General features: G+C 58.1%; 59 protein-coding genes (1 of these 59 running past the window's edge). 40 read left to right on the forward strand and 19 right to left on the reverse strand.

Going from position 1 to position 56,171, the window contains the following annotated elements; all coding sequences use genetic code 11:
• Nucleotides 1-335: 335 nt before the first annotated feature.
• The 6 genes from ghrA (at nt 336) to QLG03_RS02265 (ending at nt 4,601) form a co-directional block, all read left to right on the forward strand.
• Nucleotides 336-1,274 carry a glyoxylate/hydroxypyruvate reductase GhrA gene (gene ghrA, locus QLG03_RS02240; protein WP_023289112.1) on the forward strand — a complete coding sequence of 313 codons (939 nt, stop codon included), beginning with the start codon at nt 336-338 and terminating at the stop codon, nt 1,272-1,274.
• Between the two features lie 88 nt (nt 1,275-1,362).
• On the forward strand, nt 1,363-2,100 hold the full coding sequence (locus QLG03_RS02245) for a phosphatase (protein WP_004204525.1): 738 nt from the start codon (nt 1,363-1,365) through the stop codon (nt 2,098-2,100).
• A 22-nt stretch (nt 2,101-2,122) separates the two neighbouring features.
• Entirely contained in the window at nt 2,123-2,677 is a 555-nt protein-coding gene (locus QLG03_RS02250; RefSeq protein WP_218810197.1) for a molecular chaperone, read from the forward strand.
• 103 nt (nt 2,678-2,780) lie between these two features.
• Nucleotides 2,781-3,263, forward strand: coding sequence for a DUF1097 domain-containing protein (locus QLG03_RS02255; protein ID WP_044522057.1), 483 nt, complete (start codon nt 2,781-2,783; stop codon nt 3,261-3,263).
• 151 nt (nt 3,264-3,414) lie between these two features.
• Entirely contained in the window at nt 3,415-3,942 is a 528-nt protein-coding gene (ymdB, locus tag QLG03_RS02260; RefSeq protein WP_023289115.1) for an O-acetyl-ADP-ribose deacetylase, read from the forward strand.
• 65 nt (nt 3,943-4,007) lie between these two features.
• On the forward strand, nt 4,008-4,601 hold the full coding sequence (locus QLG03_RS02265; protein WP_060592419.1) for a TetR/AcrR family transcriptional regulator: 594 nt from the start codon (nt 4,008-4,010) through the stop codon (nt 4,599-4,601).
• A gap of 34 nt (nt 4,602-4,635) precedes the next feature.
• On the opposite strand, the gene mdoC is transcribed toward QLG03_RS02265, so the two are convergent.
• Complete coding sequence (mdoC, locus tag QLG03_RS02270) at nt 4,636-5,796, reverse strand: glucans biosynthesis protein MdoC (protein WP_023289117.1); 1,161 nt, start codon at nt 5,794-5,796, stop codon at nt 4,636-4,638.
• A gap of 251 nt (nt 5,797-6,047) precedes the next feature.
• On the opposite strand from mdoC, the gene mdoG reads away from it, so the two are divergent.
• From mdoG to QLG03_RS02285, 3 genes are all read left to right on the forward strand, one after another.
• Nucleotides 6,048-7,601, forward strand: coding sequence for a glucans biosynthesis protein MdoG (gene mdoG / locus QLG03_RS02275; RefSeq protein WP_004140751.1), 1,554 nt, complete (start codon nt 6,048-6,050; stop codon nt 7,599-7,601).
• Nucleotides 7,594-10,122, forward strand: a complete 2,529-nt coding sequence (mdoH, locus tag QLG03_RS02280; RefSeq protein ID WP_255987224.1) for a glucans biosynthesis glucosyltransferase MdoH — start codon at nt 7,594-7,596, stop codon at nt 10,120-10,122. The genes mdoG and mdoH overlap by 8 nt, the downstream gene beginning before the upstream one ends.
• Nucleotides 10,123-10,188: 66 nt before the next feature.
• Nucleotides 10,189-10,416 (forward strand): YceK/YidQ family lipoprotein, encoded by a 228-nt coding sequence (locus tag QLG03_RS02285; RefSeq protein WP_004204534.1) that lies wholly within the window; start codon nt 10,189-10,191, stop codon nt 10,414-10,416.
• On the opposite strand, the gene QLG03_RS02290 is transcribed toward QLG03_RS02285, so the two are convergent.
• The 3 genes from QLG03_RS02290 to QLG03_RS02300 form a co-directional block, all read right to left on the reverse strand.
• A complete protein-coding gene (locus QLG03_RS02290) occupies nt 10,417-10,803 on the reverse strand; it encodes a MysB family protein (RefSeq protein WP_002898981.1) in 387 nt (128 codons plus the stop codon). It lies immediately after the preceding gene.
• 91 nt (nt 10,804-10,894) lie between these two features.
• Nucleotides 10,895-12,133, reverse strand: coding sequence for a multidrug efflux MFS transporter MdtG (gene mdtG / locus QLG03_RS02295; protein WP_044522063.1), 1,239 nt, complete (start codon nt 12,131-12,133; stop codon nt 10,895-10,897).
• Nucleotides 12,134-12,304: 171 nt separating this feature from the next.
• The gene (locus QLG03_RS02300; RefSeq protein WP_023289121.1) at nt 12,305-13,225 is read right to left on the reverse strand and encodes a Kdo(2)-lipid IV(A) acyltransferase; all 921 of its coding nucleotides are present in this window, start codon (nt 13,223-13,225) and stop codon (nt 12,305-12,307) included.
• Nucleotides 13,226-13,428: 203 nt separating this feature from the next.
• On the opposite strand from QLG03_RS02300, the gene QLG03_RS02305 reads away from it, so the two are divergent.
• Complete coding sequence (locus tag QLG03_RS02305; RefSeq protein WP_255987225.1) at nt 13,429-14,493, forward strand: rhodanese-related sulfurtransferase; 1,065 nt, start codon at nt 13,429-13,431, stop codon at nt 14,491-14,493.
• Here the strand turns inward: QLG03_RS02305 and QLG03_RS02310 are convergent.
• The 7 genes from QLG03_RS02310 to mdtH form a co-directional block, all read right to left on the reverse strand.
• Nucleotides 14,479-14,592 (reverse strand): DUF2770 family protein, encoded by a 114-nt coding sequence (locus QLG03_RS02310; protein WP_004204539.1) that lies wholly within the window; start codon nt 14,590-14,592, stop codon nt 14,479-14,481. The two genes, QLG03_RS02305 and QLG03_RS02310, sit on opposite strands and share 15 nt — an antisense overlap.
• A gap of 71 nt (nt 14,593-14,663) precedes the next feature.
• On the reverse strand, nt 14,664-15,782 hold the full coding sequence (solA, locus tag QLG03_RS02315; protein WP_282473564.1) for an N-methyl-L-tryptophan oxidase: 1,119 nt from the start codon (nt 15,780-15,782) through the stop codon (nt 14,664-14,666).
• Between the two features lie 126 nt (nt 15,783-15,908).
• Entirely contained in the window at nt 15,909-16,163 is a 255-nt protein-coding gene (gene bssS / locus QLG03_RS02320) for a biofilm formation regulator BssS (protein ID WP_023289124.1), read from the reverse strand.
• Between the two features lie 303 nt (nt 16,164-16,466).
• Complete coding sequence (gene dinI, locus QLG03_RS02325) at nt 16,467-16,718, reverse strand: DNA damage-inducible protein I (protein WP_023289125.1); 252 nt, start codon at nt 16,716-16,718, stop codon at nt 16,467-16,469.
• 73 nt (nt 16,719-16,791) lie between these two features.
• Nucleotides 16,792-17,838 (reverse strand): dihydroorotase, encoded by a 1,047-nt coding sequence (gene pyrC / locus QLG03_RS02330; RefSeq protein ID WP_023289126.1) that lies wholly within the window; start codon nt 17,836-17,838, stop codon nt 16,792-16,794.
• A 125-nt stretch (nt 17,839-17,963) separates the two neighbouring features.
• On the reverse strand, nt 17,964-18,524 hold the full coding sequence (locus tag QLG03_RS02335; RefSeq protein ID WP_004204546.1) for a lipoprotein: 561 nt from the start codon (nt 18,522-18,524) through the stop codon (nt 17,964-17,966).
• Nucleotides 18,525-18,637: 113 nt separating this feature from the next.
• Nucleotides 18,638-19,846 carry a multidrug efflux MFS transporter MdtH gene (gene mdtH / locus QLG03_RS02340; protein WP_274578619.1) on the reverse strand — a complete coding sequence of 403 codons (1,209 nt, stop codon included), beginning with the start codon at nt 19,844-19,846 and terminating at the stop codon, nt 18,638-18,640.
• Nucleotides 19,847-20,074: 228 nt separating this feature from the next.
• Here mdtH and rimJ point away from each other — a divergent pair, with 228 nt between their 5' ends.
• From rimJ to murJ, 4 genes are all read left to right on the forward strand, one after another.
• Nucleotides 20,075-20,659, forward strand: coding sequence for a ribosomal protein S5-alanine N-acetyltransferase (gene rimJ, locus QLG03_RS02345; RefSeq protein WP_017900738.1), 585 nt, complete (start codon nt 20,075-20,077; stop codon nt 20,657-20,659).
• 9 nt (nt 20,660-20,668) lie between these two features.
• Nucleotides 20,669-21,322: a YceH family protein gene (locus QLG03_RS02350; protein WP_023289129.1), complete on the forward strand. Its 654-nt coding sequence runs from the start codon at nt 20,669-20,671 to the stop codon at nt 21,320-21,322.
• 15 nt (nt 21,323-21,337) lie between these two features.
• Complete coding sequence (locus QLG03_RS02355) at nt 21,338-22,249, forward strand: Gfo/Idh/MocA family oxidoreductase (protein ID WP_072096704.1); 912 nt, start codon at nt 21,338-21,340, stop codon at nt 22,247-22,249.
• A gap of 111 nt (nt 22,250-22,360) precedes the next feature.
• Nucleotides 22,361-23,896, forward strand: coding sequence for a murein biosynthesis integral membrane protein MurJ (gene murJ, locus QLG03_RS02360; protein ID WP_023289131.1), 1,536 nt, complete (start codon nt 22,361-22,363; stop codon nt 23,894-23,896).
• Between the two features lie 54 nt (nt 23,897-23,950).
• Here the strand turns inward: murJ and QLG03_RS02365 are convergent, their stop codons facing one another.
• Nucleotides 23,951-25,165 (reverse strand): MFS transporter, encoded by a 1,215-nt coding sequence (locus QLG03_RS02365; protein WP_255987227.1) that lies wholly within the window; start codon nt 25,163-25,165, stop codon nt 23,951-23,953.
• 16 nt (nt 25,166-25,181) lie between these two features.
• On the opposite strand from QLG03_RS02365, the gene QLG03_RS02370 reads away from it, so the two are divergent.
• Nucleotides 25,182-26,210 (forward strand): LysR family transcriptional regulator, encoded by a 1,029-nt coding sequence (locus tag QLG03_RS02370; RefSeq protein ID WP_072096710.1) that lies wholly within the window; start codon nt 25,182-25,184, stop codon nt 26,208-26,210.
• Between the two features lie 40 nt (nt 26,211-26,250).
• On the opposite strand, the gene rne is transcribed toward QLG03_RS02370, so the two are convergent.
• On the reverse strand, nt 26,251-29,484 hold the full coding sequence (rne, locus tag QLG03_RS02375) for a ribonuclease E (RefSeq protein WP_255987228.1): 3,234 nt from the start codon (nt 29,482-29,484) through the stop codon (nt 26,251-26,253).
• A 699-nt stretch (nt 29,485-30,183) separates the two neighbouring features.
• On the opposite strand from rne, the gene rluC reads away from it, so the two are divergent.
• The gene (rluC, locus tag QLG03_RS02380) at nt 30,184-31,137 is read left to right on the forward strand and encodes a 23S rRNA pseudouridine(955/2504/2580) synthase RluC (RefSeq protein ID WP_012542245.1); all 954 of its coding nucleotides are present in this window, start codon (nt 30,184-30,186) and stop codon (nt 31,135-31,137) included.
• A gap of 37 nt (nt 31,138-31,174) precedes the next feature.
• Here the strand turns inward: rluC and QLG03_RS02385 are convergent, their stop codons facing one another.
• Nucleotides 31,175-31,759, reverse strand: coding sequence for a nucleoside triphosphate pyrophosphatase (locus QLG03_RS02385; protein ID WP_023289135.1), 585 nt, complete (start codon nt 31,757-31,759; stop codon nt 31,175-31,177).
• Between the two features lie 141 nt (nt 31,760-31,900).
• On the opposite strand from QLG03_RS02385, the gene yceD reads away from it, so the two are divergent.
• The 22 genes from yceD to QLG03_RS02495 all read left to right on the forward strand — a co-directional run bounded on the left by yceD (nt 31,901) and on the right by QLG03_RS02495 (nt 50,876).
• Entirely contained in the window at nt 31,901-32,422 is a 522-nt protein-coding gene (gene yceD, locus QLG03_RS02390) for a 23S rRNA accumulation protein YceD (RefSeq protein ID WP_017900733.1), read from the forward strand.
• 16 nt (nt 32,423-32,438) lie between these two features.
• Nucleotides 32,439-32,612 (forward strand): 50S ribosomal protein L32, encoded by a 174-nt coding sequence (gene rpmF, locus QLG03_RS02395; RefSeq protein ID WP_000290724.1) that lies wholly within the window; start codon nt 32,439-32,441, stop codon nt 32,610-32,612.
• Between the two features lie 203 nt (nt 32,613-32,815).
• A complete protein-coding gene (plsX, locus tag QLG03_RS02400) occupies nt 32,816-33,913 on the forward strand; it encodes a phosphate acyltransferase PlsX (protein WP_255987965.1) in 1,098 nt (365 codons plus the stop codon).
• Between the two features lie 53 nt (nt 33,914-33,966).
• Complete coding sequence (locus QLG03_RS02405; RefSeq protein WP_002899288.1) at nt 33,967-34,920, forward strand: beta-ketoacyl-ACP synthase III; 954 nt, start codon at nt 33,967-33,969, stop codon at nt 34,918-34,920.
• A 15-nt stretch (nt 34,921-34,935) separates the two neighbouring features.
• Entirely contained in the window at nt 34,936-35,865 is a 930-nt protein-coding gene (fabD, locus tag QLG03_RS02410) for an ACP S-malonyltransferase (RefSeq protein WP_048334680.1), read from the forward strand.
• Nucleotides 35,866-35,877: 12 nt separating this feature from the next.
• Nucleotides 35,878-36,612 carry a 3-oxoacyl-ACP reductase FabG gene (gene fabG / locus QLG03_RS02415; protein WP_002899294.1) on the forward strand — a complete coding sequence of 245 codons (735 nt, stop codon included), beginning with the start codon at nt 35,878-35,880 and terminating at the stop codon, nt 36,610-36,612.
• Between the two features lie 210 nt (nt 36,613-36,822).
• Nucleotides 36,823-37,059 (forward strand): acyl carrier protein, encoded by a 237-nt coding sequence (gene acpP, locus QLG03_RS02420; protein ID WP_000103754.1) that lies wholly within the window; start codon nt 36,823-36,825, stop codon nt 37,057-37,059.
• Nucleotides 37,060-37,148: 89 nt separating this feature from the next.
• Entirely contained in the window at nt 37,149-38,390 is a 1,242-nt protein-coding gene (fabF, locus tag QLG03_RS02425; protein ID WP_002900666.1) for a beta-ketoacyl-ACP synthase II, read from the forward strand.
• Between the two features lie 125 nt (nt 38,391-38,515).
• Nucleotides 38,516-39,325 carry an aminodeoxychorismate lyase gene (gene pabC / locus QLG03_RS02430; RefSeq protein ID WP_023289139.1) on the forward strand — a complete coding sequence of 270 codons (810 nt, stop codon included), beginning with the start codon at nt 38,516-38,518 and terminating at the stop codon, nt 39,323-39,325.
• Between the two features lies 1 nt (nt 39,326).
• On the forward strand, nt 39,327-40,349 hold the full coding sequence (yceG, locus tag QLG03_RS02435) for a cell division protein YceG (protein ID WP_023289140.1): 1,023 nt from the start codon (nt 39,327-39,329) through the stop codon (nt 40,347-40,349).
• Complete coding sequence (gene tmk / locus QLG03_RS02440) at nt 40,339-40,980, forward strand: dTMP kinase (protein ID WP_023289141.1); 642 nt, start codon at nt 40,339-40,341, stop codon at nt 40,978-40,980. The genes yceG and tmk overlap by 11 nt, the downstream gene beginning before the upstream one ends.
• Nucleotides 40,977-41,981: a DNA polymerase III subunit delta' gene (gene holB / locus QLG03_RS02445; RefSeq protein WP_282473565.1), complete on the forward strand. Its 1,005-nt coding sequence runs from the start codon at nt 40,977-40,979 to the stop codon at nt 41,979-41,981. Before tmk ends, holB begins: the two co-directional genes overlap by 4 nt.
• Nucleotides 41,982-41,991: 10 nt before the next feature.
• Nucleotides 41,992-42,786: a metal-dependent hydrolase gene (locus QLG03_RS02450; RefSeq protein ID WP_065881737.1), complete on the forward strand. Its 795-nt coding sequence runs from the start codon at nt 41,992-41,994 to the stop codon at nt 42,784-42,786.
• A 296-nt stretch (nt 42,787-43,082) separates the two neighbouring features.
• Complete coding sequence (ptsG, locus tag QLG03_RS02455) at nt 43,083-44,516, forward strand: PTS glucose transporter subunit IIBC (RefSeq protein WP_002900680.1); 1,434 nt, start codon at nt 43,083-43,085, stop codon at nt 44,514-44,516.
• Between the two features lie 261 nt (nt 44,517-44,777).
• Nucleotides 44,778-45,134, forward strand: a complete 357-nt coding sequence (hinT, locus tag QLG03_RS02460) for a purine nucleoside phosphoramidase (protein ID WP_032452442.1) — start codon at nt 44,778-44,780, stop codon at nt 45,132-45,134.
• Between the two features lie 4 nt (nt 45,135-45,138).
• Entirely contained in the window at nt 45,139-45,513 is a 375-nt protein-coding gene (locus QLG03_RS02465; RefSeq protein ID WP_004204572.1) for a YcfL family protein, read from the forward strand.
• A gap of 21 nt (nt 45,514-45,534) precedes the next feature.
• Nucleotides 45,535-46,173, forward strand: coding sequence for a penicillin-binding protein activator LpoB (lpoB, locus tag QLG03_RS02470; RefSeq protein ID WP_072096711.1), 639 nt, complete (start codon nt 45,535-45,537; stop codon nt 46,171-46,173).
• Entirely contained in the window at nt 46,154-46,981 is an 828-nt protein-coding gene (thiK, locus tag QLG03_RS02475) for a thiamine kinase (RefSeq protein ID WP_255987229.1), read from the forward strand. The genes lpoB and thiK overlap by 20 nt, the downstream gene beginning before the upstream one ends.
• A gap of 23 nt (nt 46,982-47,004) precedes the next feature.
• Nucleotides 47,005-48,015, forward strand: a complete 1,011-nt coding sequence (gene nagZ / locus QLG03_RS02480) for a beta-N-acetylhexosaminidase (RefSeq protein WP_072199202.1) — start codon at nt 47,005-47,007, stop codon at nt 48,013-48,015.
• A 35-nt stretch (nt 48,016-48,050) separates the two neighbouring features.
• Entirely contained in the window at nt 48,051-48,593 is a 543-nt protein-coding gene (gene ycfP, locus QLG03_RS02485; RefSeq protein ID WP_002900775.1) for an alpha/beta hydrolase YcfP, read from the forward strand.
• Between the two features lie 245 nt (nt 48,594-48,838).
• The gene (locus tag QLG03_RS02490) at nt 48,839-50,143 is read left to right on the forward strand and encodes an NAD(P)/FAD-dependent oxidoreductase (RefSeq protein ID WP_008805997.1); all 1,305 of its coding nucleotides are present in this window, start codon (nt 48,839-48,841) and stop codon (nt 50,141-50,143) included.
• A gap of 193 nt (nt 50,144-50,336) precedes the next feature.
• On the forward strand, nt 50,337-50,876 hold the full coding sequence (locus QLG03_RS02495) for a glycine zipper 2TM domain-containing protein (protein ID WP_002900781.1): 540 nt from the start codon (nt 50,337-50,339) through the stop codon (nt 50,874-50,876).
• A 58-nt stretch (nt 50,877-50,934) separates the two neighbouring features.
• On the opposite strand, the gene QLG03_RS02500 is transcribed toward QLG03_RS02495, so the two are convergent.
• Complete coding sequence (locus QLG03_RS02500) at nt 50,935-53,124, reverse strand: TonB-dependent siderophore receptor (protein WP_255987230.1); 2,190 nt, start codon at nt 53,122-53,124, stop codon at nt 50,935-50,937.
• 68 nt (nt 53,125-53,192) lie between these two features.
• On the opposite strand from QLG03_RS02500, the gene QLG03_RS02505 reads away from it, so the two are divergent.
• On the forward strand, nt 53,193-53,315 hold the full coding sequence (locus QLG03_RS02505; protein WP_004140642.1) for a hypothetical protein: 123 nt from the start codon (nt 53,193-53,195) through the stop codon (nt 53,313-53,315).
• Between the two features lie 52 nt (nt 53,316-53,367).
• Here the strand turns inward: QLG03_RS02505 and QLG03_RS02510 are convergent, their stop codons facing one another.
• Together QLG03_RS02510 and QLG03_RS02515 are read right to left on the reverse strand one after the other, a co-directional pair.
• On the reverse strand, nt 53,368-54,003 hold the full coding sequence (locus tag QLG03_RS02510) for a TetR/AcrR family transcriptional regulator (RefSeq protein WP_023289148.1): 636 nt from the start codon (nt 54,001-54,003) through the stop codon (nt 53,368-53,370).
• Nucleotides 54,000-54,119 (reverse strand): hypothetical protein, encoded by a 120-nt coding sequence (locus tag QLG03_RS02515; protein ID WP_044522093.1) that lies wholly within the window; start codon nt 54,117-54,119, stop codon nt 54,000-54,002. Before QLG03_RS02515 ends, QLG03_RS02510 begins: the two co-directional genes overlap by 4 nt.
• Nucleotides 54,120-54,252: 133 nt before the next feature.
• Between QLG03_RS02515 and bhsA the strand changes: the two genes are divergently transcribed.
• The gene (gene bhsA / locus QLG03_RS02520) at nt 54,253-54,510 is read left to right on the forward strand and encodes a multiple stress resistance protein BhsA (RefSeq protein ID WP_002900788.1); all 258 of its coding nucleotides are present in this window, start codon (nt 54,253-54,255) and stop codon (nt 54,508-54,510) included.
• A 128-nt stretch (nt 54,511-54,638) separates the two neighbouring features.
• Here the strand turns inward: bhsA and QLG03_RS02525 are convergent, their stop codons facing one another.
• Together QLG03_RS02525 and mfd are read right to left on the reverse strand one after the other, a co-directional pair.
• Nucleotides 54,639-55,592 (reverse strand): L,D-transpeptidase family protein, encoded by a 954-nt coding sequence (locus QLG03_RS02525; RefSeq protein WP_023289149.1) that lies wholly within the window; start codon nt 55,590-55,592, stop codon nt 54,639-54,641.
• A gap of 164 nt (nt 55,593-55,756) precedes the next feature.
• Nucleotides 55,757-56,171: the 3' end of a transcription-repair coupling factor gene (gene mfd / locus QLG03_RS02530; protein WP_274578618.1), read on the reverse strand. It continues 3,032 nt past the right edge of the window; 415 of the gene's 3,447 nt are visible here — the last part of the coding sequence; its start codon lies off the right edge, out of view; its stop codon occupies nt 55,757-55,759.

Genomic DNA, 56,171 nt, shown 5'->3' on the forward strand with positions numbered 1-56,171 from the left:
AACCCCCGATACGTTGCCGTATACACACTTTCCAGGCGTGCTCCTTCAGCCACTCGGACACCTCACCATATTGTCTTTCCCGTTGTTGTCGGGAACGGGCGCTAATGTAGGGAAATACGTATCGCCCGTCAATCAACTTTTTGCAAAATCAGCGCGTTTAGACAAACTTCGAACAACTTGCTCCTTAAACGTGCGAAATCCGTTTTTTTTGTCGCCACTCCCTTTTCACTTTGCGACAAGGGGAAATTTGCTATGCTGGCAAACCAATAGAAAACAATGAGTAAAATAAGACGCCAGCATTAACCTGCCCCGGGCGTTTGCTATCAGGAGCCCCTATGGAGATTATTTTTTACCATCCGACCTTTGATACCCAATACTGGATCCGAGAGCTGGAAAAGCAGTTACCCGGCGCGCGAGTGCGCGAATGGAAAGCGGGCGATAACCAGCCGGCAGACTATGCCCTGGTCTGGCATCCACCGGTAGAGATGCTGCAGGGCAGGGCGCTGAAGGCCGTGTTCGCCCTTGGGGCGGGGGTGGATTCGATCCTCAGTAAGCTGCGCGATCATCCGGATATGCTGCCCCTGTCGATCCCGCTGTTTCGTCTTGAAGATACCGGCATGGGACGGCAGATGCAGGAGTATGCGGTGAGCCAGGTTCTGCACTGGTTCCGCCGGTTCGATGACTATCAGGCGCAGAAGCTGGCGTCCCGCTGGCAGCCGTTGCCTGAGTATCTTGCCGACGATTTCACCGTCGGGATTATGGGCGCCGGCGTGCTGGGGGCGAAGGTGGCGGAAAGCCTGCAACCCTGGGGATTCCCGCTTCGTGTCTGGAGCCGTAGCCGCAAAGCCTGGCCGCGGGTGCAGAGCTTTGCCGGCCAGGCCGAGCTGGGCACATTCCTGCAGGGGACCCGCGTGCTGATCAACCTGCTGCCGAACACTGCTGAAACCGTCGGCATTATTAACCAGACGCTGCTGGCGCAGCTGCCGGATGAGAGCTATGTCCTAAACCTTGCCCGCGGCGTGCATGTCGTTGAAGAAGATCTGCTGGCGGCGCTGAACAGCGGTAAGCTCAAAGGGGCAATGCTCGATGTCTTCAGTCGCGAACCGTTGCCCCAGGAGAGCCCGCTTTGGGCGCACCCGCGGGTGGCCATGACTCCCCACGTAGCGGCAGTCACCCGCCCGATGGAGGCCATTGCCTACATCGCCGGGACCATTAGCCGCCTGGAGCGAGGGGAACCGGTTAGCGGTCAGGTCGATCGTCAGCGCGGTTATTAAGGTAAGCAAACCCCGCCACGGCGGGGTTTTTGCTAATCAAGCGCCCGGATTCCTGCTATTCTTGCGGCAAACAGAAGAGGAGAATGTGATGTATCCCGTTGACCTGCACATGCATACCGTCGCCAGCACCCACGCCTACAGCACCCTGCACGATTATATTGCGGAAGCAAAGCGTAAAGGGATCAAACTCTTCGCCATTACCGATCACGGCCCGGACATGGCGGATGCTCCGCACTACTGGCATTTCGTTAATATGCGCATCTGGCCCCGTCTGGTGGACGGTGTGGGGATCCTGCGCGGTATTGAATCGAATATTAAAAATATCGAAGGCGAGATCGACTGTTCCGGGCCGATGTTGACGTCGCTCGATCTGATCATCGCCGGATTCCACGAGCCGGTGTTTCCGCCGCAGGATAGCGCCACCCATACGCAGGCGATGATTGCCGCGATGGCCAGCGGTAAAGTGCATATGATTAGCCATCCGGGTAATCCGAAATTCCCGGTGGATATCCCGGCCATTGCCGAAGCGGCGGCCCGTTACCAGGTGGCGCTGGAGATCAATAACTCCTCTTTCGTTTCATCGCGCGTGGGCAGTGAAGATAACTGCCGGGCCATCGCCGCCGCGGTGCGCGACGCCGGAGGGTGGGTGGCGCTGGGCTCGGACTCTCACACTGCGTTTACCCTCGGAGAGTTTACCGAATGCCGCAAGATCCTCGATGCTGTCGATTTCCCGGAGGAGAGGATCCTCAACGTTTCTCCGCGTCGCCTGCTCGACTTCCTCGAGTCGCGTGGTATGCCGGCGATCCCGGAATTTGCTGACCTTTAATTTGTATAACTGGAATAACTGAATGAACGAGTTTTCAATCCTCTGCCGCGTGCTGGGTTCGCTGTATTACCGTCAACCGCAGGACCCGCTGCTGGTGCCGCTGTTTACCCTGATCCGCGAGGGCAAACTGGCCGCCAGCTGGCCGCTGGAACAGGACGAGCTGCTGGCGCGTCTGCAGAAAAGCTGTGAAATGCAGTCCCTGGCGACGGACTATAATGCGCTGTTCGTCGGTGAAGCCTGCAGCGTCCCGCCGTACCGTAGCGCGTGGGTGGAGGGTTCCTCGGAAGCGGAGGTCCGGGCTTTTCTGAGCGAGCATGGCATCCCGACGGGAGAAGGTCCGGCGGATCATCTCGGATCGCTGCTGCTGGCCGCCTCCTGGCTGGAGGATCATGCCACAGAAGAGCAGAGCGAGACGCTGGAGCGCCTGTTTGCCGACTATATCCTGCCGTGGTGCGGGACAATGCTGGGGAAAGTCGAAGCGCATGCGCACACAGCGTTCTGGCGCACGATGGCGCCGTTGACCCGCGACGCCATCGCCGCGATGTGGGACGAGCTTCAGGAAGATGATGAGCAATAAAGTGTGATTTAAGTCACCATTTGAATGTAACTGAAATTAGGTTCATTCATATAGTGTGTTTTAGATCGCATTCTTCCGGCGCGTATCTGCTAGGATACGCGCCATGAACATACTCTTCGCAATCGCATTAACGACGGGCATTCTCTCCGGGATTTGGGGATGGGTGGCGGTCGCCCTCGGCCTGCTGAGCTGGGCCGGTTTCCTCGGCTGTACCGCCTATTTCGCCTGCCCGCAGGGCGGTCTGAAAGGTCTGGCCATCTCCTCCTGTACGGTAATGAGCGGCGTGGTCTGGGCGTTGGTGATTATCCACGGTAGCGCGCTGGCCCCGCAGCTGCAGATCCTCAGCTATATGATGACCGGCGTCGTGGCCTTTCTGATGTGCATCCAGGCGCGACAGACGCTGCTGTCGTTTGTCCCCGGCACCTTTATCGGCGCCTGCGCGACCTTCGCGGCAGACGGCGACTGGCGTCTGGTTATCCCTTCTCTGGCGCTGGGCCTGGTCTTTGGCTATGCCATGAAAAATAGTGGCCTGTGGCTGGCGGCCCGTGCGGATAAGCATAAATCGTTCGCCAATGACAACGCCTGACGGCGGGACGATGATAGCAACAGGACCCTCAGGGTCCTGTTTTTTTTACCTTCTTGTCGCCGGCGCGGCGGGATAATCTTGCTCCCGGGGGCGGGTATGCCCTAGTATCGGCAGAAAGCCGTATCTACGCGCTATGCCGACAGGAGGAGAAATGGCTGTTCAACCTGAAGTAATTCTCGGCGATATTACGACGCTTGATGTCGATGTGATTGTGAATGCGGCAAACCCCTCGCTGCTGGGCGGCGGCGGGGTGGATGGCGCGATCCACCGGGCGGCCGGTCCCGCGCTGCTGGCGGCCTGCAAGCAAGTGTTGCAGCAGCAGGGCGAATGTCCCCCTGGTCATGCGGTGATCACGATGGCGGGCGATCTTCCCGCCAGCGCGGTGATCCACACCGTGGGCCCGGTCTGGCACGGCGGCGACCGCATGGAGGCGCAAACCCTGGCCGATGCCTACAAAAACAGCCTGCAGCTGGCGGCGGCAAACAATTATCGCTCCATTGCGTTTCCGGCGATCAGCACCGGCGTGTATGGCTATCCGAAAGAGGAAGCGGCGGCGATCGCCGTGCGCACCGTGACCGCGTTTCTCACCCGCTATAACCCGCTTGAACGGGTCCTGTTCGTCTGTTTCGACGAGGAAACGGCGGCTATCTATCGTCGCCTGCTGGCGGCATACCCCTGATTCCGCAGAATAGGCTATGATAACCGCCGGTATTGACAGGAATGATGGATTGCAGGAGGGAGCAGGTGTCGGAAGGAAAAGTACAGCAGAAGCAGCAGGCGCGCCGCGCGGAGATCGTTGCCGCTGCGCAAAGATGTTTTGCGGCAAAGGGATTGCATGGCGCCTCTGTCGCTGATATCGCCCGCGAGGCGGGCCTGAGCGTCGGTCAGCTGTATCGCATTTTTGCCAGCAAGGAAGCGATCATTGAAGCGATTGTCAGCGAAATCGTCAACGCCAGGGTCGGGGAGATGATCGATGAGAACCACAATCTGGCGCGCAAAGCGGCGGTGCTGGCCGGCAGGATCCCGACTTCGGCAGCCACCAAAAGCGACAATTATCTGTTGATGGAAATTAATGCCGAAGCCTCGCGTAACCCACGCTTGCGCGAGATCCTGGTGCAGGCCGATCGGAGGTTGAAAGAGGAGGGCGGCCGTTTGTCGCAGCGCTATCATCCCGGTCTCGGCGATGCGCGACGCAATGCTGCTTCAGAGCTCATCGCCGTTCTGACGGAGGGGGCAGCCTACCGTTGTGAGCTGAGCGCCTCCACTCCGGTCGATAAAGCGGATTTAGAAGCCCTGTATAATATGATCTTCGACCGGCTGTTTGATGAGCAAGCGTAGCGCGGCACGCCTGGCGTGCCGCAAAGGCTAAAGGTTAGCTGGCCGAGGCCGGGGTTTTTGCCGGTTTGCTCATGGGTTTACCGGAGAACAGGAAACGCAGCAGCGGAATACGCAGATGAATTTCATACAGGATCAGGGCAATCCCCACCACAAAAACCAACCCGCCAATAAAGCCTAAGGTATTCGACTTAATGGCCGGGGTGATCCACGCCCCGTACAGCAGCGTCAGCGGATGGTGCACCAGGTAAATAAACAGCGAAGCATTGACGAAGTAGGTCACCCGCGCCGACTGGAAATTCAGCAGGCGATGGCCGAGCGAGAAGATCACATTTACCATCCACAGCCCCAGCACCATGGTGATCACCGATTCCGTTTCATACATCCAACCGTCGCCAGATCCATACTGCTGGTTCAGGCGGTAAGCGATGAATCCCAGCAGTGACGCCACGCAACACCATGGCGACGGGGTGGTGAACATCGCCTTTAAGCGCGGGTTAATAAAGGTCTGGGCCCCCAGCACAAAGAAGGGCAGATAGAACAGCGTCTGCATGACCACAAAGTTAAACAGACCATTGCTCAGCAGGGGCGGGTAGATCACGAACAATGACCGACGGATCAGCGCGTAAAGCACCCCCAGCGCGAGGAAAATCATCGTCAGCTGGCCCATAGTGACAGTGTCACCGAATGCGTGAGCGCCCGGAGCCGGGCGGCGCGTCAGCCATTTAAACAGCACCACCCCCAGCGAGGTCAGCACCACCAGGACCAGCAAAAACCAGAGGTGGGAAATGAGCTCCCACGCCAGGGTGTTGAATTTGTCGTACCCCGAAAGGGTGTGCCAGTTTTCCGCCTTGCCGTTGACGTACTGCAGCATAATAAACTGCGGCAGCGTCAGCAGCGGGATGGCGGTGAGCATCGGAATACCGACCCGTTCGACGCGCACTTTCCACCACTTTTTCAGCGGGTAGCGCAGGAACAGCATGTAGGAGAAATAGCCGGAGATCACGAAGAAGACCTGCATACGGAAGGCATGAATGAAATCATTAAACAGCGTCAGCCACCACGAGGGCTCTGCGCTGTTGACATGCCAGCTATGGCTGGAATAAATCAGCGAAATGTGAAAAGGGATCCCCAGCAGCATCAGCCAGGCGCGGATGCTGTCGAAAAAATATTCACGCTGTACCGGAGTATTATTCATACGATTCACGACAATCTCAGATAATTCGTCTTATCACTCAAGATGATAACGCTTACATTATCAGCAACCCTACATGAACTCGGGGTACCTGTCTCCAGGATAAGCACGCAAAGTGCAAACGGGACTGCGAACTGTTTATTCCCTGCGCCGCTACGCTGAACAAAGCAGGGATTATGTTGTCGGATTGCCTGAGTTTCCATTAAAATAGATCGGATCGATTTAAGCACACAAAGGGGGAAGTGCTTACTTATATGAAACATAAACCACAGATGATGAAAATGCGTTGGTTAAGCGCAGCCGTAATGTTGTCCCTGTGTACTTCATCTGCATGGGCATTTAGCATTGATGACGTTGCAAAAGAGGCCAAAACGTTAGCCGGGAAAGGCTATGAAGCGCCAAAGAGTAACCTGCCCTCCGCTTTCCGCGACATGAAATACGCGGACTACCAGCAAATTCAGTTTAATCACGATAAAGCTTACTGGAATAACCAGAAAACCCCATTCAAGCTTGAATTTTACCATCAGGGTATGTACTTCGACACGCCGGTCACCATCAATGAAGTGACGGCCACCAGCGTGCGCAAAATTAAATATAGCCCGGACTATTTTAACTTTGGTAACGTTCAGCACGATAAAGACACGGTGAAAGACCTTGGTTTCGCCGGCTTCAAAGTACTGTATCCGATCAACAGCAAAGATAAGAACGATGAAATCGTCAGCATGCTCGGTGCCAGCTACTTCCGCGTGCTGGGTCAGGGTCAGGTATACGGTCTGTCCGCGCGCGGTCTGGCTATCGATACCGCGCTACCTTCCGGCGAAGAGTTCCCGCGTTTTCGTGAGTTCTGGATTGAGCGTCCAAAAGCTACCGACAAGCGTCTGACTATCTATGCGCTGCTGGATTCGCCGCGGGCAACCGGCGCTTATCGCTTTGTGATCATGCCGGGACGCGATACCGTGGTGGATGTCCAGTCCAAAGTTTACCTGCGTGACAAAGTGGGCAAACTGGGCGTGGCGCCGCTCACCAGTATGTTCCTGTTTGGTTCCAACCAGCCTTCTCCGGCGCTGAACTATCGTCCGGCGCTGCACGACTCCAATGGTCTGTCGATCCTGGCGGGCAACGGCGAGTGGATCTGGCGTCCGCTGAACAACCCGAAACACCTGGCCGTTAGCAGCTATGCGATGGAAAACCCGCAAGGGTTCGGCCTGCTGCAGCGCGGCCGTCAGTTCTCGCGCTTCGAGGACCTTGACGATCGTTATGACCTGCGCCCGAGCGCCTGGATCACCCCGAAAGGGGAGTGGGGCAAAGGGAAAATCGAACTGGTCGAAATCCCGACCAACGATGAAACCAACGATAACATCGTGACTTACTGGACGCCGGATCAGCTGCCGGAGCCGGGCAAGGAGATGAACTTCAAGTACACCATCACCTTCAGCCGCGATGAAGACAAGCTGCATGCGCCGGATAACGCGTACGTTATGCAGACCCGCCGCTCTACCGGCGATGTGAAGCAGTCGAACCTGATCCGCCAGCCGGACGGCACCATTGCTTTCATTGTCGACTTCACCGGCGCCGATATGAAAAAACTGCCGGCGGATACCCCGGTCGCCGCCCAGGCGAGCACCGGCGATAACGCTGAAATCGTTGAAAATACCGTGCGTTACAATCCGGTGACCAAAGGCTGGCGAATGATCCTGCGTTTGAAGGTGAAAGATCCGAAGAAAACGACGGAAATGCGCGCCGCACTGGTTAACGGCGATGACACGTTGAGCGAAACCTGGAGCTATCAGCTGCCTGCCAATGAATAAGATAACGAAGTACATTGACGCATTGCCGCTGTCGGACGCCGAGAAATCGGCGCTGCCGGACACCAGCCTGCAGGCCGTTCATCAGGCCCTGGATGACGAACATCAGACCTTCGCCCGTGAAGACGACTCCCCGCTGGGGTCGGTCAAGGCGCGGCTGGCGCACAGCTGGCCGGATTCGCTGTCTGGCGATCAGCTGGCGAAGGATGATGAAGGCCGCACCCAGCTGCATGCGATGCCGAAAGCCAAGCGCTCCTCGATGATCCCGGACCCGTGGCGTACTAACCCGGTTGGCCGCTTCTGGGACCGTCTGCGCGGACGCGATGTCACGCCGCGCTATCTCTCCCGCCTGACGCAAGAAGAGCGCGAGAGCGAGCAAAAATGGCGTACCGTCGGCACCATTCGTCGCTACATCCTGTTGCTGCTGACGCTATCGCAGACCGTGGTGGCGACCTGGTACATGAAAACCATTCTGCCTTATCAGGGCTGGGCGCTGATCAACCCGGTCGATATGGTGGGGCAGAACCTGTGGGTCTCGTTCATGCAGCTGCTGCCGTACGTTTTGCAGAGCGGCATTCTGATCCTCTTCGCGGTGCTGTTCTGCTGGGTTTCCGCCGGCTTCTGGACCGCGTTAATGGGCTTCCTGCAGCTGTTGATCGGTCGCGATAAGTACAGTATTTCCGCCTCGACGGTCGGTGACGAACCGTTGAACCCGGCGCACCGTACGGCGCTTATTATGCCGATCTGTAACGAAGACGTTGACCGCGTGTTCGCCGGGCTGCGGGCGACCTGGGAGTCGGTGAAAGCCACCGGCAACGCCGCCCATTTCGACGTCTATATCCTCAGCGACAGCTATAACCCCGATATCTGTGTCGCTGAGCAAAAGGCGTGGATGGAGCTGATTGCCGAAGTACAGGGCGAAGGGCAGATTTTCTACCGTCGTCGTCGTCGTCGCGTGAAGCGTAAGAGCGGCAACATCGATGATTTCTGCCGCCGCTGGGGCAGCCAGTATAGCTACATGGTGGTGCTGGATGCTGACTCGGTGATGACCGGAGAGTGTCTGAGCAGCCTGGTGCGCCTGATGGAAGCGAACCCGAACGCCGGGATCATCCAGTCATCCCCGCGCGCCTCGGGCATGGACACGCTGTATGCGCGTTGCCAGCAGTTTGCCACCCGGGTGTATGGTCCGTTGTTTACGGCGGGTCTGCACTTCTGGCAGCTGGGGGAGTCCCACTACTGGGGACACAACGCCATCATCCGCGTGAAGCCGTTCATTGAGCACTGCGCGCTGGCGCCGCTGCCGGGCGAGGGCAACTTTGCCGGGTCGATTCTGTCGCACGACTTCGTTGAAGCCGCGCTGATGCGCCGCGCCGGCTGGGGCGTGTGGATTGCCTACGATCTGCCGGGCTCCTATGAAGAGCTGCCGCCGAACCTGCTGGACGAGCTGAAACGCGACCGCCGCTGGTGCCAGGGCAACCTGATGAACTTCCGCCTGTTCCTCGTGAGAGGGATGCACCCGGTTCACCGGGCGGTGTTCCTTACCGGCGTGATGTCCTACCTGTCGGCGCCGCTGTGGTTTATGTTCCTTGCCCTGTCGACAGCGTTGCAGGTGGTGCATGCCCTGACCGAGCCGCAGTACTTCCTGCAGCCGCGTCAGCTGTTCCCGGTATGGCCGCAGTGGCGTCCGGAGCTGGCTATTGCGCTGTTCGCTTCGACCATGGTGCTGCTGTTCCTGCCGAAGCTGCTGAGTATCATCCTGGTGTGGTGTAAGGGGCCGAAGGAGTACGGTGGATTTATCCGCGTGACGCTTTCCCTGCTGCTGGAGGTCCTGTTCTCGGTCCTGCTGGCGCCGGTGCGCATGCTGTTCCACACCGTCTTCGTGGTCAGCGCCTTCCTCGGCTGGGAAGTGGTGTGGAATTCGCCGCAGCGTGATGATGACTCCACGCCATGGGGAGAAGCCTTTATGCGTCACGGCTCGCAGCTGCTGCTGGGGCTGGTATGGGCGGTCGGAATGGCATGGCTGGATCTGCGCTTCCTGTTCTGGCTGGCGCCGATTGTCGTATCGCTGATCCTGTCGCCGTTCGTGTCGGCGATCTCCAGCCGGGCGACCGTGGGCCTGCGCACCAAGCGCTGGAAGCTGTTCCTGATCCCGGAAGAGTATTCGCCGCCGCAGGTGCTCAAGGATACCGATGCGTACCTGACGCTGAACCGTCAGCGTTCGCTGGACGATGGCTTTATGCACGCGGTGTTTAACCCGTCGTTTAACGCCCTCGCGACCGCGATGGCCACCGCGCGCCACCGTCAGGGTCATATCCTGGAGATCGCCCGCGAGCGCCATGTCGAGCAGGCGCTGAATGAAACGCCGGATAAGCTGAACCGCGATCGTCGACTGGTGCTGTTGAGCGACCCGGTAACCATGTCGCGTCTGCACTATCGCGTATGGGCCGCGCCGGAGAAATACTCTTCGTGGGTGAACGCCTATCAGCAGCTGGCGCTTAACCCGCTGGCGCTGAAAACGAAATAAGCCGTACGTTAAGTAAAATACCGGCAGCGATGCCGGTATTTTTTTATCTGAAACACGAGGTTGTGGATGCGAATACTACCTATCATTGCCATGGCGCTGCTGCTTAGCGGCTGCGGCAGCATTATTAGCCGGACGGTGCCCGGGCAGGGGCATGGCAATCAATATTACCCGGGCGTGCAGTGGGACGTTCGCGATTCAGGATGGCGCTATCTCACCATTCTGGACCTGCCGTTCTCGCTGGTTTTCGATACGCTGCTGCTGCCGCTGGACGCCAGCCACGGGCCCTATAACTGATTAACGCTCGTCCCACTCGTCGGCCGCCGTCTGTCCCTCTTCGGTGTCCAGCGAGGGCTCGAGCTGGAATTCACCTTCATCCCACTCATGGAGCGTATTTTCCTCCAGCCACTCCTGACGCAGCTCTATCTCATCATAATCCCCATCAAAGACGCTCTGCGCGGCTTCGCCGCTGAGCATCGGTAAGCATTCGCCTTGTTCCTCTTCGTCAGCAAAAAATTCGGCCTGCCAGGCGATATCGCCATCCTGCAGCACATACTTTTGAATATTGAGCTGCTCAACGTTAGCGCTCTCTTCATCGCTGTCAGGGTTGTTGGCGAGAAATTCTTCACGTGCTGCATCAATAGCTTCTTCGAGCGTGGCATAGAACATCGAATCCTTTGGCATAGCGAATCTCCTGAGAAGAATATGAATTGAACACGATTCAATCTATAGAAGGCGCCAGGCAAAGCGTCAAGGGGCTGAGCCCCTCTGGACGTTAATTTACTGAATGGCGGTCGGGCTGCGAGGCGTCCGCGGCTGGCCGGCGCAGGCTGAGGGTCGAATAGATCGCGTTAAACAACACCACTCCTGCGGTGACAAGGAAGACGGCGCGAAAGCCGTAGTTGGCGGAAACCGAGGCGCCGATCAGGGGGCCGGTGACGTTGCCAATATCACGAAATGACTGGTTATAGCTGAAGATCCGCCCGGAGATCTGGCTGGTGGAGTTATACACCAGCAGGGTTTGCACCGCCGGCAGCAGCGCGCCGTCCGCGGCGCCGAGCAGGAATCGCAGGATACCTAACTGCAGCGGGGTCTGGACGAACGACATCGGGATCAGCAACAGCACCGAGATAATCAGCGCCACGATGAGGATTTTTTCCGGTCCGATACGATCCCCCAGTTTGCCCAGACGAGGGGCGCTCATCAGGGCGGCAATGCCCGGCACCGAGGCGATCATCCCGCTGATAAAGGCGATATTGCTGACGTTACCCGCCAGATCGCGCACGTAAAGCGTCAGGATCGGCGCAATGGAGCCGGTGGCGACCTGGATGATCAGCGAGGTGACAAACAGGCTGAGCACCAGTTTCGGATTCTGCAGCGAGGAAAACACCGCCTTCGCGCTGAGCATCTCTTTTTTGGCGATCGGAACAAAATTTTCACGGATTAAAAACAGGGTAAACAGGAAGCAGATAAACAGCACCGCCGCGGTCATAAAGAAGACAGTACGCAGGCCCCAGTGGTCGGCCAGGAAGCCACCCGCCAGCGGGCCGAGCAGGGCGCCGCTTACCGCGCCGGTTGACAGCGTGCCCAGCGCCCAGCCGCTTTTATGGCGCGGGATCTGGGTGGCAATCAGGGCGTTGGCATTGGGAATAAAGCCCCCCAGCAGGCCGAGCAGCGCGCGCAGTAGCAGAAACTGCCAGATATTCTGCGCCATCCCCATCAACATCATGACGATGGCCATCCCGAGGGCTGAACGCAGCAGCATGATTTTACGTCCCTTGCGGTCAGCAAGTCCGCCCCAGAACGGCGAGGCGATGGCGGAGAAGAGAAAAGTGATGCTAAAGACCAGCCCGGACCACATGTTGAGGGCGCTATGCCCGGTGACGCCGAGTTGTTCGACGTAGAGCGGCAGAAAGGGCATGACCAGGCTGAAGGCGGCGCCGGTTAAAAAGCAGCCAAGCCAGGTGACGGTCAGGTTTCGTTTCCAGTTAATGGGGGTATCAGCAGACGACATAGGGTTCCACTGGCCTGCGCGGCAGGTCAAATTAAGAGAAAATATGAGCCTGCTAATTATGCGCCTGGGAAATAAATGCCGCAATGGAGGAGAGCTTTTAAAGCTAAAGCAGAGCGTAAAGCCTGAGCGCTGGGGATTCCCGGCCGGGAGGCGCGCGGCCGGGAAAGAGGTTCAGTAGCGGGAGGGCATCCCCTCGGGGCGGGTTTTAAAGCGGCGATGGAGCCACATATATTGTTCCGGGGCCATCATAATGCACTGCTCTACGATCTTATTCATCCACGCAGCGGTGGTTTCCGCGTCGTCCAGCGGCGGGGAGCACTCTGGCGGCAGGATAATCAGTTCATAACCTTTACCGTCCGGTTTACGGCGTGGAACAAAGGGCACGATGCAGGCTTTGGACATTTTCGCCAGCATCCAGGTGCCGGAGGTGGTCGCCGCCTGGTCTACGGCAAACAGTGGGGCGAAGACGCTGGCGGTCGGGCCGTAATCATGATCTGGCGCGTACCACACCACGTCGCCTTTTTTCAGCGCGCGGATCATACCTTTCAGATCCTTGCGGTCGATCATGTCCTTGTTGGAGCGCAGTCGGCCCCAGGTCTGCAGCCAGTCGATGACCGGGTTATCGTTGGGACGATAGACGCCAATCCCCGGCTCGTTCATACCGAACATCCGCGCGCCCATTTCCAGTGTCAGGAAATGAATGCCGATCAGCAGAATGCCGCGCTGCTGCGCCTGCACAGCGCGAATATGCTCAAAGCCGATGGTGTCGGTCCAGCGGGCGATACGGCGAACCGGCCAGAACCAGGCCATACCGGTCTCCATCAGCCCCATACCCACCGATTCAAAGTTCATCACCACCATCCGGTGACGTTCCTGCTCGCTTTTCTCGGGGAAGCAGAGCTCAAGGTTGCGATAGGCGATCTTCGCCCGGCGCTTCATAAATCGCATGGCCAGCCGGCCGATGGCATTCCCGAGGCGGTAGATCAGCGGGTAGGGCAGTTGGACAACCAGCCACAGCAGGCCGATACCCAGCCACAGCAGCCAATAGCGCGGATGCAGCAGCGCCGGAGAAAATTTAGGCAAATGAGTCATTTCATACCCGTATCAGTGAGCAACATCTTATATTATCGCATTTTTTACCGGCCAGCCAAAGGCGGCGACAGCCACATCGTTTTGTTAAGTGGGGGGCGACCGGTGAGAAAAATGTAGCGTAAAATGTAGGGATGTAAATTAATAAGCTTTGCTATATCATGCCCGCCGTTTATTTCCTCATTTCTATGTCGAACAGGTACACCATGCCAGTGTTACACAACCGCATTTCAAATGAGACGTTAAAGGCGCAAATGCTGGCTGAAACCGAGCCGCGCACGACGATCTCATTCTATAAATATTTCACCATTGTCGATCCGCAAGCGACCCGCGATGCGCTGTGGGTTGCCTTAACCCAGTTGAAAGTCTTTGGCCGCATCTATCTGGCCCGGGAAGGGATCAATGCGCAAATCAGCGTGCCGGAAAGCAACGTTGAAGCCCTGCGTGAGTTTCTAAATGGTTTCGATCCGGCGCTGGCGGGGCTGCGTTTCAATATCGCTCTCGAGGACGACGGTAAATCGTTCTGGGTGCTACGTCTGAAAGTGCGCGACCGCATCGTTGCCGACGGCATCGACGATCCCTCTTTCGACGCCTCCAACGTCGGAGACTATCTCAAGGCGGCGGAGGTCAACGCGATGCTTGACGATCCGGATGCCGTGTTTATCGATATGCGCAACCACTATGAATATGAGGTGGGCCATTTCGAAAACGCGATGGAGATCCCAGCGGATACCTTCCGCGACCAGTTGCCGAAAGCCGTTGAAATGATGCAGGACCATAAAGACAAGAAAATTGTCATGTATTGCACCGGTGGTATTCGCTGTGAAAAAGCCAGCGCCTGGATGAAGCATAACGGCTTCAATAAGGTCTGGCACATCGAGGGTGGCATCATTGAGTACGCCCGCCGCGCCCGTGAGCAGGGGCTGCCGGTGCGTTTCATTGGCAAAAACTTTGTCTTTGATGAACGGATGGGCGAGCGGATCTCCAATGACGTTATCGCGCACTGTCATCAGTGCGGCGCGCCGTGCGACACCCATACCAACTGCCTGAATGATGGCTGCCATCTGTTGTTTATCCAGTGCCCGAGCTGTGCCGAGAGGTTTGCCGGCTGCTGTAGCGAAGCCTGCATGGAAGAGCATAAGCTGCCGGAAGAGGAGCAGCGTCAGCTGCGCGCCGGGCGTGAAAACGGCAATAAAATCTTTAATAAATCCCGTGGCCGGCTGAACACCAAACTCGGGATCCTCGATCCTGAGCCGTCAGAAAAACCATAACCAGACAAGATCGATGATCGCCAGCAGCAGCCAGAGCGCCAGGTAGATCATAAAGTGCTCGCGGACGTTATTGACCAGCAAATTAAACAGGCGACGCATAACCGCTCTCAATGACTAACGGCCTCGACAGAGGCCGTTTTTTTGCCCGACGGCAAAAGTGCCGCATTCCATTACGCGTTAAAGCGCGCCAGCGAGAAGGGCGCCAGGTTGAAGCTCGAAGTTTCGCCCTGAGCAAACTGACTGGCAATTTCCCCCAGCACCGGGGCAAACTTAAAGCCGTGCCCGCTCAGACCGGTGATGAGCAGCGTGTCTGGTCTGCCGGGTAACGTATCGATAATAAAGTCTTCATCGACGGTATTATCGTAGGTACAGGAGGCGCCGTGCAGGCAGCCGCCGATCCCGGGCAGGACGTTACGCAAAAACGGAAACGATTCGGAGCCATCGCTGGCGACAGCGCCAAACGCCACTCGCTCCTGCGGCATGGAGATCGGCTGACCGCCGTTATGCTTGCCAATCTTCAGCTCGTTATCTTCCGCCGGGAAACCGTAGTATTGATCGCCGTTGGGCAACTCGCCGGTGAAGGCCGGGAAGTGATTCTTGCTGCTGTAACGGCCATCGGCCTGGTACCAGGCGAACACCTTGCTTACCGGCTGGATGGGGAGGTCAGGAAGCAGGCGGGTGACCCAGGTCCCGGCGCTGACCAGCAGCTTTTTACCATGATATTCACCGTCGAGGGTATCGATGGTGACCCCATCTGCATGGTGATGAATAGCCGAGACCGGGCAGTTGAATAGCTGCGCGCAGCCCGCTTCCCGCGCCAGACGGATCCAGGTTTCCACGGCCAGTTCGCTGCGCAGTACGCCGGAAGCGGGTTCAAAAATCGCCCGATAGTCATCGGGGAGGCGTATCTCCGGCCAGCGCTGCATCACGGCCTGGGCATCCAGCTCTTCCACCTCAAGCTGGAACGCACGGGCGCTGGCGGCAACGTTGGCGAGGAAAGGGGAGCTGGCGGGGCCGAGGTTTATGACGCCGGTGCGTTCAAACACGGCTTCGCCACTGATCTCGGCCAGTTCATCCCACAGCTGCTGGGCGCGCAGCACCAGCGGAACATATTTTTCACCTTCGCCATAGGCGTGACGGATAAGACGGCTGCTGCCGTGATGGCTGCCTTCCTGGTGAGGAGGCTGATGGGCATCGGTCATCAGAACATTGAGTCCGGCACGACGCGCATAATAGCCAGCGGCGGCGCCGACGGAGCCGCTGCCGATAATGATAAGATCGTATTGCATGGTGAGTTCCGGGTAATTGCCTTGTTAGCAGGGTAATTAACTCCCTGTGCTTATACAAGCCCGAAAATAATTCAGGCACCCGCAGGTGCCTGTTAAGCTTATTGTTAAGTCATTCCGCGTGCCGCGTTAATGTCTGCGGTACTCGTTTTCCTGGTATTCGCCAGATTCAATTTTCGCAATGCCTGCTTCCAGGATTGAAATAAACTGACGTGCGACGTCCGTCGTTAGCCATAGCGTCTGGCCTATCTCAGCATCATGACTGTTTTCTTGAGCGGGGTTCTGGTAGTGCAGGCGCAACATCAGCGCATCGTAGCTATCAACGGTGCTGATGTCCCATCCGACGAGGGGATGGGTCTGAATGACTTCATTATTTTTTTCCATCATAACCCCTTATTCATATGTTAAAAGACAACAATTCTCGAGGTTTAATGCATGTTTTTTGAAGCAAGTTAATTATATCAGGGATCAAGAATAAACTCGAGAAATTAAATGAAAGGCAGCATGATTTTCTTGTTTTGCCGCTTTTTTGCTCAAGATAAGCGTGCAAAACGGCCATTTTAGTCGATATTAAGCAGAATAATCAGGAATATTCTGAACATGAGAAGAGGATAAAAAAGCCGGGGCGACCCGGCAAAGAAAAGCACAATGAGGGAGCAAACCAGAGTAACTGGATCCCGCCATGCTTCAGGAGAGGTCGTGGACAAACCAGTCGTCCGCGCTTTCCCAGGTTTCTTGCAGGATTTCGCTTATCCGGTCTTTGTCTTCTTTCAGGCCGCCGAACACCGAGAGCTGATTGCCCGTGGCGTAGCGGACGCTCACCTGGCTGTCGATGGCCGGGAACTGTTCGGCGATACGGCGAGAGAGTTCGTTATTCAGCGCTTCCAGCGCGCCGTTGGGTAAGGCGGTCGTTTTGGCGATAGAGACTTCAATGCGCATAATTGCCCCCTGTGTTTGATACTGGTTATTTATACAGTATCTGGTGAGCATTGACAACAGGGGGCCGCGTTTTTTATCGCTTCATGGTCCAGCGGACGGTTTCACCTGCCAGGAACGGCACCAGGGTGTCATTGGGCAACGCAATACTGTCGACGACGGTCGTCTCTTCACGCACCAGTTCAACATAGCTTTCATTGACCGGCAGACCGTAAAAGCGCGGGCCGTTCAGCGAGCAGAAGGCCTCAAAGTGCTGCAGAGCGTTCATTTCTTCAAACACGGTGGCGTAGCTGCCGAGGGCGGTCGGGGCGTTGAAGCAGCCGGCGCAGCCGCAGCTGGCTTCCTTACGATGGCGGGCGTGCGGCGCGGAATCGGTGCCAAGGAAGACGCGGCTAAAGCCGCTGGCGACCAGTTCGCGCAGTGCCTGCTGATGAATATTGCGTTTGAGTACCGGCAGGCAGTACAAGTGAGGACGAATACCGCCGACCAGCATATGGTTACGGTTGAACATCAGATGCTGCGGGGTGATAGTGGCCGCCAGCAGTTCATTGCCGTCACGCACATACTCGGCGGCATCTTTGGTGGTGATATGCTCAAAGACCACCTTCAGGCCGGGCAGGCGCTGGCGCAGCGGCTCCATCACGGTTTCAATAAAGCGCGCTTCGCGGTCGAAAATATCAATCTCGGCGTGGGTGACTTCGCCATGTACCAGCAGCGGCATCCCCAGTTTTTCCATCCGCTCCAGCACCGGCATAATGGCGTCGGTGCTGGTGACGCCGTGGCTGGAGTTGGTGGTGGCATTGGCCGGGTAAAGCTTGGCGGCGGTGAACACGCCTTCGTTAAAGCCGCGCTCCAGCTCCGCCGGGTCGAGGGAGTCTGTCAGATAGCAGGTCATCAGCGGGGTAAAATCGTGCCCGGCCGGGACGGCGTCCATAATGCGCTGGCGATAGGCGATAGCCGCCGCGACGGTGGTGACAGGCGGCACCAGATTCGGCATCACGATCGCCCGGCCATAAAACTCACTGGTATAAGGCACGACGGTTTTCAGCATATCGTCATCACGCAGATGGATATGCCAGTCGTCTGGGCGGCGGATTTTCAATACCTGGGATTGTGCTGTCATGGAAGGCTCCGGCTAATAGGTTCAGTCATCAGGGCTGTTTTTTGCCGGGCACTAAGGATAAGCGTAAACGTTTTCCTTTGCACTCATTTCCGTAAAAAATTGAGGGCGCCGCGGCGCCCTGGAGATTAATTGGTAAAGGGGATGACAATCTCGCCCGGCTTCACCTCTATGCCTTTGGCGTATTTCTTCGCCAGCGCTTCACCGGTGCTGGCGTCCTCACGCAGGACATAGGCAGGCTGCTGGCTGAAGTAACTGCGCAGCGACTGATTCAGATAGGGGAGCAGGGCCTGAATGACCGACTGCAGTTTCTCGGGCGCCACTTTGGCATCCACCACCTCCATTTCCTGCAGGAAGATGGCGCCTTTCTCTCTGTCAAAGGTTGGCAGCGCTTTGAGCTTCAGATCGATCGTCGCTTTCTGCGTGCCGAACAGGGAGTTCAGGTCGACGTTAGCGATCCCGGTCAGCGTGACTTTGCCCGGCTCCTCGCGCCCGATGGCGCTGGTGAGGTTCTGCAGTTCGATATGGGCGTCGGCAACGCCTTTCAGACCAATATCTTTGGCAAAATGGTTTCGCTTCTGCAGGGCCTGGTTAATCTCCTGCTCGCTTACTGTGTATTGGGTCAGCTGATTACAGCCGCTCAGCAGGCCGCTGACAATCAGCGCGGCGGCGATCAAAATCTTTTTCATGGGGGTCCTCTGGCTCATATCTTCATTCATCCTGACACAAAGCATCATGACCTGTCAGCACCCTCGATACCAGCAGAATAGGCTGAAAGCAGGAGAAACCGCCGCCGCGCGCATCAGGTCCGCGGCTCCAGCATGCCGGAGGCAGAGCGTTTCGGACTAAACTGCCACCACAGCGCCAGGAAGGTGATAACCCCGATGGCCCCGAGCATCAGCCACGGCAGCTCGGGCTGACCCGCGGCCTTACCGGCATCGAACAGCCAGCCGCCGCCCGCATATCCCAGCGCGCCGCCAAAGGCGAGCCCCAGGCGGCTGAAGCCCATATAGCTGCCGCGCGCCCGGGCGTCCGCCAGCGAGGCGCCCAGCGTCTCCCGGGCGGGTTCGGCAATGATGGAGCCGATGTAAAACAGGCAGATCAGGGTAAACAGCTGTTGCAAACTGCTGGTCATGCCGATGGGGAGCATGGCCAGAGTCATCACCAGCAGACCGGCCATCAGCCGGTGCTCAAGGCGAAAACGTTTTTCGCTCCAGCGGGCAATGGGATAGAGCAGGGTCAGCGAAATGGTGGCTTCGATGGCATACATCCACTTCACGGCGGCCGGCGAGCCGGCGATGTCATTCACCATGATCGGCAGCATCAGCATCACCTGCACCGCCAGCATGTAATAGCCCGTCAGCGTCAGGACATAGGTGACGAAGCGCTTGTCCCGCAGCACCCGGCCCAGCCCCTCGCGGATCGGCGTTTTCACCGTCGAGAGCTTCCATGCCGGCAGATACCAGGCGTTAAATGCCGCGCAGGCGATAAACAGCGCGGCGCCGGCGCTGCACACGAGGCGGAAATCATACTGCAGCAGCCAGCTGCCCAGCAGCGCGCCAATCACCGCGCCGGCGCTATCCTGCATCATCAGGATGGAGAAAAAGCGGCCGCGCTGATGCGGGCGCACCAGCTTAACCACCAGCGCCGCCCGCGGCGGATCGAACAGCGTGCCGCCGAGCCCGGAAAGTATGCACGAGAACCACAGCACCCACGGCTCATGGGCGACGGCCATCGCCGCGAAGCCGCCTGCGCGCATCAGCATACCGGTGACGATCATCGGTTTGGCGCCGAAGCGGTCGGCGATAGCGCCGCCAAAGATACCTAATCCCTGCTGCACCAACTGGCGCAGGCCGAGCGCGATGCCGACCATCAGCGCCTCCCAGCCCATCTGATCGACAAAGCGGATGGAAATCAGCGGGAAGACGACAAAAAAGCCCAACACGACCAGCATGTTATCGACTAACAGGAAATATTTACCCAGGCTCCTTGCCTGCGAGACGCGGGACATTTCCCCTCCAGGGAAAAATAGAGATAAGCGTGGATATTCTGCGGGCAATCTGCTGCTTTTCCCAGCGCCCTTGCGACAATATTTTTTTATCAAAATGCAAGTTCGATTGAGGCTATTCATCGAAAAGAGGAGATGGCGCAGAAAATGGTATGTTGCTGTTTTCACACCGTCGCGCAGGACAGGTATAGTGAGGGCAGCAAGAATGAAGTCAGGGGGACTGAAAAGGAAATGTTTGGCTATCGCAGTAACGTGCCGAAGGTGCGTTTGACGACGGACCGGCTGGTGGTGCGCCTGGTTCACGATCGTGACGCCTGGCGTCTGGCCGATTATTACGCCGAGAATAAGGCGTTCTTAAAACCCTGGGAGCCGGTTCGTGACGACAGCCACTGCTATCCTTCCGGATGGCAGGCGCGTCTGTCGATGATCGCCGAGTTTCATAAACAGGGGTCTGCTTTTTATTTCGCGCTGCTCGATCCGGAGGAAAAGGAGATCGTCGGCGTGGCGAACTTTTCCAACGTGGTGCGTGGATCATTCCATGCCTGCTATCTCGGCTACTCTATTGGCGAGAAGTGGCAGGGGCAGGGGCTGATGTTTGAAGCGCTGACGTCGGCGATTCGCTATATGCAGCGTACGCAGCATATTCATCGCATTATGGCCAACTATATGCCGCATAATCAGCGCAGCGGCGCGCTGCTGGCGCGGTTGGGGTTTGAAAAAGAGGGTTACGCCAAAGATTACCTGCTGATCGACGGGCAGTGGCGTGACCATGTATTGACGGCGCTAACGACGCCGGACTGGTCAGCGGGACGTTAAGGAGAGAGGATGAAATATCAGTTAACCGCGCATGAAGCGCGCGTCATTGGCTGTCTGCTGGAAAAGCAGGTCACCACGCCCGAGCAGTATCCGCTGTCGGTGAACGCCGTCGTGACCGCCTGCAATCAGAAAACCAACCGCGAGCCGGTGATGTCGCTGAGCGAAGGCGAGGTCCAGACGCTGCTGGATACTCTGGTGAAACGCCACTATCTGCGCACGGTCAGCGGATTCGGCAATCGGGTAACCAAGTATGAGCAGCGCTTTTGCAACTCCGAATTTGGCGATCTGAAGCTCAGCGCCGGCGAGGTGGCGGTGGTGACGACGCTGCTGCTGCGCGGCGCCCAGACGCCGGGTGAATTACGCAGTCGGGCGCAGCGGATGCATGAGTTCAGCGATATGGCGGAAGTGGAAAGCGTGCTGGAAGGTCTGGCGACCCGCGAAGATGGTCCCTTCGTTGCCCGTCTGCCCCGGGAGCCGGGAAAACGGGAAAGCCGCTATATGCATCTGTTTTGCGACGAGATGGACACGCTGATCACGACGGTGGAAGCACTCGCGCCGCTGGAAGAGGATGACGATCTGCGAGCCAGGGTTGAAGCGCTGGAAGGCGAGGTGGCGGAGCTGAAAGCGCGCCTCGATTCGCTGTTACACCATCTGGGGGACTAAAACGTGGGGACAAGATTGCGCATCGGAGTGGTTGGCTTAGGCGGCATTGCGCAGAAAGCGTGGCTGCCGGTGCTGGGGGCGGCGGAAAGCTGGACGCTGCAGGCGGCCTGGTCGCCGGGAAAAGAGAAGGCGCTGCGGGTCTGCGAAACCTGGCGGATCCCCTACGCTGAATCACTGGATGCTCTGGCGGCGCAGTGCGATGCGGTTTTTGTCCATACGTCGACGGCTTCACATTATGAAGTGGTGAATCATTTGCTGAATGCCGGGGTTCATGTTTGCGTGGACAAACCGCTGGCGGACAAGCTGAGTGAGGCGGAGATGCTGGTCGAGCTGGCGGCGCGGCGGCGTCTGACGCTGATGGTCGGTTTCAATCGACGCTTCGCGCCGCTCTATCGGGAGCTGAAGGGACGGCTGGGCGAGGCGGCCTCGCTGCGGATGGATAAGCACCGCAGCGATAGCGTGGGCAACGATCTGCGCTTTACCCTGCTTGATGACTATCTGCACGTGGTGGATACCGCGCTATGGCTGGCCGACGGTCAGGCGCGTCTGCGCGGTGGCGCGCTACAGATCACTCCGCAGGGCGAGATGCTCTATGCCGAACACCAGTTCAGTTCGCCCCGACTGCAGGTCACCACCAGCATGCACCGCCGCGCAGGCAGCCAGCGCGAGTGGGTGCAGGCGGTGACGGATGGCGGGCTATATGCCGTCAGCGAGATGCGCGAATGGCAGGAGGAGTGCGGTCACGGCGTGGTCCAGCGCCCGGTCGCCGGCTGGCAAACCACCCTGGAGCAGCGCGGCTTTGTCGGCTGCGCGCGCCATTTTATCGAATGCGTGCAAAATCAGACCGTTCCTGAAACTGCAGGCGAACAGGCGCTGCTGGCTCAGCGGGTGGTCGACAAACTCTGGCGCGACGCCATCAGCGAATAATCCGTTGTAACAACTGACAGTAGTAATTCATGTTGAACCCGGTAGACTATCGCCACTTTCCAGCGCCCGCATTTGCGGGCGTTTTACTCCAGGGTTTGGAATAACAGCGTAATGAACCTTTTAAAATCACTGGCGGCCGTCAGTTCGATGACCATGTTTTCGCGCGTGCTGGGCTTTGCCCGCGATGCGATTGTGGCGCGCATTTTTGGCGCCGGGATGGCGACCGACGCCTTTTTCGTCGCCTTCAAACTGCCTAATCTGCTGCGGCGTATTTTTGCCGAAGGCGCCTTCTCGCAGGCGTTTGTGCCGATCCTTGCCGAATATAAAAGCAAGCAGGGCGAAGATGCCACCCGGGTGTTTGTCTCGTATGTCTCCGGATTGCTGACCCTGGCCCTGGCGATCGTCACCGTTATCGGGATGCTGGCGGCGCCGTGGGTGATCACCATCACCGCCCCCGGGTTTGCTGATACCGCCGATAAATTTGCGCTGACCACCCAATTGCTGCGCATTACCTTCCCCTATATTTTGCTGATCTCCCTGGCCTCGCTGGTGGGGGCGATCCTCAATACCTGGAACCGCTTCTCGGTGCCGGCCTTTGCGCCGACGTTCCTTAACGTCAGCATGATTGGCTTTGCGCTGTTTGCCGCGCCGTACTTCCATCCGCCGGTGCTGGCGCTGGCCTGGGCTGTCACGGTCGGCGGCGTGCTGCAGCTGGCCTACCAGCTGCCGCACCTGAAGAAGATTGGCATGCTGGTCCTGCCGCGCATCAATCTGAAAGATGCCGGCGCGATGCGGGTGGTGAAGCAGATGGGCCCGGCGATCCTCGGCGTGTCGGTAAGCCAGATCTCCCTTATCATCAATACCATCTTCGCTTCGTTTCTCGTGTCGGGATCGGTGTCGTGGATGTACTATGCCGACCGCCTGATGGAGTTTCCGTCCGGTGTTCTGGGGGTGGCGCTCGGCACTATCCTGCTGCCCTCGCTGTCAAAAAGCTTCGCCAGCGGTAATCATGACGAGTATTGCCGGCTGATGGACTGGGGGCTGCGTCTCTGCTTCCTGCTGGCGCTGCCGAGCGCGGTGGCGCTGGGGATCCTCGCTAAACCGCTGACCGTGGCCCTGTTCCAGTACGGCAAATTTAGCGCCTTTGATGCGGCGATGACCCAGCGCGCGCTGGTGGCTTATTCCGTGGGGCTCATGGGGCTTATCGTGGTGAAGGTGCTGGCGCCGGGGTTTTATTCCCGTCAGGACATCAAGACCCCGGTCAAGATTGCCATTGTCACCCTGATTATGACCCAGGTGATGAACCTGGCGTTTATCGGCCCGCTGAAGCATGCGGGTCTGTCGCTGTCCATCGGTCTGGCGGCCTGCCTGAACGCTGCGCTGCTTTACTGGCAGTTGCGTAAACAGAAAATTTTCACCCCCCAACCGGGCTGGCTGGCCTTCCTGCTGCGTCTGATTGCTGCGGTGCTGGTCATGGCCGCGGCGCTGCTGGGCGTCATGCATCTCATGCCGGAGTGGTCGCTGGGGACGATGCCGTTCCGTCTGATGCGTCTGCTGGTGGTGGTGATCGCCGGAGTGGTGGCTTATTTCGCCACGCTGCTGCTGCTGGGCTTCCGCGTGAAAGAGTTTGCCCGTCGTACAGCGTAAGCGCTTGAATGGGAATAGATGAACCCGCTTCGCCTCAGGCGAAGCGGGTTTTTTTTATGATGCGCGGCGTTCGGCTGCAACGATACGGGCATTCTCCAGCAAGCGGATCGCCAGGGCGATCGCCCCGCTGACCACCGCCAGGGTAACCACCCCGTTCCAGCCGGCCAGTACGTAAAGCTTGCTGCCCAGCACCGACCCCAGCGACATCCCAATGAAGACCACGGTAAACAGCAGAGCGTTCAGGCGGCCGCGGGCCTGTGGCTCAAGGCCATACACCAGGTTCTGATGCGCCACCAGGCTTGACTGCAGGCCAAGGTCGAAGCCAATCGCCGACAGGGCAATCAGCGCCAGTTGGGCGTGCAGTGGCAGCAGCGGCAGTATAAACATCAGGGCGAAGGAGACGGTGACCAGCGCCGCCCCCATTTGCGTCACTTTACCGGCGCCAAATTTATCGGCCAGTCCGCCGGCCAGCGGCGCGGCCAGCGCCCCGGCGGCCCCGGCGATACCAAAGCCGCCCGCTACCGCGCTGCCCATGTGATAGTGTTCGGAGAGCATCACCGCCAGCGTCGACCAGAAGGCGCTGAAGGCGACAGAGAGCGCCCCCTGAGCCAGCGCAGCGCGGCGTAGCGCCGGGTAACGCTGCCACAGATGCGCCATCGAGGCCATCAACTGCGGATAGCTCAGCGTCGAGTGAATGGCGAAGCGCGGCAGCACCCGCCACATCACCAGGCCAATCAGCGCCACGCTGACCGCCGCCGCCTGATACATCACCCGCCAGCCGAACACTGCGCCCACCACGCCGCTGACCGTCCGGGAAAGCAGGATCCCCAGCAGCAGCCCGGTCATCACCGTGCCCACCATTTTTCCCTGCTTGCCCGCCGGGGCGAGGATCGCCGCCGCCGGGACGATATCCTGCGCCATGGTCGCCGCCATACCGATCAGCAGACTAACCACCAGCAGTGAGCTGAGCTGGCCGGTGAGGCTGCACAGCAGCAGCAGGAGCGCCAGCAGCGCGCTTTTCACCAGGATCAGCCGGCGGCGATCGTGGCGGTCGCCGAGCGGAAGCAGGAACAGAATGCCGAGCGCATAACCCGCCTGCGTCAGGGTAGGGACCAGACCCATACCTTCTACCGTCAGGTGGAGATTGGCGCCCATCAACGGCAGCAGCGGCTGCGCGTAGTAGATAGAGGCGACGCTAAAGCCAGCGCCGAGCGCGAGAATGAAGATAATCCAGCCTGCGTCGCGGGCGGAAAGAGAAGTCGGTGTCATGATCAGTGCCTCGTGTATGCGATGGGGCTATTTTTCCCTGAACGCGGCTGGCGCGGTAGCCGGGCTGGTGGTAAAACGGTTATACGTAGCACGTATAGGCAAAAGAAGAATGAAAAGACAGGAGCGTATAGACCGCATTGAGCTGATGCGCACTTATATCCGCATTGTGGAGACCGGGTCTCTCTCCGCCGCGGCGGGACAGATGGATACCACTCAGGCGACCGTCAGCCGCCGCCTGCAGTCCCTTGAAGGGCTGCTGGGGGTCAAGCTGATCCTGCGTACCACCCATGCGATGAAGCTCACTGACGATGGCGAACGCTGCTACCGTCACGCTCGCCAGCTGGTGGATGCCTGGCTGGCGCTGGAAGATGACCTGCGTATTGCCGACGATCGGCCGGTAGGGGTGCTGCGGGTGAGGGCACCGCACGCTTTTGGCCAGCAGCAGCTGCTGGGGCCGCTGGTCGCCTTTCTCCAGCGTCATCCGCAGCTGTCGGTGGAGTGGATGCTGAATGATAATACTGTCGACTTTCTCAGCGATAATATCGACTGCGCCATCCGCGTGGGGGCGGAGGTGGATCCGGCCACGGTCTCCGTGCTGCTGGCGGAAGTGCCGCGCTGCGTGGTGGCCTCTCCTGAACTGCTGGCGAAGTACCCGCCGTTAACCTCGCTGGAGGCGTTATCCGGCCTGCCGTGGATCGCCATTAACACCTTTTATCAGCATGAGGTACGGCTCCGACATCAGGTAAGCGGGCAGATCGTCTCCACGGCGATTACCCCCTGTCTGAGCACCGACAGCCTGTACGTCGCGCGCAATACCGCGCTGGCGGGTCTGGGGGTGGCGATGGTGTCCAGCTGGACGGTGGCGGAAGATCTTGCCGCCGGAAGGTTGACAGAGCTGTTCCCGCAGTGGCGCCCCGCCTCGCTGCCGGTCCATCTGGTCTATCCCTGGGCGCGCTATTATCCGACGCGGCTGCGTAAGTTCCTCGACCTGATGCGGGAGATCATGCCGGACCTCGCCGGCATGCAGCCTCCGCAAAGCGCATAAAAAAAACCGGCCAGGAGGCCGGTTTTTTTATTTAGCACGCTTACTCGACGGGCTGTGGGCGGGTCGGTTCAGCGGTGGCTTTATGGGTCGCGCTATGACCGCCGGCGGCGCCTTTACCTTCAAAGGCGAATGGCGGCCGCACCCAGGTGCTGTGGCGCGGTGCTTCCGGGACATAGTCCGGCGCTGGCGCACGGGTCATTGGCGCGGTGGCATGGCGATGACTCGCCACCACTACCGGCTTGCTCACCGGTGGCTCGGCTTTGACCGGCTCGACAGGCGCTGCTTCGACAACCGGTGCTTCAACCACAGTTTCCGCCGCCGGGGCGATGGTTTCCACTGGCGCTTCAACGACAGGCGCCGTTTCCACCACTTCAGGTTCTACCACCACCGGCTCGGCGTCGATCGTCACTGGCGCGATAGCCTGAGGCGCTTCGACAGCCGGCGCTTCGGTGACCAGCTCCTGCGGCGCAGGCTCGACGGCTGCTGGCGCGACAACTTCCGCAGCATCAACGACCACCGGCTCGGCGGCCGCGACCGGCTCGACGACCACAGGCTCAGCGGTAACCGGCTCCATGGTTGCCGGCTCGACGGTGACCGGCGCAGCGGTAACGGTTTCAACGACGGCAACCGGGGCCGCGACGGCCGCGACGGTTTCCACGACGTTGTCGTCCTGAACCTGAACCTCTTCCGGCTGCTGGTCCTGCGGACGAACCACCGGGTAGCGGATCCAGACTTTACCGGAAGCCATCTCCGGCGATGCGCAGGCCACGGTCAGCGGCATTGGCGACTGGGTCGGATAGCGTTCGTCACGATAGCGACGACGACGCTGACCGCTGACGCGCAGGTGACGCGGGGAACGACGTGAACGACGCGGCATACCGTTCGCTTCACGGGATTCGCCATTTTCGTCCTGGTCCGCCACGCTCTCCACGACTGCTGGCAGCTCGGCTTTCACCGGCTCGCTGCGAGGAGCGATAACTTCCGCCACTACGGCTTCTGGCTCGATCTCGGCAACCTGCTCAACGACAGCGGACTCGACGCGTACTTTCTGTGCCAGCTGGCGCGGTTTACGACGCGGCAGGGTCTGCACACGCTCTTCCTGCTCCGTCTCCTGCACTACCGGCTCTTCGCGTGTCTGCGCTTTGGCTTCCTGCTGCGCCTGACGTTTGTCGTCATTGCGGCGGCGGGTGCGTTCGCGGCGCGGCTGCTGCTCGTCACGAGATTTCGCTTTTTCCGCGTCGTCACCTGAGGTCTGGCGAACATCACGGGCTTCCACGTTCTGCGACGGCTTCTCGCGACGGTTGCGACGGTTCTCTTCACGCGATTCGCGCGGTTCACGGCCTTCGTTATTCTCGGCACGCGCGTCGCGGTTATCACGGTTGTCGCGATTATCACGATTGTCGCGATTGTCACGACGGTCGTTGCGATCGCGGCGGTTGTTGGCGCGCGGTTTACGGCGCTCCTGCTGACGCTCTGGTTTTTCTTCCGCTTTCTTCTCGACCTGAACTTCAGCCGGTTTGGCCTCTTCGGCGCCAGAGAAGATATTCTTCAGCGCGCTGAAGAAGCGCGAGAGCAGGCCAGGCTGCGCCGGTGCGGCGGCCGCGACCGGGGTCGCTGCGGCGACAGGCGCGGCGGCTGGCTCTTCGAGCATCGGGGCCGGCGGCGCGTCAGGCATGACAAAAGCGGCCAGGGCCGGTTGTTCCGGACGTTTCCGTTCTGCCGGCTCATCGTCGCCCGGCAGCGCCATCTCTTCTTCATGCAGCTTCGGCAGCAGGTAGCTCAGCGTTGAGGTCTCTTCACCTTTGCGCACGCGCAGGACGGAGTAGTGCGGCGTCTGCATTTCGTCGTTTGGCACGATGATCACGCGCACATCGCCCTGACGGGATTCAATAGCGCTCACCGCGGCACGTTTTTCGTTCAGCAGATAGGAGGCGATCGGTACCGGAACGATGGCATGAACTTCTTTGGTGTTCTCTTTCAGCGCTTCTTCTTCAATCAGACGCAGAATAGAGAGCGACAGCGATTCGTTATCACGCACGGTGCCGGTGCCGGAGCAGCGCGGGCAGACGTGGTGGCTGGATTCGCCCAGCGACGGACTCAGGCGCTGGCGGGACATCTCCAGCAGGCCGAAGCGCGAGATATGGCTGATCTGAATGCGCGCCCGGTCCTGACGGACGGCTTCGCGCAGACGGTTCTCCACGGCGCGCTGGTGGCGAACCGGAGTCATATCGATAAAGTCGATAACGATCAGGCCGCCGAGGTCGCGCAGACGCAGCTGGCGGGCAATCTCGTCAGCCGCTTCGAGGTTGGTGTTGAACGCCGTCTCTTCGATATCGCCGCCGCGGGTAGCGCGGGCGGAGTTGATATCGATAGCGGTCAGCGCTTCAGTGCTGTCGATGACGATAGAGCCACCGGACGGCAGACGGACTTCACGCTGGAAGGCGGACTCAATCTGGGATTCGATCTGGTAATGGCTGAACAGCGGGATTTCACCGGTGTACAGTTTGATTTTGCTGCTGAAATCCGGACGACCCAGCGCGGCGATATGCTGGCGCGCCAGCTCAAGCACTTTCGGGTTATCGATCAGGATTTCGCCGATATCCTGGCGCAGGTAGTCACGGAAGGCGCGTACAATAACGTTGCTTTCCTGGTGGATCAGGAACGGCGCCGGACGGCTTTCCGCGGCTTTCTGAATCGCTTCCCAGTGTTTCAGACGGAAGCTCAGGTCCCACTGCAGGGCTTCGGCGGATTTGCCGACGCCAGCGGTGCGAACGATAAGGCCCATGCCGTCCGGAAGCTCCAGGCTCGCCAGCGCTTCTTTCAGTTCGGTACGGTCGTCGCCCTCGATACGGCGGGAAATTCCCCCCGCGCGCGGGTTGTTCGGCATCAGTACCAGATAGCTGCCCGCCAGGCTGATAAAGGTGGTGAGCGCAGCGCCTTTGTTGCCGCGTTCTTCTTTATCAATCTGCACGATAACTTCCTGACCTTCACGCAGTACGTCTTTGATATTAGGACGACCATGCGCATTGTAGTTGGCGGGGAAGTATTCGCGGGCGATTTCTTTGAGGGGGAGGAAACCATGACGCTCGGCGCCGTAATCAACAAACGCGGCTTCAAGGCTGGGTTCAATGCGGGTGATCTTGCCTTTGTAGATGTTCGCTTTTTTCTGTTCGTGCCCGGGGCTTTCGATATCCAGGTCGTACAGGCGCTGCCCATCAACAAGGGCGACGCGCAACTCTTCCTGCTGAGTTGCGTTGATTAACATTCTTTTCATCGTAACTTACTCATTATTCTTACATTGACGACTAAGCTGCGGGCAGAGTAATGCCTTTCCGGGGGAAAACCGATGGCCTCGTGTCTGGTTCACGTCGCCAACCTCACGGTTGTCGCGCGCTTAAGAGGCGCAGAGTGTCGGTCGCCTGTGTTTCAAACGGAAACACAGCGCAATTATTCAGGGGAACAGCCTGGGATGTATCACCAGAGAATATTCCATTTATACTCGTCGTCTTTCGCGTTGCAGGCATGATGGCTTAACCTGCTCACCTCGATCGGTTGATCCAGATGAGCTCCCGGGAGTCCCGGAGTTGACGCCTTCCTGCGACTTGAAATCCATAGAGCCTGTACCGGTAAGGACTGCAACCCGCAGCCCGCTAACTGTCTGAAAGATCACAACGTCTTACGCCATTGCTGCGTGGGCGATCGGTCAGACAAAATTGGTCATTCCGCTAATGTCTTGTTCTAACAAGATGCAATACGGAAAACGGTCTCATTATTCCATTGCTAACCTTGTTATAGCAAGTTGACTTTCACCTTTTATCACCCGGTTACTCACAGTTTTATCACCTGCCCATACAGATTGTTCTAATAACAAACAATATGGCGGTCAGGCAAACCGTGAAAACAGGATAATGATAAATATAAGCATATAAAAATGAGTGGCGCTAATGCGTCCGGCTATTTAGAATCGCGCACCATGAAAACTGAGACCCCAACCGTAAAAATGGTTGCCATTGCTGCTGATGAAGCGGGGCAACGTATCGACAACTTTTTGCGTACGCAATTGAAAGGCGTACCGAAGAGCATGATTTATCGCATCCTGCGTAAAGGCGAGGTGCGGGTGAATAAAAAACGCGTGAAGCCGGAGTATAAGCTGGAAGCGGGCGATGAAGTCCGTATCCCGCCGGTGCGCGTGGCGGAGCGTGAAGAAGAGGCGGTATCGCCGCATCTACAGAAAGTCGCAGCGCTCTCTGAGGTGATCCTCTATGAAGACGATCATATTCTGGTCCTCAATAAGCCTTCCGGCACTGCGGTACATGGCGGCAGCGGCCTGAGCTTCGGGGTGATTGAAGGGTTGCGCGCCCTGCGCCCGGAGGCGCGCTTCCTTGAGCTGGTGCATCGACTCGACCGCGATACTTCAGGCGTGCTGCTGGTGGCGAAAAAGCGCTCGGCGCTGCGTTCGCTGCACGAGCAACTGCGCGATAAAGGCATGCAGAAAGACTATCTGGCGCTGGTGCGCGGCCAGTGGCAGTCGCATACCAAAGTAGTGCAGGCCCCGCTATTGAAGAACATTCTGCAGAGCGGGGAGCGAATTGTCCGCGTGAGTCAGGAAGGCAAGCCGTCAGAGACGCGCTTTAAAGTGGAAGAGCGTTATGAATTCGCCACGCTGGTGCGCTGCAGTCCGGTCACCGGGCGCACCCATCAGATTCGCGTTCATACCCAGTATGCCGGCCATCCTATCGCCTTTGACGACCGCTATGGCGACCGCGAATTTGATAAGCAACTCTCAGGTACCGGCTTAAACCGCCTGTTCCTCCACGCTGCTGCGCTGAAGTTTACCCACCCGGGGAGCGGGGAGGTGATGCGCGTTGAGGCGCCGCTGGATAACCAGCTGAAGCACTGTTTACAGGTGCTACGGAAGAGCAAATAAGCGCAACGGCGGAATCAGTTCCGCCGTTTTTTTGGCCTTAGCCTAACAGCGGGTTGTCGTTTTCGCGGCGCAGCATCTGACACAGCGCGATTAAGGGTAACCCGACCAGCGTATTCGGATCGCGACCTTCCAGCCGTTCGAACAGCGTAATGCCTAACCCCTCGCTCTTGAAACTCCCGGCGCACTGCAGCGGGTTCTCTTTGCGCACATAGCCTTCGATCTCTTTATCGCTGAGATGGCGGAAGTGGACGTCAAAGGGCTCGCATTCGGTTTGCAGATGACCGCTGGCGGAGTTATACAGCGCCAGGCCGGTATAAAAGGTGACGATTGACCCGCTGGCCTTTCTCAACTGCCTGCGAGCATTTTCCTCGGTGTGCGGTTTACCGGTGATCTCACCGTCCAGTACGCAAACCTGATCGGAGCCTATAATAAGGTGATTGGGGTAGCGCGAGGCCAGGCTCTGCGCTTTGGCCTGCGCCAGCCGGGTGACAAGCTGACGCGCGGATTCTTCAGGACGGGGCGTTTCGTCGACGTCAGGCGCCGCGCATTCAAACGGTAATCCCAGTTTTTCCAGCAGCATGCGCCGCCAGGGAGAGGTTGACGCCAGGATAAGTTCAGACATATTTTTTCATCCACATATAGCGCTTCGCAGAGCATCATCTTAAACTATGCGCCGCAATGTGTGCGAATAAATGGCAAAAGGCAACCTGAGGCTGCCTTTTTCTTTGACTCTATGACATTACAAAGTTAATATGCGCGCCCTATGCAAAAGGTAAAATTACCCCTGACTCTTGATCCGGTACGCACGGCTCAAAAACGCCTTGATTACGAAGGCATCTATGCCCGCGATCAGGTTGAACGTGTAGCCGATTCTGTAGTCAGCGTGGACAGCGATGTGGAATGCAGCATGTCGTTCGCTATCGATAACCAGCGTCTCGCCGTCATTACAGGCGATGCGAAGGTAACGGTAACCCTCGAATGCCAGCGTTGCGGGAAACCGTTCTCCCATCACGTCCACACCACGTATTGTTTTAGCCCCGTCAGAAATGACGAACAGGCCGAAGCACTACCGGAAGCGTATGAGCCGATTGAGGTTAACGAATTCGGTGAAATCGACCTGCAGGCAATGGTCGAGGATGAAATTATCCTCTCCCTGCCCGTAGTTCCGGTGCATGATTCTGAACACTGTGAAGTGTCCGACGCGGACATGGTCTTTGGCGAACTGCCTGAAGAGGCACAAAAACCAAACCCATTTGCCGTATTAGCCAGCTTAAAGCGTAAGTAATTGAGGAGTAAGGTCCATGGCCGTACAACAGAATAAACCAACCCGTTCCAAACGTGGCATGCGTCGTTCCCATGACGCGCTGACCGCAGTCACCAGCCTGTCTGTAGACAAAACTTCTGGTGAGAAACACCTGCGTCACCACATCACTGCCGACGGTTTCTACCGCGGTCGCAAGGTTATCGCTAAGTAATCACGCGATACTCGCAGGATTTCCCGTTGCAGGCCATGGCGGGCGTGCGCGTACCTGGACACTCGGTTAACCCGGTAACCAGAAGCGTCAATGCCCGGATTGTTGCGTCTGCAGCGTGAAAATTCGCGGGTGCCAGCGTGATGAAGCTTAGTGAGGACTCCCCGGGCAACTGGGGAATCACCGAACCGGGCAGCGACGATACCTTGACACGTCTAACCCTGGCGTTAGATGTCATGGGGGGCGATTTCGGCCCATCCGTGACAGTGCCTGCAGCACTGCAGGCACTGAACTCTAATTCGCAACTCACACTTCTTTTAGTCGGCGATCCCGACGCCATCACGCCATTACTCGCCAAAGCTGACTTCGAACAACGTTCGCGTCTGCAGATTATTCCTGCGCAGTCAGTTATTGCCAGTGATGCGCGACCCGCACAGGCTATCCGCAGCAGTCGCGGAAGCTCAATGCGCGTGGCGCTGGAGCTTGTGAAAGAAGGGCGGGCGGAAGCCTGCGTTAGCGCCGGCAACACCGGCGCGCTGATGGGCCTGGCGAAACTGCTGCTCAAACCGATTGAAGGTATTGAGCGGCCGGCGCTGGTGACGGTTCTGCCACACCAGCAGAAGGGCAAAACCGTGGTGCTGGATCTCGGCGCCAACGTCGACTGCGACAGCACGATGCTGGTGCAGTTCGCGGTGATGGGCGCGGTGCTGGCGGAAGAGGTGGTCGGCATTGCCAATCCACGCGTCGCCTTGCTGAACATCGGCGAAGAAGAGATGAAAGGCCTCAGCAGCATCCGCGATGCTGCCGCAGTGCTCAAAACGCTGCCTTCCCTCAACTACATCGGCTATCTTGAAGCCAATGAACTGTTGACCGGAAAAACCGATGTGCTGGTTTGTGACGGATTCACGGGCAACGTCACATTAAAAACCATGGAAGGTGTTGTCAGAATGTTCCTTTCACTGCTGAAATCTCAGGGAGAGGGCAAAAAACGGTCGTGGTGGCTGCTGTTACTAAAACGTTGGTTACAAAAAAGCCTGGCGAGGCGATTCAGTCACCTCAACCCCGACCAGTATAATGGCGCCTGTCTGTTAGGATTGCGCGGTTCCGTGATCAAGAGTCATGGTGCTGCCAATCAGCGCGCCTTTAGCGTCGCGATAGAGCAGGCAGTGCAGGCGGTGCAGCGGCAAATTCCTCAACGGATCGCCGCGCGCCTGGAATCTTTATACCCAGCTGGTTTCAAGCTGCCGGAAAGCGACAGTGACGTGAACGCCCGACAGCAAAGCGGGACGAATGGACACCACTGACGCCGCGGCGGTTGAACGAGGCGGGTATATTACCCAAGAGTGACTGAGCGTACATGTATACGAAGATTATTGGTACCGGCAGCTATCTGCCCGAGCAAGTGCGTACAAACGCCGACCTGGAAAAAATGGTAGAGACCTCTGACGAGTGGATTGTCACCCGCACAGGTATCCGTGAGCGTCGTATTGCCGCAGCGCATGAAACAGTTGCTACGATGGGCTTTGAAGCCGCAAAGCAGGCGCTGGCGATGGCGGGCGTGTCCGCGGAGCAAATTGGTCTGATCATCGTTGCGACCACCTCCGGCACGCACGCGTTTCCGAGTTCGGCTTGCCAGATTCAGTCTATGCTGGGCGTCAAAGGCTGCCCGGCGTTTGACGTCGCGGCCGCCTGCGCCGGTTTCACCTATGCGCTGAGCGTCGCCGATCAGTATGTGAAAAACGGCGCGGTGGATTATGCGCTGGTCGTTGGCGCTGATGTGCTGGCGCGCACCTGCGATCCGGCCGATCGTGGGACGATTATTATTTTCGGCGATGGCGCCGGCGCGGTGGTGCTGGGCGCCTCCGAAGAGCCTGGCATTATCTCGACGCATCTGCATGCTGACGGTAGCTATGGCGAACTGCTGACCCTGCCGAACGCCGATCGCGTCGATCCGGAAAATCCGATCTATCTGACGATGGCCGGTAATGAAGTCTTCAAAGTGGCGGTCACCGAGTTAGCGCATATCGTTGATGAGACGCTGGCCGCGAACAATCTTGAACGTTCAGCGCTGGACTGGCTGGTGCCGCATCAGGCAAACCTGCGGATCATCAGCGCGACGGCGAAGAAACTGGGCATGTCGATGGATAACGTCGTAGTGACCCTCGACCGCCATGGCAACACCTCCGCGGCGTCAGTCCCTTGCGCGCTGGATGAGGCCGTCCGCGATGGCCGCATTCAACGTGGGCAGCTGATTTTGCTGGAAGCCTTTGGTGGCGGTTTCACCTGGGGTTCCGCGCTGGTTCGTTTTTAGTATAAGGATTTAAACATGACGCAATTTGCTTTTGTGTTCCCGGGACAGGGCTCTCAGGCCGTAGGCATGCTGGCCGATATGGCGGCGACCTGGCCGGTCATTGAAGAGACCTTCGGTGAAGCTTCCGCAGCGTTGGGTTACGATCTGTGGGCGCTGACGCAACAGGGCCCGGCAGAAGAACTGAATAAGACCTGGCAGACCCAGCCGGCGCTGCTGACCGCCTCCGTGGCGCTGTACCGCGTCTGGCAGCAGCAGGGCGGCAAAGCGCCGGCACTGTTGGCAGGCCACAGCCTTGGCGAATACTCCGCGCTGGTTTGCGCGGGCGTTATCGCTTTCGCTGACGCCGTTCGCCTGGTTGAACTGCGCGGCAAATTCATGCAGGAAGCCGTACCGGAAGGTACCGGCGCCATGTCAGCGATTATCGGTCTGGACGACGCGGCTATCGCCAAAGCCTGTGAAGACTCGGCCGAAGGGCAGGTCGTCTCTCCGGTGAACTACAATTCCCCGGGACAGGTGGTTATCGCTGGTCACAAAGAGGCCGTCGAACGCGCAGGCGCCGCCTGTAAAGCCGCGGGCGCTAAACGCGCGCTGCCGCTGCCGGTGAGCGTGCCCTCCCACTGTGCGCTGATGAAGCCCGCTGCGGAAAAACTGGCGCTTGAGCTGCAGAACATCACCTTCAACGCGCCGACGATTCCGGTGGTAAATAACGTCGACGTGAAGTGCGAAACCGCGCCGGACGCCATTCGCGACGCGCTGGTACGCCAGCTGTATAGCCCGGTTCAGTGGACCAAAACCGTTGAGTTTATGGCTGCTCAGGGCGTCACGCATCTGTATGAGGTTGGCCCGGGTAAAGTCCTCACCGGCCTGACCAAACGTATTGTTGACACCCTGACCGCTTCCGCGCTTAACGAGCCGGCGGCGATGTCTGCGGCGCTTGAGCAATAAAAGAGGAAAACCATGAGTTTTGAAGGAAAAATCGCGCTGGTTACCGGTGCAAGCCGCGGTATTGGCCGCGCCATCGCTGAAACGCTCGTCGCCCGCGGCGCGAAAGTTATCGGTACTGCGACCAGCGAAAGCGGCGCGCAGGCGATCAGCGACTATTTAGGCGCCAACGGTAAAGGTCTGATGTTGAATGTGACCGACCCGGCATCTATTGAATCTGTTCTGGAAAATGTGCGCGCAGAGTTTGGCGAAGTGGATATCCTGGTTAATAATGCCGGGATCACTCGCGACAACCTGTTAATGCGCATGAAAGATGACGAGTGGAACGATATTATCGAAACCAACCTGTCATCGGTTTTCCGTCTGTCAAAAGCGGTAATGCGCGCTATGATGAAAAAGCGTCATGGACGTATTATCACTATCGGTTCTGTGGTTGGTACCATGGGAAATGCGGGTCAGGCCAACTACGCTGCGGCGAAAGCGGGTCTGATCGGCTTCAGTAAATCACTGGCGCGTGAAGTTGCGTCACGCGGTATTACTGTAAACGTTGTTGCTCCGGGCTTTATTGAAACGGACATGACGCGTGCGCTGACCGATGAGCAGCGTGCGGGTACGCTGGCGGCAGTTCCTGCGGGGCGCCTTGGCACCCCAAATGAAATCGCCAGCGCGGTGGCATTTTTAGCCTCTGACGAAGCAAGTTACATCACTGGTGAAACCCTGCACGTCAACGGCGGAATGTACATGGTCTGACCGAGATTTGTGCAAAACGTTCAGGAACCGCGCACTTCGCACGGTTCTGTGTGCGGTTTTGTGCGAAAAGATTTGCGTTCTTAGGGCAAACGGCCTCAAAATAGCGCAAAATCGTGGTAAGACCTGCCGGGATTTAGTTGCAAATTTTTCAACATTTTATACACTACGAAAACCATCGCGAAAGCGAGTTTTGATAGGAAATTTAAGAGTATGAGCACTATCGAAGAACGCGTTAAGAAAATTATCGGCGAGCAGCTGGGCGTTAAGCAGGAAGAAGTTACCAACAATGCTTCCTTCGTTGAAGACCTGGGCGCTGATTCTCTTGACACCGTTGAGCTGGTAATGGCTCTGGAAGAAGAGTTTGATACTGAGATTCCGGACGAAGAAGCTGAGAAAATCACCACCGTTCAGGCTGCCATTGATTACATCAACGGCCACCAGGCGTAAGTGAACATCTCCAGGCGGTCATTCGACCGCCTGAGTTTTATCTTTTTTTTGTCCCACAAGAATCTATTTTCCCTCCCTGGAGGACAAACGTGTCTAAGCGTCGTGTAGTTGTGACCGGACTGGGCATGTTGTCTCCTGTCGGCAATACCGTAGAGTCTACCTGGAAAGCTCTCCTTGCCGGTCAGAGTGGCATCAGCCTGATCGACCATTTCGATACTAGCGCCTATGCAACGAAATTTGCTGGCTTAGTAAAGGATTTTAACTGTGATGACATCATCTCGCGCAAAGAGCAGCGCAAGATGGATGCCTTCATTCAATATGGAATTGTCGCTGGCGTTCAGGCCATGCAGGATTCTGGCCTTGAAGTGACGGAAGAGAATGCTACCCGTATTGGCGCCGCGATCGGCTCCGGTATTGGCGGCCTCGGCTTGATCGAAGAAAACCACAGTTCGCTGGTCAACGGCGGACCGCGTAAGATCAGCCCATTCTTCGTTCCCTCCACAATTGTTAACATGGTGGCCGGGCATCTGACCATCATGTTTGGTCTGCGTGGACCAAGTATCTCCATCGCGACCGCCTGTACTTCAGGCGTGCACAACATCGGTCAGGCTGCGCGCATCATCGCCTATGGCGATGCCGATGCGATGGTGGCAGGCGGTGCGGAAAAAGCCAGTACCCCGCTTGGCGTGGGCGGCTTTGGCGCAGCGCGGGCGCTCTCCACGCGCAATGACAACCCGCAGGCGGCAAGCCGTCCGTGGGATAAAGATCGCGACGGCTTCGTGCTGGGCGACGGCGCGGGCATGGTGGTGCTGGAAGAGTACGAGCATGCGAAAAAACGCGGCGCGAAAATCTACGCCGAGATCGTCGGCTTCGGCATGAGCAGCGATGCTTACCACATGACGTCACCGCCGGAAGATGGCGCGGGCGCCGCGCTGGCGATGGTGAATGCCATTCGCGATGCGGGCATCGAACCGGGCCAAATCGGCTACGTCAATGCCCACGGCACCTCGACGCCGGCTGGCGATAAAGCGGAAGCTCAGGCGGTTAAGTCTGTCTTCGGCGATGCGGCGAGCCGCGTACTGGTGAGCTCCACCAAATCCATGACCGGGCATCTGCTGGGCGCGGCAGGGGCGGTAGAGTCGATTTACTCTATCCTGGCGCTGCGCGATCAGGCGGTTCCGCCGACGATCAACCTCGACAACCCGGATGAGGGCTGCGACCTCGACTTCGTTCCGCACGAAGCGCGTCAGGTTTCCGGTATGGAGTACACCCTGTGCAACTCCTTCGGCTTCGGCGGCACTAACGGTTCGCTGATCTTCAAAAAAGTGTGACAGGGCTTGCCCCGGTACTGCTTTAACAAAAGGCCCGTTCGTCGGGCCTTTTTTATTCGGCTTTCTCCGCTTGTCCTCTGCTCCGTGTCCTGAGACACTCACCGACCTGTGAAAAGGAGTCCTTTATGTTCTTGATAAATGGCGTTGAACAGGACACGCTGGCGGCGAACGATCGCGCCGTCCAGTTTGGCGACGGTTGTTTTACCACCGCCCGTATACAGCACGGGCAGGTTGCGTTACTGGACGCGCATCTGCAGCGTTTGCAGACGACCTGCGAAAAATTACGCATCCCATTTGACGACTGGCTGACGTTGAGCGACGAGATGCAGCGTCTGGCTCGGCCGCACGCCCAGGGTGTGCTTAAGGTGGTCCTCACCCGCGGCGTCGGGGGGAGGGGATACAGCACGGCGGGCTGCGCGTCGCCCACCCGCATTCTGAGCGTCTCTTCGCTTCCGGCGCACTACGCGCGCTGGCGGGAGGAGGGCATTACCCTGACCCGGAGCCCGGTGACCCTGGGGCGCAACCCCTGGCTGGCCGGTCTGAAGCATCTTAACCGTCTGGAGCAGGTGCTGATCCGCTCTCATCTTGAACAGACGGACGCCGATGAGGCGCTGGTCCTTGACAGTGACGGGTGGCTTACGGAATGCTGTGCCGCGAATTTATTCTGGCGTCAGGGACGGGATGTCTTTACTCCGCGACTCGATTATGCCGGGGTCAACGGCATAATGCGGCAGCGTTGTATCGCGCAGCTGGCACCATCGACGTTTCGCGTTGTCGAAGTGACAGCGCGTCCCGAGACGTTGCGGGAGGCCGATGAAGTGCTGATCTGCAATGCGCTTATGCCGCTGGTGCCGGTTCGTCGCTGGGAGGAGACCGTCTGGTCCTCTCGCGAGCTTTACCATTTTTTAGCCCCTTTGTGTGAGCTGTCTGGTTAGTATGAAGAAAATGTTACGTTTTATCCTGTTGCTGGTCGTGCTGTTGGGCATCGCCGCGGCGGCAGGAATGTGGAAGGTACGCCAGCTGGCGGACAGCAAGCTGCTGATTAAAGAAGAGACCATCTTTACCCTCGAAGCCGGCACCGGCCGGCTGGCGCTGGGGCAGGATCTCTATCGCGAGAAGGTGATCAATCGTCCGCGCGTGTTCCAGTGGCTGCTGCGGATGGAGCCTGAGCTGTCTCACTTCAAGGCCGGGACCTATCGCTTCACGCCGCAAATGACGGTACGCGAAATGCTGCAGCTGCTGGCCAGCGGCAAAGAGGCGCAGTTTCCGCTGCGCTTTGTCGAAGGCATGCGCGTCAGCGACTACCTTCGTCAGCTGCGCGATGCCCCCTACGTGAAGCACACGCTTGAAGACGATAGCTACGCGACGGTGGCTAAGGCTTTAGGTCTTGACCACGCCGACTGGGTGGAAGGTTGGTTCTGGCCGGATACCTGGATGTACACCGCCAATACCAGCGACATCGCCATCCTCAAGCGCGCGCATCAGAAAATGGTCACCGAAGTGGCGAAGGTCTGGGAAGGACGGATGGATAATCTGCCCTATGACGATCAGAATCAGCTGTTGACCATGGCCTCGATTATTGAGAAAGAGACCGCGGTGGCGGAAGAGCGCGATCGCGTCGCGTCGGTGTTTATCAACCGCCTGCGCATCGGCATGCGTTTACAGACTGATCCAACGGTGATCTACGGGATGGGCGAAGGGTATAATGGTAAGTTAACGCGTAAGGATCTGGAGACGCCGACCGCGTACAATACCTATACCATCAGCGGCCTGCCGCCAGGCCCTATTGCGGTGCCGGGCGAAGCGTCGCTGAAGGCGGCCGCCCATCCGGCGAAAACGCCATACCTCTATTTTGTCGCCGACGGGAAAGGGGGCCATACGTTTACCACAAACCTGGTCAGCCATAACCGCGCGGTGCAGGACTATCTGAAAGTACTTAAGGAAAAAAATGCGCAGTAACTATATCGTCATCGAGGGGCTGGAGGGCGCCGGGAAGACCACCGCACGTCAACTGGTGGTGGAGACGCTGCAGTCGGCAGGTATTCACGATATGGTGTTTACCCGTGAGCCGGGGGGCACAATCCTTGCCGAAAAACTGCGTAGCCTGGTGCTGGATATCCAGTCCACGGGCGATGAAGTGATTAACGATAAAGCGGAAGTGCTGATGTTTTACGCGGCGCGCGTCCAGCTGGTGGAGACCGTGATTAAGCCTGCTCTGGCTCGCGGCCAGTGGGTGATCGGCGATCGTCACGATCTCTCCACTCAGGCCTATCAGGGCGGCGGCAGGGGGATTGACCGCACGATGCTGGCGACGCTGCGTGACGCCGTTCTCGGCGATTTTCGACCTAATTTGACGCTGTACCTCGACGTCACGCCGGAAGTGGGGCTGCGGCGCGCCCGCGCCCGCGGAGAACTGGATCGCATTGAGCAGGAGTCCATGAACTTCTTCAATCGTACCCGCGCGCGCTACCTTGAGCTGGCCGCGGCGGATCCTTCTATCCGCACGGTGGACGCGACGCAGCCGCTGGATGCCGTCGCGCGCGATATTCGCGCCACGATCGTCCAGTGGATGGCGGAGCAACCGGCATGAAATGGTATCCGTGGCTGCGCCCCTCGTTCGAGCAACTGGTCGGTAGCTATCAGGCCGGACGAGGCCACCACGCCTTACTGTTACAATCCCTGAGCGGGATGGGCGGCGAGGCGTTGATGTATGCGCTGTGCCGCTTCCTGATGTGCCGCCAGCCCGAAGGGCATAAAAGCTGCGGTCACTGCCACAGCTGCCAGCTGATGCAGGCCGGTACGCACCCCGATTACTACCCGCTGAGCCCCGAGAAAGGCAAGAGCGCGCTGGGTATTGACGCGGTGCGCGATGTCAACGACAAGCTCTATGAGCGCGCGCGCCTCGGTGGGGCGAAGGTGGTATGGATTAGCGATGCCGCCTTGCTGACCGATGCCGCCGCCAACGCGTTGCTGAAAACGCTGGAGGAGCCGCCGGAAAATACCTGGTTCTTCCTCGCCTGCGAGGAGCCGGCGCGTCTGCTGACTACTCTGCGTAGTCGCTGCCGCCTGCACCACCTGTCGCCGCCGACGGAATCTTATGCCCTGGCCTGGCTGGAGCGTGAGGTGAACCTGCCGCAGGAGGCGCTGCTGACCGCGTTACGTCTGTGCGCCAGCGCGCCGGCCGCCGCGCTTGAGCTGCTTAAGGAGCCGCAGTGGACGGCGCGACAGCAGCTGTGTCAGGCGCTGGCGACCACGCTGGCGAGCGGTGACTGGCTGGCGCTGCTGCCAATACTCAATCATGAACAGGCGGCGGTTCGCCTGCACTGGCTGGCATCGCTGCTGGTCGATGCGCAAAAACGACAGCAGGGAATTGCCCTGGTGAGTAATCCGGATGTCTGGCCGCTGCTGGAGCAGCTGGCGCATAGTCTGCCCGCCTCCCGGCTGCAGGCGATTGCCCATGACGTCTGTACCTGCCGCGAGCAATTGCTGAACGTCGTCGGCGTCAACCGCGAACTGCTGCTCACCGAGCGCCTGCTGCGCTGGGAACATAACCTGCAACCCGGGACGGTTTTACCCGTCTCCCACCTCTGAGTGAGACATTATGTTTTTAGTCGACTCCCATTGCCATCTTGATGGTCTGGATTATCAAACTCTGCACAAAAACGTCGATGACGTGCTGGCAAAAGCGGCCGCGCGCGATGTGAAATTTTGCCTGGCGGTCGCCACGACGCTGCCTGGCTACCGCAGTATGCGCGAGCTGGTAGGGAGGCGTGACAATGTCGTTTTCTCCTGTGGCGTGCACCCGTTAAACCAGGACGAGCCCTACGAGGTGGAGACGCTGCGCACGCTGGCGGCGGAAGAGGGCGTCGTCGCGATGGGAGAGACCGGGCTGGATTATTTTTATACCCCGGAGACCAAAGCCCAGCAGCAAATCTCATTCCGTGACCATATCCGCATCGGCCGGGAGCTGAATAAGCCAGTGATCGTGCATACCCGTGACGCTCGCGCCGATACCCTGGCCATTTTACGTGAAGAAAAGGTGACGGATTGCGGAGGCGTACTACACTGTTTCACTGAGGACAGGGAGACGGCGGGTAAGCTGCTCGACATGGGGTTCTATATCTCGTTTTCCGGTATCGTCACTTTCCGTAACGCCGAGCAACTGCGCGATGCGGCGCGCTATGTTCCGCTGGATCGTCTGCTGGTGGAGACCGATTCGCCGTACCTGGCGCCGGTACCCCATCGCGGCAAAGAGAACCAGCCGGCGATGGTTCGTGACGTTGCTGAATATATGGCGGTACTGAAGGGTGTGTCGCTGGAGCAACTGGCTCAGCAGACCACCGACAATTTTGCCACGCTGTTCCACATTGACCCCGCCCGCTTGCAACCTGCTTGATCTGCTTATTATTTTAAGGCTCGTAATTAATAGCCAAAGCGAGTAAAGTTCACCGCCACAAAAGTGGCGGTGAAGGTTTTTTGGCAACATCTGGATACAACTTATGTAAGCTGATGTAAATTTTTACCGGAAGGCTGATTGAAACGTGATAGCCGTCAAACAATCATCCCGTTAATTATTTTACTCTGTGTAATAAATAAAGGGCGCTTAGATGTCCTGTCCACGGCGCGGTTCTCCCCCCGGGCCAATGCGTGAAAACGTAAAAAAGTACCAAATACTCAGGAGCACTCTCAATTATGTTTAAGAATGCATTTGCTAACCTGCAGAAGGTCGGTAAATCGCTGATGCTGCCGGTATCCGTACTGCCTATCGCAGGTATCCTGCTGGGCGTCGGTTCCGCAAACTTCAGCTGGCTGCCAGCCGTGGTCTCCCACGTCATGGCAGAAGCAGGCGGTTCTGTTTTCGCCAACATGCCGCTGATCTTCGCTATCGGTGTGGCCCTCGGCTTCACCAATAACGACGGTGTATCCGCACTGGCTGCAGTCGTAGCTTACGGCATCATGGTGAAAACCATGGCGGTGGTTGCGCCGCTGGTGCTGCATTTACCTGCTGACGAGATTGCGGCAAAACACCTGGCTGATACCGGCGTGCTTGGCGGTATTATCTCCGGTGCTATCGCCGCGTACATGTTCAACCGCTTCTATCGCATCAAGCTGCCAGAATATCTCGGCTTCTTTGCGGGCAAGCGCTTTGTACCGATTATCTCTGGTCTGGCCGCTATCTTCACTGGCGTGATCCTCTCCTTCATTTGGCCGCCGATCGGTTCCGCGATCCAGACCTTCTCCCAGTGGGCTGCTTATCAGAACCCGGTGGTGGCGTTTGGTATCTACGGTTTCATCGAGCGTTGCCTGGTGCCGTTTGGTCTGCACCACATCTGGAACGTTCCTTTCCAGATGCAGATCGGCGAATACACCAACGCGGCGGGTCAGGTATTCCACGGCGATATCCCGCGCTACATGGCAGGCGACCCGACTGCGGGCAAACTGTCTGGCGGCTTCCTGTTCAAAATGTACGGTCTGCCGGCAGCGGCTATCGCGATTTGGCACTCTGCTAAACCGGAAAACCGCGCCAAAGTAGGCGGTATCATGATCTCCGCCGCGCTGACCTCGTTCCTGACCGGTATCACCGAGCCGATCGAGTTCTCGTTCATGTTCGTGGCGCCGATCCTGTACGTTATCCATGCCATCCTGGCGGGTCTGGCGTTCCCGATCTGTATCCTGCTGGGTATGCGTGACGGTACCTCGTTCTCTCACGGCCTGATCGACTTTATCGTGCTGTCCGGTAACAGCAGCAAGCTGTGGCTGTTCCCGATCGTCGGTATCTGCTATGCGATCGTGTACTACGTCATTTTCCGCGTGCTGATTAAAGCCCTGGATCTGAAAACCCCGGGTCGTGAAGATACCACCGAAGAGAGCAAAGCTGGCGCAACCAGCGAGATGGCTCCGGCTCTGGTCGCCGCTTTCGGCGGTAAAGAGAACATCACCAACCTCGACGCATGTATTACTCGTCTGCGTGTTAGCGTGGCGGATGTAGCGAAAGTTGACCAGGCTGGCCTGAAAAAACTGGGCGCCGCTGGCGTGGTAGTGGCAGGTTCTGGCGTACAGGCCATCTTCGGTACCAAGTCCGATAACCTGAAAACTGAAATGGATGAGTACATCCGTAACAGTTAAGACGTAGTATCGGGGAGACTAAGGCAGCCAACTGGCTGCCTTTTTTACGTCACCAGATCGGCCTTCCAGAGGCGATAACCCCGCAAACTGTCCGCCAAATGCTTATTCCCTCAGCAGCTAAGTCTATAGTTGAATAAGAAAAAGAGCTTTCAGGTTGAAAGAGAGGGAGGATGTCGCTCATACTCTTACCGTAACCTGTGCGTCCGCGTTTATCTGCAGAAGCAGGCCAGCGTACGGGATAAAACTAATAAGGAATCAGTCATGGCAGAAGAAACGATTTTCAGCAAAATCATTCGCCGGGAGATCCCGTCGGATATGGTTTATCAGGATGAGCTTGTGACCGCTTTTCGCGACATCTCCCCGCAGGCGCCCACCCACATTCTGATTGTCCCGAACGTTCTGATTCCTACCGTAAATGACGTTACCACTGAACATGAACTGGCCCTGGGCCGGATGATGACCGTCGCGGCGAAGATTGCCCGCGATGAAGGCCTCGCCGACGATGGCTACCGGTTGATCGTCAACTGCAACCGTCACGGCGGCCAGGAAGTTTACCATATCCATATGCATCTGCTGGGCGGTCGTCCGCTGGGTCCGATGCTGGCGCACAAAGGCTAACGTCATGCTCAGGACCCTTTTGGGCGCGTGTCTGGCGGCGGGGCTGCTGGCCGGATGTAGTTCACATCCGGAGATCCCGGTTTCTGACCAGCAGGCGCTGGTGATGGAGTCGAGCGTGCTGGCCGCCGGGATCAGCGCCAGCGAGCCTGTCGTCGTGGCGACGGAGATCCAGGCCACCGCCTCCTCTACGCTGTATAACGAGCGCCAACAGCCGGTCACCGTGCATTATCGTTTTTTCTGGTATGACGCCCGAGGGCTGGAGATGCACCCTCTGGAGGCGCCGCGCACCATCGTGGTTCCGGCTCGCTCCTCGGTGACGTTGTATGGCAGCGCCAATATCCTGGGGGCGCATAAGGCCCGCCTTTATCTTTATCTGTAAGGGGTAATTATAATGATGAAAATGTGTCGCTATGCGTTAATCACAGCACTGGCGATATTCCTCGCAGGCTGTGCGGGGCTGCGTGAGCAGCCCGCGCCGGTAGAAGAGGCCAAACCGCAGCCGCAGCAGCCTGCGCAGCCGCAGCCCACGGTGCCGACGGTACCGGCGGTGCCATCCGTCCCGTCGCAGCCAGGACCGATTGAGCATCAGGATCAGCAGTCGGGTCAGCCGGCGCCGCGCGTGCGTCATTATGACTGGAACGGCGCGGTGCAGCCGATGGTGGGACAGATGCTGCAGGCGGGCGGGGTCAATGCCGGCAGTATTCTGCTGGTTGACAGCGTGAACAACCGCACCAACGGTTCGCTGAATGCCGGAGAAGCTACCACCGCGTTACGCAACGCGCTGGCGGGCAACGGCAAATTTACCCTTGTTTCACCGCAGCAGCTGGCGGTCGCCAAGCAGCAGCTGGGCCTGTCGCCGCAGGACAGCCTCGGCAGCCGCAGCAAAGCCATGGGCATCGCCCGCAACGTGGGCGCGCAGTATGTGCTTTACTCCAATGCCACCGGCAACGTCAACGCGCCTGAGCTGAAGATGCAGTTGATGCTGGTGCAAACCGGCGAGATTATCTGGTCAGGTAAAGGTGCTGTTCAGCAACAATAAGCTAACGCGCGACGAGCTCTTGTCGCGCTTCTTTCCCCACTATCATCCTGTCGCCTCGCTGAGCCAGACCGGCCTCAGCGGCGGCAGTGTGATTATCAGCGACGGCGACCGGCGACGAGTGCTGCGTCAGCCGCACGACCCGTCTGCCGCTGCCTGTTATTTTCGCCGTCAGTATCGCGCGCTGCGCCGGCTGCCTGCCAGGCTGGCGCCCAACCCCCTGTTTTACTCGCCCTGCTGGATGGTGGTGGAGTATTGCGCGGGTGAGGTGAAAAGCGAGTTACCTGACTGCCCGCAGCTGTCTGCCTTATTGTATGATTTGCATCAGCAACCGCGGTTTGGCTGGCGTGTGAGTCTCGGGCCGCTGCTGGCGCAGTACTGGCAGAGGAGCGATCCGGCCCGGCGTACGCCGCGCTGGCTACGCTGGCATCAGCGGCTGTGCCGCCGGGGCGAGCCTCGTCCTCTGCGCCTGGCGCCGCTGCATATGGACGTCCATGTCGGCAATATTATCCACAGCGACGCCGGTCTGAAGCTGATCGACTGGGAATATGCCGGCGATGGCGATATCGCGCTGGAGCTGGCCGCCGTATGGATCGCCCCGGGCGAGCGCCGCCAGCTGGTGACGGCGTATGCCCGGCGGGCGGCCATCGACCCGCAGCAGCTATGGCGGCAGGTGGCGCGCTGGCGTCCGTGGGTACTGCTGCTGATGGCGGGCTGGTATGAAATGCGCTGGCGGCAGAGCGGGGATCGGCAATTTATCACGCTGGCAGATGAAACATGGTGTCAGTTAGACAACGAACGCAAAGAATAAGAGAGGTCAGTGTGGGCCCAGTGATGTTGGATGTTGAAGGGTATGAACTGGATGCGGAAGAGCGAGAGATTCTGGCGCATCCGCTGGTGGGAGGGTTGATCCTCTTCACCCGAAATTATCACGATCCGGCGCAGCTGCGGGAGCTGGTGCGCCAGATCCGCGAAGCCTCCCGTAACCATCTGGTGGTGGCGGTCGATCAGGAAGGGGGACGCGTTCAGCGTTTCCGCGAAGGCTTTACCCGTTTACCGGCGGCCCAGTCTTTCGCCGCGCTGCTGGGGATGGAAGAGGGGGGCAAACTGGCCGCCGAGGCCGGCTGGCTGATGGCCAGCGAAATGATCGCCATGGACATCGATATTAGCTTTGCGCCGGTGCTGGACGTCGGCCATATCAGCGCCGCGATCGGCGAACGTTCTTATCATGAAGATCCGCAGAAAGCGCTGACGATGGCGCGTCACTTCATTGACGGCATGCACGCTGCGGGCATGAAAACCACAGGCAAACACTTCCCGGGACACGGGGCGGTGACTGCCGATTCGCATAAAGAAACCCCGTTCGATCCGCGTCCGGCATCGGTTATCCGCGACCACGATATGGCGATATTCAAAAGCCTTATCGCCGAGCAGCGTCTGGATGCCATTATGCCGGCGCATGTGATTTATCCGGAGCTCGATCCGCGCCCGGCCAGCGGTTCAGCGTACTGGCTGAAGACGGTGTTGCGCGGCGAGCTGGGCTTCGACGGGGTGATTTTCTCCGACGATCTGTCGATGGAAGGGGCGGCGATCATGGGCAGCTATGCCGAACGCGGCCAGGCATCGCTCGACGCCGGTTGCGATATGATACTGGTCTGCAATAATCGTAAGGGCGCGGTCAGTGTGCTGGATAACCTGTCGCCGATCAAAGCAGAGCGTGTTACGAAATTGTATCATAAAGGTTCCTTTTCCCGTCAGGAGTTAAGGGATTCAGCCCGTTGGAAAACGGTGAGTGCCCAGCTGGAGCAGCTTCATGCGCGCTGGCAAGAGGCGAAGTCCGCGTAACGCTCTGCGGGGCGTTGTTGTCTGGTGAGGATGCGATGATTATCTATTTACACGGTTTTGACTCGAACAGCCCCGGTAACCACGAAAAGGTGATGCAGTTGCAGTTTATTGACCCTGACGTGCGGTTGATAAGCTACAGCACGCGCCACCCCAAGCACGACATGCAGCATTTGCTGAAAGAGGTCGATAAAATGCTGCAGCTTACCGCCGATGACCGGCCGCTGATCTGCGGCGTTGGACTCGGCGGTTACTGGGCTGAGCGGATTGGTTTCCTGTGCGATATTCGTCAGGCGGTGTTCAATCCGAACCTGTTTCCGCATGAGAATATGGAAGGCAAAATCGACCGACCGGAAGAGTATGCTGACATCGCCACCAAGTGCGTGACCAACTTTCGCGAGAAGAACCGCGATCGCTGCCTGGTGGTGCTTTCCCGGCAGGACGAAGCGCTGGACAGCCAGCGTTCCGCCGACCTTCTGCACCACTATTATGAAATTATCTGGGATGAAGAGCAGACCCATAAGTTTAAAAACATCTCGCCGCACCTGCAGCGGCTGAAAGCGTTTAAAACCCTCGGTTAAGCCTTTTTCCCCTGTCTCCAAACCCGCGCCGGGTTCACCGCGCGGGTTTTTTCATGTCTACACTTATTGGTTTCGCTGAAAAAATACGCGACAAAACTTGATGCACATCAATTTTGGTATGACCAATGCACCGTTCATGGTATTCTCGACAGTGCTGAATGGTTTCATTGACGTAACTTGTTGTTAAATAAAGGCTATTTTAATAACTTTTATTTAACAATTGGTTAATAATTTTAGGGGTACACATGACTACGCCATTGAAAAAAATCGTAATTGTGGGTGGCGGCGCAGGCGGACTGGAACTGGCAACTCAGCTGGGGAAAAAGTTAGGGCGCCATAAGAAAGCGAAAATCACCCTGGTGGACCGTAACCACAGCCATCTGTGGAAGCCGCTGCTGCACGAAGTGGCCACCGGTTCTCTGGATGAAGGCGTTGATGCGCTGAGCTATCTGGCCCATGCCCGCAACCACGGCTTCCAGTTCCAGCTGGGGTCGGTGGTCGATATCAATCGCGAAGGGAAGACCATCACCCTCGGCGAGCTGCGCAATGAAAAAGGCGAGCTGCTGGTGGCTGAGCGTAAACTGCCGTACGACACGCTGGTAATGGCGCTGGGCAGTACCTCGAATGACTTTAACACCCCTGGGGTGAAAGAGAACTGCATTTTCCTCGACAACCCGCATCAGGCGCGTCGTTTCCATCAGGAGATGCTCAACCTGTTCCTTAAGTACTCCGCGAACCTTGGCGCTAACGGTAAAGTGAACATTGCCATCGTCGGCGGCGGCGCCACCGGCGTGGAACTCTCCGCTGAGTTGCATAATGCCGTGAAACAGCTGCACAGCTACGGTTACAAAGGGCTGACCAACGAAGCGCTGAACGTCACGCTGGTCGAAGCGGGCGAACGCATTCTGCCTGCGCTGCCGCCGCGCATTTCCGGCGCGGCGCACAATGAGCTGACCAAGCTGGGCGTACGGGTGCTGACGCAGACCATGGTCACCAGCGCCGATGCGGGCGGCCTGCACACCAAAGATGGCGAATATATTGAAGCGGATCTGATGGTCTGGGCGGCCGGGATCAAAGCGCCAGATTTCATGAAAGAGATCGGCGGCCTGGAAACCAACCGTATCAATCAGCTGGTGGTTGAGCCGACGCTGCAGACCACCCGCGACGCGGATATTTTCGCCATCGGCGACTGCGCCTCCTGCGCCCGTCCGGAAGGCGGGTTTGTGCCACCGCGTGCTCAGGCGGCGCACCAGATGGCCACCTGCGCGCTGAATAACATCCTCGCGCAGATGAAAGGCAAACCGCTGAAGGCGTATACCTATAAAGACCATGGCTCGCTGGTGTCGCTGTCCAATTACTCCACCGTCGGCAGCCTGATGGGCAACCTGATGCGCGGCTCGATGATGGTGGAAGGGCGCATTGCGCGCTTCGTGTACATCTCCCTGTACCGTATGCACCAGATCGCCCTGCACGGCTATTTCAAAACCGGCCTGATGATGCTGGTTGGTCGCATCAACCGCATCATTCGCCCGCGTCTCAAGCTGCACTAATCGCTATCGCGACCCGGAGCGCGCCCTGGCGGCGCCTCCGGGCTCTTCTGCTGAACCGGCGGTGATCCCGCTCGGAATCCTCTGAATCCCTTTGATTTGCAGCGAATTCTCGCACTTTTCATCCGCTATCTGATTTGCGCCTTCCCGGGTCCGGTTGCAAAATTGTATCAACAGCAACAAAGGAGGATCTCCCGTGAATAAATCTATGTTGGCGGGTATAGGGATAGGCGTGGCTGCCGCGCTGGGCGTTGCAGCTGTCGCTGGTCTCAACGTGTTAGATCGCGGCCCGCAGTATGCGCAAGTGGTCTCCAGTACACCGATTAAAGAAACCGTGAAAACGCCGCGCCAGGAATGCCGTAATGTCACCGTGACCCATCGTCGTCCGGTACAGGATGAAAACCGCATCGCCGGTTCCGTGCTGGGCGCGGTGGCGGGCGGGGTGATTGGCCACCAGTTCGGCGGCGGTCACGGACGCAGCGTGGCGACGGTGGTGGGCGCGCTGGGCGGCGGCTATGCCGGTAACCAGATCCAGGGCGCGATGCAGGATAACGACACCTACACCACCACGCAGCAGCGCTGCAAAACGGTGTATGACAAATCCGACAAAATGCTGGGCTACGATGTGACCTATAAGATAGGCGATCAGCAGGGGAAAATCCGTATGGATCACGATCCTGGCAGCCAGATCCCGCTGGACAACAACGGCCAGCTGGTCCTGAACAACAAAATCTAAAAACAGATTTGTGTAATGATTAGCCCCTCAATCGCTCAGGCTGAGGGGCTTTTTTTTGTCAGAAAGTTAACGCGTAATTCAGACCGAAGGTACGGCCACGGCCTTTATATTCATACAGCGACGAGCTGCCGTAGGTTGGGCTGTAGAGCAGCGGCGCGCGCTGGCCCCAGATGGTGACATAATCTTCGTTAAGCAGGTTTTCGATACTGAAGGTCAGTTTCCCCACCGGCAGCGCGTAACTGCCGATAAAATCGACGGTATTATAGCCTTCCAGCTTGTTGCCGGCGGCGTCGCTGAGGTCAAACACCTGCTGGCTCTGCACGCGCAGGCTCCACGGATCCGGCGCCCAGCCTACCCAGGCGGTGGCTTTGGACGGCGAGGCGAGGGTGACGTCCCATTTTTGCCAGCGGCCATCGGTCTGCACCTGTGATTTCAGCACGTTGAAGTTGCCGCCGACGCTCCAGTCGCTGTCCGGAATAAAGTAATCGACCGCTCCCTCAACGCCGTAAATACGCCGCTTGTCGGACTGAACATCGATGGTCATGTCGGTACGGTTGACCACGATGGTCTTATCCGAAGTCGAGTAATACGCCGCCAGCTGGGTGCGCAGGTTATCGCCGGTGTAGCGCCAGCCCAGCTCATACGAGTTAACTTTGATCCCCTGCAGCGGCGAGTCATCGACGTTGACGCTGGAGAGCAGCGGCAGATGACCATTGACCGCGGCGCCGTATTTCCCGATGCCATAGTATTTACCCGGATCCGGCAGCTCAACGCCCTGCGAGAAGTTAAACCAGGTCTGTTGACGCTCGGTCAGATGGGCGACGATCCCGGCGTTAAACAGGAAGTTGTCATAATCGGTTTTGCCGCCTTTGATGGCGTCGGCGGAGCGCGCTTTGCCGTTGGCGATATCCTGTTGCTGGGCGTAGCCGACAAAGTCGTCAACCCGGTTTTCGGTCCACTGGTAGCGAACCCCGCCGCTGATGGTAAAGATATCGTTCAGATCGTAGCTTGACTGCAGGAACGGCGCGACGTTGGAGATGCTGTATCCCGGGTAGCGGCCGGTGGTGTAGATCGATTCGTTGTGCAGCCCGCCGGAAGCCAGCGATTGTTGCAGATCGAAGAACATCTGATTGGCATTGAAGGTCTCATGATCGGCGTCGAGACCCCAGGTAAGATCCCAGCCCGCCAGCGGCTGACTGTTCAGGGTCAGCTTTGCCCCATACTGATCGGTATCCTGCTGCGACGAGGAGAAACTGCTGACCTGGCCTTTGCTGAGCGTCGGGAACGGATAGAAGGTGAGGGATTCATCGCGATAGTACACCTGGCTCACCAGATTCTGACCGAAGAAGTCGGCATCGGAGTACTGGAGGCTGATCAGATGGCGCTCGGTGCCGGGGATACGATCGGAATTGAGCCCATCGGTGGTGTACGCTTTGCCGCCGCTGGTCACCGCGGACATATTCTTTCCGAGCCACAGGCCATAGTCATCATCGCCCTGGCTTTTATAATACTGGGTGACCAGCTGCAGCTGGCGGTAGTCGTCGATCTCGATCGTCCCCGTTCCCATGACGTCCAGACGGTCAGAGTGCTGGAGCCCCGTTTGGGTGTTATCGAGGAGCAGCGCATCGTTGTTGCCGTCGTACCAGCCGCCGAAACGCTGATAGGCTACCGATAAACGCCCGGACGCGTGGTCTGTCCCGCCGCTGACGGCCGCTGCGACGCGCTCATCATGATCGTTGCTGTTCGCAAACCCGCTCTTGCTGCCCACCTCAAGATCGACCTGCCGATCCTGCTGCCCTTTTTTGGTGACGATGTTGATAAGTCCGCCGGTACTGCCGCCGCCGTACAGTGAGGTCGCCCCGGAGATCACTTCGATATGTTCGATGTTGAACGGATCGATGGCGTCGAGCTGGCGACTGTCGGTGCGTGAGGAGTTGAGCCGGACGCCGTCAATCAGCACGACGATGGCGCGCCCGCGCATGTTCATCCCGTAATTGGTGCGCCCCTGGCTGCTGACATCGATGCCCGGGATCAGCTGCGCCAGCACGTCTTTGAACTCTTTCCCGCCCTGGACCTGCTGCTCAATCTCCTGGCCCTCAATGACCCAGGTGGTTTGGGCCATCTCGGCCACGGTGCGGTGGGTGCGGTTCGCGCTAACGATGATGCTGTCTTCATCAGATTGAGCCGCCAGCGCAGGCAGCGCGCTGGCCAGCAGCAGAGGGTGGAGCACCCAGAGGCGCTTTTTCATATCCATTCCTTTTATGAGCAAGTTGCTTTGTCGTTGTTATGGGCCGGCGTCGGCCGGTATTCGTTACAATGCGAAACATCTGGAAAAACTCAAAAAAGGATTTTGCACATAATGAATATCGCAATCAATATCATTTGCGTTTATCCTGCGCGAGAAAAGGTAATAAAAATCAATCTATTTTGTGGGGGTAAAGCGAAACGGCGGGCGGTTCCGGCGGCAGAATACCGCCGGAAGCGGGGCGCATCAGGACTCGAGGACCAGCGGCCAGAGACGGAGAGTGGTGTCAGTGATTTGCATCAGTTTGTCGAAATCGGCGCCTTCCCGTGCGCTGATGGACATCCCCTGCAGGACACAGTTGAGAAACTGCGCGAGCTGCGCCACGTCGCGGCCCGCAGGCAGTTCGCCCTGCGCTTGCCGCTGCTGCAGAAACTGGGTTAGCGCCTGCTCCTGCATCGCATGGCGGGATTTGATGGTGTTGGCGATATCCGTCGAGGAGGCGGCCAGCGCGGCGGAGGTATTGATGATAAAGCAGCCGGCCGGCGTCTCTTTGCTGGTAAAGCAGGTGGCGACCGCGGTGAAGTAGTCGCGCAACGCCCGATCGACGGTTTTTCCCTCAGCAAACAGCACGGCTTCGTGCTTCGCGGCAAAGCGCGAAATGTAACGATCCAATACTGCGCGGAACAGTCCTTCTTTATTCACAAATTCCGCATACAGGGTGGGGGCTTTTGCTCCTGTCGCCTCGACCAGATCGGCGAGCGAGGTCGCCTCATAGCCGTGCTGCCAGAAGAGTGTCATGGCTTTGTCCAGCGCCGCATCCCTGTCGAACACCTTCGGTCGGCCACGGCTTTTTTTGGCGCAACTTTGAACGTCAGTTGTCATGATGCCGTTGTACCTATGTTGGTTTGGTGAATGGCCATTATAAAAATAAACGATCGCCGGGGCCAGCGCTGTTGGTTCAAAAATAAATAATTCATATGCGTATGAAAATTAAGCATTTTATAAATAGTTAAACGATCGTTATAAAAATGCGTTGACGTGTGACTTAGATCACATTATTATTTACCTATCGATCGTTAAGTTAATGCTTACGACCCTACTATAAAATTCATCTGCATAGGTATAATAATCATGAAAACCGTTAATACTCTGGCTATTGCCGCCGTGCTTAGCTCCCTCTCTTTCGCCAGCTTTGCCGCTGTTGAGGTGCAGTCCACCCCAGCCGGCCAGCATAAAGTGGGCACCATCTCTGCGTCCGCAGGGACTAACCTGGGGTCGCTGGAAGACCAGCTGGCGCAGAAAGCGGATGAAATGGGCGCCACCTCATACCGTATTACTTCGGTAACTGGTCCGAATACTCTTCACGGTACCGCGGTTATCTACAAGTAAACCCGATGCGTCGCTGCCCGGCCCCCTTCACCGGTCAGCGATGAGTAAGACCCTGTTGTACCCCTGTTTGACCCTTGCCAACAAAAAACCCGCCGTCAGGCGGGTTTTTTGTTTTCTGCAGCGTGAGGTTACAGCGACTGCGGACCAGGGTCGGCATGACGGGTAACGTCAATGGGCATGCCCGAGCGGTAATTCATCGCGCGCTCCATTACCGTGCCGTCGGTCTGCGGCGCCTGTTTGAACGCCTTCATGGCCGCGTTAAGTGTAATAGGCAGGGTCTGCGGGTCGTCATCAATATGCTCAGACAGCGGCTGGTGGATTTCGACCAGACGGCGGCCGTCCGGCTCCACCGACGCCTTAATCGGCGTGTTGATAATATTCACCTTCGTGCCCGGCGAGATCGCGTTGTACAGCGCCTTGATATCGTTGTCGCGCAGACGAATACAGCCGGAGCTGACGCGCATGCCGATGCCGAAATCGGCATTGGTGCCGTGCAGGAGATAGACTCCGCCATAGGCGGCAAGGCGGATAGCGTGATGGCCCATCGGGTTGTCAGGACCGGCAGGCACCACCGCCGGCAGCTCAATCCCCATCGCTTTGTAGCGTGCGCGAATGTTAGCGGTTGGCGTCCAGGTCGGATTAGCCCGCTTGTCGGACACGGTGGTGACCATCGTCGGTGTGATGGTGGTTCCGCCCAGTTGGCCGATGCCGATCGGGTAGACGGTCACTTCATTCTTGCCCGGCGGATAATAGTAGAGGCGCAGTTCGGCAAGGTTAATCACCAGCCCTTCGCGCGGCGCATCGGGCAGCAGCGTCTGCAGGGGGATAGTCAGCACGCTGCCGGCGCGCGGAACATAGGGGTCCACCCCGGGATTGGCCTGCAGCAGGGCCAGAAAGCCGACATTGTACTTTTTGGCAATCGCCTCCAGCGAACCGCCGTTATCCTGCACCACATGGAACTGATTCTGCCCCACCAGCCGGCTGCCCGGCGGGGGAAGGGGCCAGGTGTTAGCGCGCGCAGGCAGCGCCAGCGCGGCAACCAGCGCGACCAGCGCCAGCGCCAGGGGGAAACGGTTTCTCATTACCATAACTCCAAAATATATAACTGGTTATTTTTATATGAAAAAGGAGATGAGATTATGGCGTGAGTCTGTGTGGGGAAATCCAGGTGGATTGCAAAATGTTTGTAAAGATTGCCAGATATGTGAAAAGGGAGATACGGCGTACCGGCCGTATCTCCCTGCGATCAGGCGACGGCGTTCTCTTCCAGCTGGCGCATGAACTGGCGAACCCAATCCATCCGCGTCTTACGCTCCTCGAGATCCTGCATGAACTTCAGGCGCGTCGGCCCGTCCAGGCGGAAGTGCTGCGGCTGCTTCTGCAGCAGGCCGATCAACCACACCGGATTGACGTTGTTTTTCTCGTTAAATTCGATCACACCGCCTTTTTCATTGCTCTCCAGCTTACGGATCCCCAGCTTCTGCGCCTGCTGACGCAGAAGGGCGATATCCAGCAGGTTGCGGGCGGCGTCGGGCAGGCGGCCAAAACGATCGATCAGCTCGACTTTGATCTCCTCCAGATCCTGTTCGTTTTTGGCGCTGGCAATGCGCTTATAGAACGACAGACGGGTATTGACGTCGGGGATGAAATCATCAGGCAGC

It is taken from the genome of Klebsiella sp. V115_8, from assembly GCF_029967715.1.
Classification (GTDB): domain Bacteria; phylum Pseudomonadota; class Gammaproteobacteria; order Enterobacterales; family Enterobacteriaceae; genus Klebsiella; species Klebsiella quasipneumoniae.

Excerpts from the sequence above, each read along its gene's own strand:
- QLG03_RS02465 (WP_004204572.1), top strand. The coding sequence starts at position 45,139 with ATGCTCAGGACCCTTTTGGGCGCGTGTCTGGCGGCGGGGCTGCTGGCC.
- yceG (WP_023289140.1), top strand. The coding sequence starts at position 39,327 with ATGAAGAAAATGTTACGTTTTATCCTGTTGCTGGTCGTGCTGTTGGGC.
- QLG03_RS02305 (WP_255987225.1), top strand. The coding sequence starts at position 13,429 with ATGCCAGTGTTACACAACCGCATTTCAAATGAGACGTTAAAGGCGCAA.
- rpmF (WP_000290724.1), top strand. The coding sequence starts at position 32,439 with ATGGCCGTACAACAGAATAAACCAACCCGTTCCAAACGTGGCATGCGT.
- QLG03_RS02490 (WP_008805997.1), top strand. The coding sequence starts at position 48,839 with ATGACTACGCCATTGAAAAAAATCGTAATTGTGGGTGGCGGCGCAGGC.
- pyrC (WP_023289126.1), bottom strand. The coding sequence starts at position 17,838 with ATGACAGCACAATCCCAGGTATTGAAAATCCGCCGCCCAGACGACTGG.
- QLG03_RS02510 (WP_023289148.1), bottom strand. The coding sequence starts at position 54,003 with ATGACAACTGACGTTCAAAGTTGCGCCAAAAAAAGCCGTGGCCGACCG.
- ptsG (WP_002900680.1), top strand. The coding sequence starts at position 43,083 with ATGTTTAAGAATGCATTTGCTAACCTGCAGAAGGTCGGTAAATCGCTG.
- yceD (WP_017900733.1), top strand. The coding sequence starts at position 31,901 with ATGCAAAAGGTAAAATTACCCCTGACTCTTGATCCGGTACGCACGGCT.
- acpP (WP_000103754.1), top strand. The coding sequence starts at position 36,823 with ATGAGCACTATCGAAGAACGCGTTAAGAAAATTATCGGCGAGCAGCTG.
- fabD (WP_048334680.1), top strand. The coding sequence starts at position 34,936 with ATGACGCAATTTGCTTTTGTGTTCCCGGGACAGGGCTCTCAGGCCGTA.
- ycfP (WP_002900775.1), top strand. The coding sequence starts at position 48,051 with ATGATTATCTATTTACACGGTTTTGACTCGAACAGCCCCGGTAACCAC.
- QLG03_RS02365 (WP_255987227.1), bottom strand. The coding sequence starts at position 25,165 with ATGACACCGACTTCTCTTTCCGCCCGCGACGCAGGCTGGATTATCTTC.
- solA (WP_282473564.1), bottom strand. The coding sequence starts at position 15,782 with ATGCAATACGATCTTATCATTATCGGCAGCGGCTCCGTCGGCGCCGCC.
- QLG03_RS02505 (WP_004140642.1), top strand. The coding sequence starts at position 53,193 with ATGCGAAACATCTGGAAAAACTCAAAAAAGGATTTTGCACATAATGAA.
- rimJ (WP_017900738.1), top strand. The coding sequence starts at position 20,075 with ATGTTTGGCTATCGCAGTAACGTGCCGAAGGTGCGTTTGACGACGGAC.
- bssS (WP_023289124.1), bottom strand. The coding sequence starts at position 16,163 with ATGGAAAAAAATAATGAAGTCATTCAGACCCATCCCCTCGTCGGATGG.
- QLG03_RS02450 (WP_065881737.1), top strand. The coding sequence starts at position 41,992 with ATGTTTTTAGTCGACTCCCATTGCCATCTTGATGGTCTGGATTATCAA.
- ghrA (WP_023289112.1), top strand. The coding sequence starts at position 336 with ATGGAGATTATTTTTTACCATCCGACCTTTGATACCCAATACTGGATC.
- QLG03_RS02285 (WP_004204534.1), top strand. The coding sequence starts at position 10,189 with ATGCGAATACTACCTATCATTGCCATGGCGCTGCTGCTTAGCGGCTGC.
- holB (WP_282473565.1), top strand. The coding sequence starts at position 40,977 with ATGAAATGGTATCCGTGGCTGCGCCCCTCGTTCGAGCAACTGGTCGGT.
- QLG03_RS02255 (WP_044522057.1), top strand. The coding sequence starts at position 2,781 with ATGAACATACTCTTCGCAATCGCATTAACGACGGGCATTCTCTCCGGG.
- QLG03_RS02370 (WP_072096710.1), top strand. The coding sequence starts at position 25,182 with ATGCGATGGGGCTATTTTTCCCTGAACGCGGCTGGCGCGGTAGCCGGG.
- QLG03_RS02350 (WP_023289129.1), top strand. The coding sequence starts at position 20,669 with ATGAAATATCAGTTAACCGCGCATGAAGCGCGCGTCATTGGCTGTCTG.
- rluC (WP_012542245.1), top strand. The coding sequence starts at position 30,184 with ATGAAAACTGAGACCCCAACCGTAAAAATGGTTGCCATTGCTGCTGAT.
- hinT (WP_032452442.1), top strand. The coding sequence starts at position 44,778 with ATGGCAGAAGAAACGATTTTCAGCAAAATCATTCGCCGGGAGATCCCG.
- QLG03_RS02500 (WP_255987230.1), bottom strand. The coding sequence starts at position 53,124 with ATGAAAAAGCGCCTCTGGGTGCTCCACCCTCTGCTGCTGGCCAGCGCG.
- mdtH (WP_274578619.1), bottom strand. The coding sequence starts at position 19,846 with ATGTCCCGCGTCTCGCAGGCAAGGAGCCTGGGTAAATATTTCCTGTTA.
- bhsA (WP_002900788.1), top strand. The coding sequence starts at position 54,253 with ATGAAAACCGTTAATACTCTGGCTATTGCCGCCGTGCTTAGCTCCCTC.
- QLG03_RS02515 (WP_044522093.1), bottom strand. The coding sequence starts at position 54,119 with ATGCTTAATTTTCATACGCATATGAATTATTTATTTTTGAACCAACAG.
- fabG (WP_002899294.1), top strand. The coding sequence starts at position 35,878 with ATGAGTTTTGAAGGAAAAATCGCGCTGGTTACCGGTGCAAGCCGCGGT.
- QLG03_RS02290 (WP_002898981.1), bottom strand. The coding sequence starts at position 10,803 with ATGCCAAAGGATTCGATGTTCTATGCCACGCTCGAAGAAGCTATTGAT.
- QLG03_RS02250 (WP_218810197.1), top strand. The coding sequence starts at position 2,123 with ATGAACGAGTTTTCAATCCTCTGCCGCGTGCTGGGTTCGCTGTATTAC.
- QLG03_RS02405 (WP_002899288.1), top strand. The coding sequence starts at position 33,967 with ATGTATACGAAGATTATTGGTACCGGCAGCTATCTGCCCGAGCAAGTG.
- QLG03_RS02385 (WP_023289135.1), bottom strand. The coding sequence starts at position 31,759 with ATGTCTGAACTTATCCTGGCGTCAACCTCTCCCTGGCGGCGCATGCTG.
- mdtG (WP_044522063.1), bottom strand. The coding sequence starts at position 12,133 with ATGTCGTCTGCTGATACCCCCATTAACTGGAAACGAAACCTGACCGTC.
- dinI (WP_023289125.1), bottom strand. The coding sequence starts at position 16,718 with ATGCGCATTGAAGTCTCTATCGCCAAAACGACCGCCTTACCCAACGGC.
- QLG03_RS02335 (WP_004204546.1), bottom strand. The coding sequence starts at position 18,524 with ATGAAAAAGATTTTGATCGCCGCCGCGCTGATTGTCAGCGGCCTGCTG.
- rne (WP_255987228.1), bottom strand. The coding sequence starts at position 29,484 with ATGAAAAGAATGTTAATCAACGCAACTCAGCAGGAAGAGTTGCGCGTC.
- murJ (WP_023289131.1), top strand. The coding sequence starts at position 22,361 with ATGAACCTTTTAAAATCACTGGCGGCCGTCAGTTCGATGACCATGTTT.
- QLG03_RS02245 (WP_004204525.1), top strand. The coding sequence starts at position 1,363 with ATGTATCCCGTTGACCTGCACATGCATACCGTCGCCAGCACCCACGCC.
- nagZ (WP_072199202.1), top strand. The coding sequence starts at position 47,005 with ATGTTGGATGTTGAAGGGTATGAACTGGATGCGGAAGAGCGAGAGATT.
- mdoC (WP_023289117.1), bottom strand. The coding sequence starts at position 5,796 with ATGAATAATACTCCGGTACAGCGTGAATATTTTTTCGACAGCATCCGC.
- QLG03_RS02310 (WP_004204539.1), bottom strand. The coding sequence starts at position 14,592 with ATGCGTCGCCTGTTTAATTTGCTGGTCAATAACGTCCGCGAGCACTTT.
- lpoB (WP_072096711.1), top strand. The coding sequence starts at position 45,535 with ATGTGTCGCTATGCGTTAATCACAGCACTGGCGATATTCCTCGCAGGC.
- QLG03_RS02525 (WP_023289149.1), bottom strand. The coding sequence starts at position 55,592 with ATGAGAAACCGTTTCCCCCTGGCGCTGGCGCTGGTCGCGCTGGTTGCC.
- pabC (WP_023289139.1), top strand. The coding sequence starts at position 38,516 with ATGTTCTTGATAAATGGCGTTGAACAGGACACGCTGGCGGCGAACGAT.
- mdoH (WP_255987224.1), top strand. The coding sequence starts at position 7,594 with ATGAATAAGATAACGAAGTACATTGACGCATTGCCGCTGTCGGACGCC.
- QLG03_RS02300 (WP_023289121.1), bottom strand. The coding sequence starts at position 13,225 with ATGACTCATTTGCCTAAATTTTCTCCGGCGCTGCTGCATCCGCGCTAT.
- mdoG (WP_004140751.1), top strand. The coding sequence starts at position 6,048 with ATGAAACATAAACCACAGATGATGAAAATGCGTTGGTTAAGCGCAGCC.
- tmk (WP_023289141.1), top strand. The coding sequence starts at position 40,339 with ATGCGCAGTAACTATATCGTCATCGAGGGGCTGGAGGGCGCCGGGAAG.
- ymdB (WP_023289115.1), top strand. The coding sequence starts at position 3,415 with ATGGCTGTTCAACCTGAAGTAATTCTCGGCGATATTACGACGCTTGAT.